The organism is Bradyrhizobium sp. MI1.10, from assembly GCF_055811035.1.
Genome location: NZ_JBVVPN010000004.1, coordinates 169,499 through 226,202, shown reverse-complemented (window position 1 = coordinate 226,202; position 56,704 = coordinate 169,499). Strand labels below are relative to the sequence as shown.

Here is a 56,704-nt window from a genome sequence, read left to right as displayed (position 1 = left end):
AGGCGAGTAATGCCATTCGTGTTCTGGTCGTGGAGGATGAAGCTCGGATCTGCAGCTTGACCGAGGACGCCTTTTCGACGGCGGTTTCGAAGTGCCTACTTGGTCAATTCGGGGGGACGGTTGCGCGGACGACGAACGGGCCGCGCGAGTAGCCAGCGGAAACCGAGGCTCGCAATCCTCGACCTGCGCCTCGAGGAGCCCGTTCGCGACAATGAGCGCCTTGACCGCCTCCCGGGTGTCTCGACCGCAGGCAGCGATGGCCTGGTCAGCGGCAGCCTCCAATTCGAACGGTGCCGATCGGGATGGCTCCCGATCCCGATTCACTAACCAAGTCTACCTAAGTATGGTCACTTCATACCTGCGCGCGATGGCGCCGACCAAGAGCTAATGTTACCGATACATCCAGACTGAAAAGCAACGGAACCGGCCCTGCGAGCCGGCAGTTGCGGGACGAGACCGGCGGCGTAGCGCCCGCCGGCCCTTCTCCCGATCTAGCGGCGCTTCGCCGCTCAACTGACGCTTACGGCCGTAGTTAGTGCAGAGAGTCCGCCATGAGAAACATCGCCGACCTCCTGATGCGGTTCAGACGGGGAAGCCAACGCGTGTCCAATACTCAGGTTGCAGCTATGGCTGAAAACCAAGATCGATCCAGCATGGCTGATTTTGTCCGGATCCTGCAGGCCTACGATCAAGCCCAGTAGGGCAGGGGTTTGGTGCGAGCGCGTCAGTCCGTGATCCAAGCAGATGAAGCCTTGGGATGGGTATACGACTGCCGAACCCGTCGAACTTGGCCAGGGACTTGCGGGAGCACAACCACATTCTTGGTGAGCTCTTATCCAGTGTTTCTGACCGCCTCTGCCAGCATGGAGTAGAGCTGCTGCTTGCTGAATTCCTTGGGCGGCTGCCTCTGCACTGTGTTCCGCGACACCTTCCGTGCGACTGGACGGGCGCAGGCCGCCGACGAGGTCGGCCTCAGCTTCGGGCGCGGCCTTATCTTGGGCCTTGCTGTGGGCGGCTTGTGGCCGCGCTTCAAGCCCAGACGGGTCAGCATGCCGCAGACCGCGTTACGACTGCACCCGAGACGACGCGCAATCTGCGCCGCGCTCTGTCCTGCGGACCAGAGTCTGTTGAGGAGCGCTATGTCTTTCGCATCCCAGCCCATGAGAGATATTATAGCGCCGACTGCCGAACACGCCAGCCTAGTCTTCGTCCGGCTCGCGCACGACCGGCGGGTCGTCAGCGTCATCTTCCTCTTCGTCGTCCTCGTCGTCTTCATCGGGATCTCTTGGCGGCATCGCGGTGCCCATAAGCACAAGCGGTGTCCAGTAGATCGCGGTGGTGGAAAATGCTTCGAAGGTATGTTGCTTCATGTGGCTCTACTCCTCGAAAACACGCGTAGTCGCATATTCATGGCGGACGGCACGCGCGTCCAGGGCGCGACCGGTGCAAACGAGATGGGAACATCAAGTCGACGACAGGAGCAAAGGAGGCCAACCGCCACGCAAATGGCGGCGTTTTCAGCTACTTTATGCCCGAGAATTCATTCGGCTCTATGTTCACCAAAACGTCGCCGGTGGTGATTTCGGGAACTCCAAGATCGAGGTCATGTAGACTTGCTTGAACAAACGCGAGTATCTTGGCGTTCGCTGCATTGGCGCTTTCGCGATCGTCAAATATCATCACGGCGATACCAACGCCGTCGCCCGCATCCAGCACATAGTAAGATCTGAATCCGTGCGATTGCCTTAGGATCTGGCCGACGCCGCTCTTGGCGCGGCGAGCGGCGTCCGCTACCGAACGAACCTTGGTGTACTTGCGAATGACCATGTACATAAGGCCACCACGCGCCACACGCCCCGACGCATCAAAGCATATCGGTCCCGGTCGGACTAGGGCCAACTTCCGAGACGAGGCCACAGTGTCCGGCTAGGCGAACCGGGCAACGCGCCTACTCCAATGAGTCCTCCTCGCCCTGCGCATGGGGCGAGGTGCTGAGGCTCAGGAGCCCTCGAACTTGAACGATACGTTGAGCTTGGCGCGATAGGCTTCGACTTTTCCCTTTTCATCCAGCTGCATATCCAGCTTGACGACCTCTGCAATGCGAAGATCTCGGAGAGATTTTGCAGCTTGCTCGACCGCATTCGCGGCGGCCTTCTCCCACGAGTCGTTGCTCGTACCGACCAGTTCAATGACCTTGTAGACGCTATCAGGCATGTCGTCCTCCTGTCCGGGATGAAGCAGGAAGCAGGTGCTCCCTGCCATTGTGAAATCTAGAAGTCGGAAAAAGGCGCTCGTAGCCCTCAGCGGAAGTATGGATGTGCCCTCGTTTCGTCCGCGGCCTAATAGCACGCCCTGTTCCCGCGAGTTCCGATTTCGCGGACTGGCCAGCAGTAGTATGATGGAGGTCACTAAGCCAATTCTGAGGGAGGGAATCATGCCGAACCTGGCCTCCTCGACGAACTCCGACGTGAGAGCCGAAGTTACCGGAGCTTATGCCGCGTGGGATACGGCGTTCAACAAAGCTGACGCCAAAGGGGTCGCCACAGCGTACGTTTCAAACGCGAAAGTGCTACCACCAACGCATCAGGTTATATCGGGTCCGGAAGAAATCGAAAAATTCTTTGCTGGGCTGTTTTCAGGCGGATTCACTGATCACAAACTAACAATCATAGATGCGGGTGGAGACGAGAAGGTCGTCTACAGTACCGCAAAATGGACGGCCAACGGCAAGGGACCGGATGGGAGCCGCCAAAGTGCCGGCGGCATTGCCACCCATGTGTTCGAGCGTCAAGCGGATGGCTCACTGAAGCTGAGGTTACATACCTTCAACTGAACTCGCCGTCGTATCGCTTGGCGCCGCGCGAGGAGACGTCGCGTGGATATAGCCGAATGGCTTCGCAGTCTTGGGCTGGAGCGCTACACTCGCGCTTTCCAGGAAGCCGAAGTCACGCCTGATGTACTGCACGACCTGACTGAAGCCGATCTGCGAGAACTCGGCTTGCCGCTCGGGCCGCGCAAGACCGTATTGAAAGCGATTCAGGCGCGCATGTCATCGATCGCTTCCGTCGCCACTGATGCTGGTGAGCCAACTGAACGTACAAGGCCGTCACTGCCCTCAGAGGCGGACCGTCGGCAGCTTACGGTCATGTTCGTCGACTTGGTCGGTTCCACCGCGCTCGCCTCAGGGCGCGACCCCGAGGAGCTGAGTGACCTCATGCAGGCCTACCACAACGCCGTGGCGGGCGAGATCGCCCGGTTCGAAGGCCACATAGCCAAGCTCCTGGGCGACGGCGTTCTCGCGTATTTCGGTTGGCCGCGGGCGCATGAAGATGAGGCGGAGCGTGCCGTCCGCGCCGGGCTTCGAGTGACCAAGGCGGTCGCCTCCCTTACCGAGCCGGGCGGTGTAGGGCTTGCCGCGCGCGTCGGCATTGCAACCGGTCTCGTCGTGGTCGGCGAACTGATAGGCGAGGGAGAGGCTCGCGAGCGCGCCGTGATCGGCGAAACCCCGAACCTGGCTGCCCGACTGCAGAGTCTGGCCGAGCCCGGTGATGTGGTGATCGCCGAGTCAACGCGCCGCCTGCTGGCCGAAGCCTTCATTTACCAGGACCTCGGCACAGTGCCGCTCAAAGGTTTCCCGGAGCCGGTGCAGGCCTGGCTTGTCAGTGGTGAGGGCGCAGCCGAGAGTCGATTCGACGCCCAGCACGGCATGGCAACGACCGCGCTCGTCGGACGAGACCAAGAACTTGCATTGCTCCTGGAGCGCTGGGAGCACGCGAAAGAGCGAGAGGGACAGATTGTCCTGCTCGGCGGCGAAGCAGGCATTGGCAAGTCCCGGCTCGTGCGGGCGCTACGCGACCACCTCGCAGGTGCGCCGCACACGCCATTGAGCCATTTCTGTTCTCCGTTCCATACCAGCACCGCCTTGTATCCTGTCATTGGGCTCCTTGAGCGGGCAGCAGGAATACGACGGGAGGATGCTCCCGAAGAACAGCTCGATAAACTCGAGGCCATGCTCGCTCTTGCCACAAACGACGTGCATGAGAGCGCGCCGGTTCTTGCGGACCTCCTGGCAATCCCGACGGGGGAGAGATACTCGCCACTCGCACTTAGCCCACACCAGAAGAAGGAGCGAACGTTCCAGGCTCTCCTGGAGCAGATACAAGGCCTGGCGGCAAGGCAGCCGCTGCTCGCCGTCTACGAGGATGTTCACTGGGCAGACCCTACCATGCTCGAACTCCTCGACCGGGCCGTTGACGAAGTGCAGCAACTCCCGATTCTGATCATCATCACCTTCCGGCCTGAGTTCGTTCCGCGCTGGGCAGGTCATGGGCACGTGACGGCGCTCTCTTTAAGCCGACTAGGCCGCAGGCAAGGGGCGACTGTCGTTGACCGGATCACTGGCGGCAAAATACTTCCACAAGAGGTGCTTGAGCAGATTCTGGCTAAAACTGATGGCGTGCCGCTGTTTGTCGAGGAACTCACCAAGGCCGTCCTCGAATCCGGGCTGCTCAAAGACCGGGGCGGCTACTATGAGTTGATTGGTCCTTTGCCGCCCCTAGCGATCCCGACGACGCTCCAGGACTCGTTGATGGCGCGCCTCGATCGATTGGCGCCGGTAAAGGAAGTCGCCCAGATCGCGGCATGCATTGGGCGCGAATTCGGACACGAGCTTCTAAGATCGGTAACGGCGCTCGACGAACACGCGCTGCAGCGTGCTCTCAATGATCTAATGACAGCGGAACTCATATTCCGCCGTGGAGCACCTCCGGATACGGGCTACAGCTTCAAACATGCGCTGGTCCAAGACATCGCGCATGAGAGCCTCTTAAAGAGCAAGCGGCAGCAGATCCATGCTCGCATCGCTGCCGCTCTCGAGGAACATTATCCTGCCCGTGCAGAAGCTGAGCCGGAGACGATCGCTTTGCACCTCACGCAGGGGGGACTGGCGGGAAAGGCGGTCGGCTATTGGCTGCGGGCGGGCCGGATTGCCGCGGGGCGTTCCGCCAATCTCGAGGCGATCGCTCATCTCACAAGAGGGCTGGATGCACTCAAGTCGAATCCAGAAGGGCCGGAGCGCGATCGCCAGGAACTCGCCCTGCAAACGGCGATCGGAGGTCCGCTGATTGCCATTCACGGATACACGGCGCCGCAGCTTGGCACGGCCTTCAGCAGGGCCCATTCGCTCTGCTATGAACTCGATGACACGGATGCCTTGTTCGCCACCCTTAGCGGCAAGTTTGTTTTCCACTTCGTGCGAGGCGACTTTGGTGCCATGCAGAGCCTTGTCGCCGAGGCCCAGCGCGCTGCCGAGCGCACCGGGGACACGGCGCTCAAACTAGCTACGCATCGTTTGGCGGCGCTCACCGCCATGCACGCCGGCGACTTTCTTACGGCGCGCTTAGAGCTCGAAGCGATCGTGAGGCGCTATCAGCCGGATACGCATCGGCCGCCACCTGTCCACTATGTACATGATCCGAAGGCCTCGGCGTTACCCTACCTGGCGATCGTACTTTGGATACTTGGCTATTCCGAACAGGCGCAGAGGGCCAGCCGCGCGGCGTTTGAATACGCTGCGGAGTTAAATCAAACGAACCTTACGGCGCACGTGCAGGTCTATGGCGGAGCGGGGCCTGCGGAGCTGATGGGTGACGTGGCGGGTGTGCATGCGCACGCTGAAGCCATCATCGATCTCGCCGATCAGCACAGTTTGAATTATTGGCGCTTGAGCGGTCTCATCCTGCGGGGTTGGGCAATGGCCCAAGAAGGTGACGTGGAGGGCGGCTTGGCGCTCATGCGCCTCAGTCTGAACGAGAGGGCCAGGCTCGGAGCCAGTTGGTACCAGGTCCGGTACTTGTGGATGCTCGCGGCGATGCACCACCAGTTAGGTGACGACGAAAACGGGCTGGCCACCCTGGCCGAGGCGAAGGCCATTGCTGCGCGCAACGAAGAACATATGTGGGAGGCGGAGCTTGCATGCATGGAGGGCGAACTGCATCGCACTCGTGGTGCTCCAGCTGAGGAGGTCGAGAACTACTTGCAAGCTGCGCTCAAGATTGCTCAAAGCCAAAGCGCGAAATCCTTTGAATTACGTGCGGCCATGAGTCTGGCTCGGCTTTGGCGCGACCAGGGCAGGAAGGCCGACGCGAGAGGCCTCCTTGGTCCCGTCTACGGCTGGTTTACGGAAGGGTTGGAAACATCAGACCTTCGTTCTGCCAAAGCACTCTTGGAGGAAATCGCTGAAGTTTAACGTCGCGTGTTCAGCGGTGCACTATTCGCATGGTCCGGGGCTTCCGGTGGACCGAAGCTTCTGCTGAGGCTCGCGCAATCTGGAAAACTAAATTGGTTGTTGGTGGGCACCCGGGCCCGCACTCGCGATCGTACTGGCAAGACCCAAGAGGGTGCGGCAGCGCGAGAAGCGGCAAAAAGAGCAGCTGCTGGGCAAGGGCTTTAACGAGGCAGAGCGCGTCTTCAGATCGATGCAACAAGATCACTTGGATGCGCTAATGGTATCTGATGAAAGCCGAGCATTTCACCAATCGTGCGATGATTGCCGAACTGACGGCTGAAGCCCAAATTCCCACAATGTATGCTTATGGGGACTTCGTCCAAGTTGGCGGACTGATGGCTTATTCGATTGACCTACCGGACACCCTTTCGCCGCCTCGCTCTATCATCGATAAGGTTCGTGAAGGTACGAATCCGGGTGATATTCCGTTTTACCGGCGCCGAGGCATGTGTGCTTGCACGCTCGTCAACGCGATCCCCGGCCTGAGTTGCATGGCGCCGGATGGTGCGTTCTACCTCTATGTCAATTGCGGTGGCTTGATCGGCAAGACCACGCCCGACGGCAAACGGCTCGACGCCGACGGCGACGTGGTTTTGTATTTTCTCGACAGCGCCGGCGTCGCGTTGGTTGCGGAACGGCCTATGGACTTTCGCCCTACTTCAGGTCTTCGATCGCCAACGACATTGAAACATTGACCGACGGCGTCGCGCGCATCGCGCGGGCCGTGTTCGATTTGCGCTAATACTCCACACAGGATTCGAAGCCATGCAGACCTCCGGTCTCACGAAGAATGCTTCCGCACCGCAGATATCGGCCGACATCATTACTGCGCTTCGCGACATCCCCGTGGCGCTCTTGAGTGACAATATGCAGCGGAACAGCGGCTCCGTCGGGCTCGCGCCCTACCACAAGCCCGCCCCGCTCGCCGGAACGGCGGTCACAGTGCTCACTCGAGGGGGGAGACAACCTCGCAATCCTGCGCGCCTTCGAATTTTGCCGGCCGGGCGATGTCATGGTGATCGACGCGGGTGGCGACATCACGAATGCGGTGATCGGCGGTATTCTATCCTTTTACCGGGCAACGATAGGTCTTGCTGGGGTGATCGATGGAGCTATCCGCGACGTGGCGGAAATCCGGGAGCGGACGTTTCCGATCTATGCACGCGGCGTCAATCACCGCGGCCGCTACAAGGATGGTCCTGGCGCGATCAATGTGCCGGTCACGGTCGGTGGGATGGTCGTGCGGCCAGGTGATCTGCTCGTTGGCGATCAGGATGGCCTGCTCGCATTCGCGCCCGATGCGGCTCGCTCGTTGATCGCGAATGCCGAGACTCAGCGTGCCCGTGAAGAAGCCACGATGCAGGCCATGCGTGACGGCCGGTGGGATCGTTCGTTCATCGACGCATTGGAAGCGCGGTGCGCGAACGGAAGCGCCAAAGCGGAGGAAGCAGGGACCTACCGGGACGGCTTGCTGAGCAAGGAAGCCCCGGATCGAGCATGCCATGGTGAATGATCGCGTTCTCCGAATATCCCCACGTGTAAAGTACCGGGCCGGCGATTGTCGATCTCGACGGCAAGCAGCCGTCCGTTGATGCCGACCGGCATGATCGCGTCGACGAACAGGACATCAAATCCCGCCGCCCGATCCATCAATCCAAGCGCTTCGGGGCCATGATTGGGTCTGGTTGGCCCTCGGTTGCTGTAGTTCGCTCAAACTCGCCCATGATGGACTGGAGCGAGAGAGGATGATCGTACCGGTAGTCATCCGCGCAGAGGATTGAATTGCTGGTCGGCATCGTGAGGTCCTCCCCAGGCGACGCGGGAGAGGTTTGTGCCCGTTAGGATCGCGGCGGCGCCGGCCGGCGTGTCGCGCCCTTGGGTTCCTGAGATGACCAGAGCGGCGTGTCCCGTTGCGCAATGCAGCTTACATGGGGACGTCAATTGCCGCGCATCTGTGTCGACGAGTCTGGATTTGTACGGGGTTCGCCAGCATAGGCGGGCCGGTGCTCACGAAGCTGGGGCATGAAAGCAACAGTCCACAACACGTTGCACTAGCGCCCCAGTGTTAATTTGCGCGATCGGGACGATTCAGGCCTGCTCTCTGCAACGAACCTAGTAGCTGTGGGGGATGACAATGACTGTCACGCGTGCGATTGGCGCTGCTGCCTTGTTTCTGATGACGCTGAGCTCTGAAGCCTATGCTGCGCGCCAGCACAGACCGGGAGAGCGGATTTCTTGCTCAGAGGTCAAATACTACGTTGGTAAGTATTCGGCGGCCCTGGCTGAGATGTATGCCCGTAACCACGGGGCCACCGGCGCCCAGATCGAGCGGGCGCGGCGTTGCTTGGCTTCGAATGAGGCTGCTGAAACAGGGCAACGCCGGTCCTATAGCGAATGAGTATGACGCAGCCTTCGTGATAAAGCGCGCTGGCCGGGGATATCCTGCAAGGTCAGGGCTGTACGCCTACCCGCGGTCGCAGCTGACGATCGAAGTTAGCTGATTGCCTTGCACGGGCAGATAGGCGTTCCGACTAGTGGCCAGGCGAGCGCGCGATTGCACACTCGGACGCGAGGCCGCTCCGCAGTCATGGCCTCCTCCGCTCATCGCATGCTGGTTCCCAATCATCGGTGCCGGGGCATATCCTCTTATCGCTCCGATTCGGTGCCAAAGGCTGTCGCAGCGATTGCACGCTCGACCTCAGAAGCCAACACGCTCAGATCATCGGCAAGCCTCGCGAACAACTCTCGCTTTTGCAGGTCGGTGGCCAGACCGCTGATCGATTTGCAGTCGGCTGCGTCTTTGAGGAGGTTCTCCAGCTGCTCCTGCATGTCTCTCATCGTCCGTGTGCCCAAAAGGCACCCTCTGCTTCATTCAGTTGAATTGATTGAGGCGTACTTGAGCTCCCGCCGATCCATTTCCGAACGGAGCGATTCAGCATAGGTGCGCAGATTGTCACCAACAACGCGGGAGCATCCGCCATTTGCGCGATCAGCCAACACCTGTCGCCGCACGCTTTCCCAAAGAGACAATAAGGTCTGATCTTTCGTTTGAAAAGTTCATCCACAGGCCCCCAGTACATGGCGCGGCGATAGTACCGCGTACCTCATGAGCGGGATTGTTCGGTTGCGGACATTGCCGTGGAGAAGCTAGGCGCCCGTTGCACATTGGCCACATCGTCCATGTCCGGGATAACGGGCTATCACGCCGAAAGGCGCGATGGTTTGCGGCATCTCCCGTTTCAGTTACTGCGTCGGCAGAACCAAAGCGCGAGATCGGGCTGCATTCATAGAGAAGATCCCCTCGATTTCGAGACGCATGGTATCGTGGCATTCGCACGCCACAGCTGCGAGCCGCGATGGGTCAATCTCGATTTCTCCTCGCCGTTCAGATCTGATCGCTCCGGAAGCGCGCAGGTTGCGCATCAGGAGCGTCACTGTCGTCCGTCGCACACCCAGTATTTGCGAAAGCGCCTCTTGGGTGAGTGCAAGGACGTCGTGGTCGGCGCGGTCGCGAAGATGGAGCAGCCAGCGTGCCATGCGGGCTTGGGCCGGATGCAGCGCATTGCAGGCGCCGCCGATTTGTAGCTGTATCAGCATCGCTTTGAAATGAATCTGGACTGCGTGGCGGATCGCGGGGCTTCGGCTAAAGGCGGCGTGGAATCGCGATGCAGGGATCCGCGAGGCGATGCCCGCGGCACGAACGACGGCGGTAACGGCCGAAGGGGACGGCCCTAGCACGGAAAGAGTGCCTACTGCTCCCTCGCGCCCTATTGCGGCGCTGGCGACCGTCTGTCCGTTGGCCATGTCGATCATCACAGAAATGGCGCCACTATGAGGAAAGAGGACGTGCTCGGTCTGGTCACCCGCCTGCGAGACGACCGCATCCCGATCGAGCGCTACCATCTCTAGCTCGGGCGCCAGCAGATCGAGGTCCGGCGCCGGTAGTGCTGCCAGAAGTCGGTTACCAATTTCGCCGGGAAGCGTCACTGCGGCCTACCTCGAACGATCCGCCGCATCGCATTTCGAGCGTCATAGGGCGGCCAACTCGAACTTTGTTTGAATCCGCCTACGCCCCGCGCCCCGAAGTCCATTTCAGCTGCGGAAGCTCTCAATCTCAAAAGAAAAAACTCCAACCACACGCGCCTCGGAGGCGAATTGTTGTCTCTGATTGAGGAGTTAGGTGCCAGCGCCCCGCTGCACAATTGCGAAATGCGCATGGGTAATACCATAGGGAGTTCCACTTTCCGGGGCGCGGCAAACGCCGCGGCGATCTCGCAAGTGTGTGGCTCGACTTGACCTAGAAGCTCAACAGCTACGTGATGAGCCCGGTCATTTCCGCCAGGACAAACGAGACAGTCTGCTTAGGAAGGCCCGGCAGAACGAAATCACGTCTCAGATAACCGAGTGGCTGACCTTGCCAAGATGGCAGCCACCGAAATAGGGCGCCTCCGTTGGCGGCATGAGTGGCGGCTCAAACGAGCATCCACATCGTAAACGCGGCGCAGAGGCAGATCGTGCCCACGACAGTCATTCCGGCAAAGAAGCGCTCGGTTCGATCCATGTCGATCATCTTCCAGATCGATCCACGCCCATAAACGTTTAAAGCTGCACGCTGGCTCCTGCTTGCGCGCGTCGTAATCTGTCAGAGCTTACGTCCCATTAGACGGTGTGAGCGCACTGCGAACTGGCATTCCAGCAAATTCGATCTGAGGGACTTCGAAACCAACTGAACCAGCTGTTGTTAACCGCGATCTGCAAGCCCGCACCGAGCAAGCTCTTGACCCTGAGTACGGCACCGCTCGTTGCGTGTGTCGGGCTCATAGTGTCCACGTTGCAGTAACTGACAGCCCTCGGAGGCTCGCGCAATAGCGGTCGTGTTGATCAATTTGCATCGGTCGTCGAGCAGGTTCGTAGTCCAATGCGGCGAGACAAAGGAAGGACCAAACGTCGGAGTGATGAAAAGCTAACCATAATCGAAGAAGGATCGCTCAAAAGTTCACTGCTGCTGGTGCGAACCTTATTGCATGCCTGCGCAGAGCGCAGGCGGACGACGCTCTGGCGCTGACATTCGACATTGCACTCAGCTAGCGGCAAAAGTCAGACTAATGCGCTGTCATAAAACCAGTCAAACACCGGGCTTGTCATTTCAATCTGCGAGACTTTAACTCTGACACTCGGAAATAACAGGTTTGTGAAAAACAAGCCGAAGGGGGTCCGCAGTGGAGAAGGTGCGACGCTTACGCGCGATGGGTTCGCTGTGTCGTCAACAAGCCGCGTACAATGGCATGAATAAATGGAAGCTCCTCGCGGAAGCAGAATACTGGGAGCACTTGGCTGAGCTTGAGCTGTCGTCCCATTTCCAAGAATGCAACGCCGCTTGTGCAAATGAAAGAACAGAGCCTCAAGCACGCACAGAGGCGAATGGCTACTCGCGCCGGGAGACGATTGCCCCCGAAGCAACGGCGACCACGAATGACGCGCAGTGTGCGCTTATGCCCCTATGAGCAAGATCCTCGTCGCGACAATCGAAATGTGGGTTGGTCCAGCGCGCCGGTGTCGGCGACCTTACTCTTCTGGCCTATATGTCGCGATTTTGCGCGCGCCTTCCCAAAGCTCGACGTCTTGGCCGTTAACGAGCTGCTTGGCTCGTTCGCTCGCCGTTGGTTCGTCGGCGCAATCAAGTTCAAGGCGAAGCTGTATGTGGCCGTCCGATCCAAGAATGTAGGCTCGATACTCCGGCATGAGTGTGCTCCAAAACATTAGTTCCGAAGCTGAAACCGGAGAAAGTTACAATAACATCAAGAAGCTGTCCATTTAATTAGGACGATACTCCCATCAGTTCCCAACGGATCACTGCTCTGGACATACTCAAGAGCGCCACCGCCGCTGAGGAAGTACACGCTCGGATTCACGCAACCCTGAATATTAGCTGCATTCGTTGCACGTCGTGGGCGACTGATTTAATCTGTTTAACTTATTTAAATGCTGATAAGGGCCGGCATAATATGGCGTCGCGCCGGTCCGAACGTCCATGACGTGGATGTCATGCCTACGACAGAAGATGACGATCGACGTGAATTTTTGAAGACTTGCGGTAGATTTGCGGGCGTGACGCCGCCCGCCATGACCTTGCTTCTATCGACCTCACTCACGTCAAACGCCATCGCTGCGTCTGGGGCAAAAGGTGTGAACGGAGGTGGGGCAGAGCACCATCACGATGAGCACCACCACGAACACCATCATCATGACCGGGAAGACGATTGGTTGATGAGGGAAGAGGCCCGTCAGTCTCGATTACTCATCATGCGTGGCGCTACTGCAGTTTCTGGTTGTTGGCTACTTCTCGCGCCAAACTAAGCTCAAGCTCAGTGAGCTTTTCGATCAAGTGCCCCACGATCTCCGCGCAGTCCGAATGCGTCAGCGAATGCACTCCGCGCGATGTCAGTTGGTTCTGGAGGATAGTCGCCATCATGGCTTTGACGCTCATGGACCGGCCTCGTCTGAAAAATCGGATCGTCACAAAATCAATCTGAAGTAGGCGTTGAATATGGACGACACGCAACAGCAAGAAGTTTGTTCAACCTCCGTACAAGTACGGGCGGCGCTCGCGCTATGTTGCGTTGCGAAGCACGAGCCGTTGCACCAAAGCGGCGCTTCGCTCCGAATTCGGACTTACGAAACAATTCGTTAGCTTTTATTTGGCTAGCTAGGTGCGTGCCGATTACCGCCGATTGCGGCACATGGAATGGGAATACCGGCCCCGGCTGTTCCTCCCAACCTGCGGCTGGGGCCGTTTGAACTTGCGCTGCACCGTTCAACCCGGTCCACGACAATGTTTAGAGGCATTGCCATCACGCTATTTGGGCTGACCATTCTTTCGCAGCTCGATCAGACGCTCTTCCATGGTCGAAATACTGACGCCGCGCTCAGGCTTGTGCGGGACATTAGTCGTGGTTTCGGCCTGTAGGTCAGCCGTGCTGCGCTCCTTCGGGCGGGGCATGCGCGAGCTCCTCGACGGCTACTTCTTCAACAATACCCCTATCGTTCGCGCCATTCGCCTCACTGATCCTGCGTGACGGCCCAGCTCGGCTGCGATCTTCGATACGCCAGCGCCTGTCCGTGCCAGCTTCGACAATTGCTGGACCTCGCGTTCGGTCCATTGTTTTGGTTTCGGTGTTTTCATGCTGCGGTGCTCACCCACGCCAGTTAACCAGCGCGCCTCGTTTCGACCACTTGGGAAATTTACGGGTGGGTCCGCACACAGCCAGACGAGGACTTGCGACGTGGGCGTTATCCACACCCACCATTGCGGGTAGCTCGCCCCCTGACCCATCCCAACAGATTGATAATTTGCGTATCGGCCGCTCCCGCGCTTTCATGTACGCAGGGGTAGCAAGTCGCGAGAGAGGGTTTACGGCGCCTCAGTCCAAGCATCGGCTGAGCGAGCGGCGGAGGCGCGCAAGATAGCTGACCGGCTGGCCTGCGAAGCCTGGAATAAGCGCATGCTTGCCTTTCAAGGACCGGCCCAGCCATCGCCAGCTCTCGCGGACGCATTGAACGCGGGGTACCAATACCTCGAAGTGAAGTGCCTCGGCTGCGACACCCATCAGACCGTCGCCCTCGGTGTCGTGCGGCGAACGAAGACGACGCCGATCCACGAGTTGGAGCGTTACATGCGGTACAAGGATTGTTCGGACGTGCGGGGCTATTGCAGCGGGCAAAACGGATGATCTGTTCTGTCCGTCGCAGAAAGATACCGTTGATGCAGAACCAAAACCAGAATGTTCGGGTCGGGATTCGAGTCGTATCGCCACCAACATGGCAACGACGTTGTGCGCTAAAGTACGATCTTCTACGATGTTGTACTGCCTGACGGCAGCGGTTCGAGCGCTCGTACGGATTGTCTCAGCCGCGAAAGCGCGGCGAACCTTCTGAAAGTCAGGTCGATACCACAAACGGGCGTTGCGGGACAGCTGGCCCGAAGAACGGGCGGCCGAGTTCGACCGGCTCGGACGCAGGGGAACGCTTCCTCCTTCTACCGAGGCAGGTCCGGTCCCTTCAGCTTTCGCGTGGGCTGCGATCGAGGTTCGCCGAAAAATAGTCGATCAGTTCCGTAGCCTGGGCGCCTTGCCTGAAACCCGCTGTTCTTCGAAATCGACGGAAGGACCATATGGATGAACTGCTGGCGGCGTATAATGACATCACCGCTTCCGGATTGGGCCCTCCCAACCGCAATGAGATGCGGCGAAGGCGGAGCAGCGTTCGCTGGCGGAGCCATGCGCAAAGTTCCGTTGTGCACGCCGATCTAGCCGGCTTGACTTCTTCCGCATCAGCCACGCGTTCGCTGAGAGGACGGCTTAAACTCCACGACCTCGTGCTGGTCGCACGGATTAGCTCGCTCATTTTTTTTGACGACTAGCTCAAGCTCGAGAGCCTCGAAGGCGAGTTCATCCGCCAAGCGCTTAAACAGCTCGCGCTTTTCTATGTCCGTCGCCTGCTGACTCATCAGCATAAACTCTCTGGCGTCAGCGCGGACCTTTTCCAAACGTCGTCGGAGGTCCTTCATGTGTGCCGGCTTAGCTTTTAAACTTATCCTTGGCCCGAACAAATCAGTTTGCTTGTTCGGATCCACCCGGAGTCAACTGCCGAAACTCGATACTGGTTCTATGCGGACCGCCAAATTCGCCGCTCATCGTGCTGCGATATTTGGCCACGCTCCATGACCCAGCCCCTGTTCAGGGATTGCGGGCTGAGGACGGCCGTCTTGGCTGATGAGCCATCCCTGTCCGGCTCTCGCCGGATGATGCATAGAACTAGCATACCTGAAGGGGCATGAATGTTCGAAAGCGCACAGACGCGACTGCTGCGCCGGACTAGGCTGCGATTGATCCTGGACGCTCGCAAAGCGCTCGGGGCCCAACGGCCTCGGGGAGATGCGAAAATGTGCCGGCTGCGCTGAAGCGGCTCCGTCCGCGAACGCAGTGTTGCCGGTTGCGTGCCGGGTATGAGGCAGGAGTAACCTCCGCAGATTCTAGATCCAACGATGGTCGTTCCTCGTGCGTACTGCCCTTCTCATTGTGGGAATATGGCTACTGGTGAACGTTCTGTTCGTTGTAGTTGTCCTGCCCTCGCGCAGACCGGCACCTACTCGGCGAGCAGGAACTCCATCTCCGGTGACGATCAACACAACGGCCGGTCGCTCGGACGATCACGACCCACCTCTCCTGCAGCGCGGGATGACGCCGGTTGCAATCAGAGTTCTTTTCGTCGTCCTCCTCCGTCCAGTCTTTCGAGCGTGGAATGCGGTTAGGCGGCACTTCAGAAGGCACCACGACTAGATGCGGGCCATCGCGCGCTTGAGATTCTCGTCGATGTCTTCACTGCGCCGCGAGCCCCCCGAGTGATTCAGCGAGACCATCAGCCAGATTGCAAGTGCGCTCGCTATGGCCATGCCTCCAAGCATGGTCAGGACCCGCGTTTGAACGATGATGTGAAAAGCTCAGAGCCCAAGGGTAGCAGCCGGCGCCAGCATTCCCATCCCAAAATGCCTCAATCGGCGCTCAATTGTTCTGCCGCTTTTGGGCTGAAGCCGATCAGGAAATCGTCCAAATCTCGGCCGCCTCGAAGCTGCGGCCGCAGCCATCGAGGCAGCCTGCCGCGACCCGACCATGTCTCCGCTGGGTTCTTCGGATTGCGATATTTGGGACGAACGGGCGGGTATGGACGGCGCTTGCGATTAAGCCGCGTGGCCTCGTTGGCTAGTCCAATCCTGTGGAGCCGTTCCTCCAAATGTGCTTTTTGCACCAACATTTTTTGAGTGAGTTTGGCGGCGACCTCTTGGTGAAGTCTCCAGAGCTCGTCAACGGAGAGCGAATTGAAATGCGCGGTGTTCATGGCTCCATCCCTAATCTTGGGCAGAAGGCCCAGGCAGACAAGTCGGGAATCCGGGAGCAGACAAGCCCTCAGTTAAATATTGATCGTGCAATCCATATTTAATGCCAGAGGAAGCAGGGAGAAAGGCGCGACAGTGGTAATATCGTGGCGGAGTATTTAATTCGCTGCGAAGGGGTAGCCACGTCTCGTGACATCCACAAACTCCCCCTCGGCCAGGCGCTTTCGTGTTCGGGGACGAGCGCACGATGGCGATCGGCCGTGCGGCGGCGGCGCGGATCGCGGGGAGCGAGTTCCGGCACAACTCGGGTGGCTCGATGAATCGATCGCGCTGCCTCGTGTTGCACCCCAGGAGTGCCGGACCAGCACATTAATCAGGTGGCCTAGAGTACAATTAATTCATCGCGCCGCCCGATTTAAGCCGCATGGGAGCCGTTGTCGCCGCTAAGGCTCGCGCGTGGGTGGGGCGCACCCGGGAGTTTTTGATGTCCGGTCATTTGCGATTGTACTTCGCCAGTTTGGTGCTTGTCGAAGGTTTATCGGCGGCGCCTGCGTCTTCCAACCCTCTTGCCGACTTCTTCAATACTGCTACGCCCCAACCCACGGTAACCTCTCCGCCGCAAGCCGAATGCGTGCCGCGTCCCGGTACCTCGACCACTGGTGGACAGCATTGGGTCTACCGAATGGACGGTCGCCGCAAATGCTGGTTCCTGACCGAGAGCATCGCGACGGTGAAGAAGCCCATTCGGGCTCGCGTGGCCAAAGACCGCAGCGCCAGTTTGGACGAGAACGGGACGAGGTGGAGCGCGGTCGTTGATGCGCGCGCGGAGTTGCTACGCGCCGCACCGCCGGAGCAATCTCAGCCGCCTGTACCCGAAATGAAGGTAGCTGATGCCGCTTCCAATCTCGGCACGGGGTCGGCGGCCCCCATTGTCGATCTTCCCAACCAGCTCACCTCCGAACACTCCGTGCCGGGCCAAGTCGACGTTGGGCAGCTTCTCGCCGACGCACCTCAAGATATGCCGCTGGGCGCGCGCACTGCAGAGGGGCACGGCGAAGCGCGCAGCTGGACGGCCTGGTTCGGTGTGCTGCTGATGACGCTTGGTGGCCTCTCGCTCTTGAGCTCGAGCCGCACGCTTCGGCATGCGTGGAGATTACGTTAGCTTAGATGCGAGGTACAGTCGCCGCGCAATCAATGGATTCCACGAGCTGGTATAGCCGAACTGCCACACGTACAAAGATTCCGTGCGCCACACCTAGTTTGGCACTGCCTTAGACGGACATTCGAGTACGATGACGGTCGCCTTTGGGATCGGACTGCATTATGCGGTACAAGGTGTTCGTGCTGGACGGCAGCCGGCAAGTGATCTGCGCTGCAAAGCTCGACTGCATTGATGAGCAGGCGGCGAGACGCCGAGCCGAGCAAATGCATGACGAGCACGACGTTGAGCTTTGGCAAGGCCATCGACTCGTTGCTGTGTTCCGAAGTGCAACGTCGAATGAAGGTCGGAGTTAACGCGCGATCCTGAATAGACGGCCGGTCTCGCCGCCGAGTTAGTTCGAGCATTGTGAGGCACCCCGGCCTGGCTGGTTGCCGACATGTCGCAGCGACGTCGTCACCGAGGCTCGCTCCTGCGGCGATGAAGGCGCAAGTCCTCTTTCAAAATAGTGGCAGATGCGAGGAACGCAGGCAATCCGTCCATCGACTCGCGCGAGTGAGCCAACGTGGGTCAACCTTCGGTCCCGGCGGTCTCTAAACGGCTCTTGCTCTGCCGCTCGCTTTGGTACGCCGCCTTCTTGTTCTTGCTTCTACATGTCGGAGCTTACTTCGAAGCTTCTCCACCTCTCTAAGCTCCTCCAGAAGCGCCTGGTGCCGTTCGTTCAGAACAGCACTAGAAAAAATCTGACGCGTACTCGACATCACATGCCTCAGAAAATGACTTGAAGTAAGAAGTCGACGAAAGCGAAAGAAAGAACACTCGACCGAAGCTCAATGAGCTGAAGCTGCAGCCGCCAGATGCTCCCAGTACTCTGCCTCTGCAAGCAGTTTCCAGCTTCTCTCAGGTTGGAGTGCGGCAGTCTGTCGGCAAAGCAGCGCCATTGCACGAAGGCGGCGGGCAGCTTCCATTTCAACCTCCCATGTTTTCCCCAAACATATTTTTCAATTTTACGATGGAGTCATCATGATTATATGAGATAATCAAATTTCTCATTTAATGGCGGTCAATTTGGTTCCATTTGTAAGCCGACCGGGAACTGCTTTCGGTTTAAGCTTCACATGGATTTCGAATGCTTGCTCGCCGGGCCCCGCTGCGCCGTAAAGCGAACGAGAAACTGCGCGGGACGCCAGCACGAGATGCGAAGCTTCATGCGCGAGCATCGCAATGCCAGAAATCCCAACCGAGGACTCTTCTCTCCGCCCTCCAGGGCACATGCCCCGGGTACTGAGCCATAACCCAGCAGTTGGGTTGCGTCAGCGGTCTGGCTACGCGCCTCGCTCTTGGAGCGCACCACCCTAGAGTCCCGCGATGGTCTCACACTCTGGAACGTGGACCCCGGCGACAACGACGGCTACCTCCCCCATGAGGATGACCAGCATCACATTGAAAGCCAAGTTCGCCGCGTCACAGCGGGCGGGTCTGGATCGCGTCGGGTGCGCAAGTTAATAATCACGCGCAACGCATTGCGAGGCTGTTGCTTTCATGCCTCGTCTTCGCAGATAGGGCTGAGTTTGGCTCCAGTTGGCTCCCTGCGACTGTCGATCTACGCGTAGCAATGACCATCTTGCGGACCGAGTGCATCTGGGTAAAACCCGTAAAAGTCCGGATCCGCCTCGCAAGGAGTGGCGCAAGAGCCTCCTTCTTATCGGTTTTGATGCATTAATCATTAAATGCGGCTCATAAATAAATAAATGGACTGCTGCTTTAATTTAAAATAGGTTTGATTTAATCGGGAGTGGATGATCGTGACGCTTCCTCGTCGCGGTTGTCGCTTCTGAGGTCGCGAATATTGCAAAATCAATAATTGCCAAACGTGGGCGGCCAAGCACCGGCCACGATGGGCAAGGGGGATACCGCTAGATCTTTCGCGTAACTTGGCAGCAGTTGGTGGATTGCCGCGGTGGGCGGCCTGTCGCCGTTCGAGCGAGCGCTACCAATTTGCGTGAATTGATTTCGCGGCGACGCTCTCTGCTCTGCATTGGCAGGCGAGGTTGCGAATGACGTGCACGCATTTTGTAGCAATGTTCACTCGGGCTCGGGAAATTTCGAATTATTCTCCGTCAATCTTCGATTTTTCGATCCAGCCAAGTTTGCGGTTTGCAAACATGGCGGCTGTCAGGTGCGCGACCGTGCACACGACATTCGCTCGCAAGCTCGGAGCGGCTCTAGCCCTAATCAGGCTTGAGCGGCACGAAGCGCTGAGCAGGACGATAGGCATGCTGAGTAGCTCGGCATCTTTCTTCAGCAGCATAGGCAAGGCAACGGCCGATCATCCCCGCGCCATTGTGCAATTTGTGCCGGTCCGTGAATGCGGACGGCGCATCACCCAGAGGATTTAGGCTATGGCGACGCAGGCAACGGGCGGCGGCAGCACGGTTTCGTTCGGCAATACTCCGCAAGCCAACACGGACAGTTTCTCGTTTGGGGAAGACGCCAGCAACATTCTCATCTTGAACGTGCTGGCAAATGACCTTGGGGGCGCGGCCAAGACGCTGTTCTCCCTGGACAATGGAACGAGCGCCTCCGCGTCCACCAAGAACTACGCACCGGCGGACTTGCTGGTCAAAGATGTAGCGTACAGCAGCGATGCCGCCGGAATTGCCGCAACCGGTGACCGCAGCGCCCTCGGTGCACGCATCTGGATCGAGGCGGACGGCACCGTTCATTACGACAAGGGCGACATCAACGTTCAGCTTCAGGCGCTGGCGATCGGGCAAACGCTGACTGACACATTCACCTACGCTATCCAGTTGGGCAATGGCACGCTCAGTTGGGCGACCGTGACACTCCAGTTCAATGGTGCAAACGACTCGGTCTTCATCACATCGAGTCCGCAGAGCGGCTCGGTGGACATGACGTTCGAGCTGACCGATGCGATGCGCGGACGGCTGGCCGGGATCCATGCGAGAGGTGCCGATGGCTCGCTCACCCCGATGGATTTCGAGCTGCCGGCCAAGCCCGAAGTGCATATGGGCGGCCATGGCCTTTATGGCACGGTCGGCGACTACATGCGCTTTATCCGGATGTGGTTAAACGACGGCGCGGGCGAGCACGGCCGCGTGCTGAAGGCGGAGACCGTGCGCATGGCTGAAAAGAACCACCTGGGCGACAAGAAGGTGACGCCGATTACCGGCGTCATCCCGTCGCTGTGCAACGACGCGGAGTTCTTCCCGGGCCAGTCAAAATCCTGGGCGCTGAGCTTCATGATCAATGATGAGCAAGCCCCTACCGGGCGTCCCGCCGGCGCTCTAGGCTGGGCCGGCCTTGCCAATCTGTTCTATTGGATTGATCGGCAGAACGGGGTCGGTGGGTTCTGGGCCACCCAAATTCTTCCCTTCGGGGACCCGGCATCGTTCATCGGCTTCATGAATTTCGAGACGGCATTCTACCAGAACCTGAGGCAGCGAATGGCGAGCTAGGTTTGATGGAACGACACGAAACTGTAGGAATTACGTGACGGTGCACTTAGCTGTGAGCGTTCGAACTCGCAAAAGGGACCGGAGCCATTGAGTGCACTGTCACTATAATCCCATGCCTTTTGCGGCACCGGCTTTGCCGAGCCGCAGCTCGCGAAGCGAGCGAAAGCTGGCGGGCCGGCAGGCCTCGAACCTGCAACCAGACCGTTATGAGCGGCAGACTATCGATCGGGTTCGCTGATTTCGCTGCAGTTTCGTTCGGGCTCGATCGCGTTCGTTGCGGTTCGTTCACGCCGTTTCTGAGGCGAAACTGGTGCGGCTGCCCGGCTCGTGGCTCTAAGGATGGACCATCGTTTGGCCGGTGCTGACCACCTAAGTCGCTTACGAATCTTTGCGCGTTGCATGAGGCCAAGGGCGTCGACGCAACGTAGAGCTCAAGTTGGCAACGTAATCGGAAGAATGTTGACACGCGCTTCAGCGCTGTCGGGTCCGAAGGTCGCCTTCATCCAGGGCAGCATGAACGCACCGACGACGGCGCCGATCGCCCTCGAAAGGGGAGCACCGTCGGTTAGATCGCAAGCCGAACTGAATGCCAGTATCGGTGGCTGCGTCTCCACGATTTTGAGCTGCGGCAGGATCATGGATCGAGAAGCAAGGAGGAAAGAGCGGTCCTTGTTTTGTCGTCTGTGAGAATACACCGTCCCCGATTGCACTCAATTGGACATCGGTTGCCGGAGCTAGCTCATACTTGCCCATGATGCTTGGAGGGAGAGACCAAGGTCTTGAACGGGCGTCGCGCTATCGCGGCGGAAATCTTCTCTGCTCGTCCCAAAAATGTCAATGCCGCTGACCGACAAGATCATGTCGAGCGCGGGCTCGTGGGGCCGCCGATACATGCCCGCACAGCCTGCTTGCAATGTTTAGTATATCGTGGTTCACTAAACAAATCGAGCTTGGCTGAATCCCTAAGAATCTAGGCAGGCACGAGGAAACGTCCGTTAGTCGTTCAGCCCGTGAAGGACTGTATCGCTCTGCTCGAAGCATTCGAGCGGGTTGGAGAGTCGCGCCATGTCGATGGCCGGCCCCACTGGGAGGGAAAGCGTTATGAAACAGACAGTAAAGGCGCTTCTTACTAGTTTCGGAGTTCTCGCATCCGCGCTCAGTGCCGGAGTGGGGACTACCCCTGCGCACGCGCAGGCGAAGACCATCACGCTGTGCTGGGCCGCCTGGGACCCTGCCAACGCGCTAGTCGAACTGTCGAAGGACTTCACCGCTAAGACTGGCATCGGTATGAAGTTCGAGTTCGTGCCGTGGACCAACTATGCCGATCGCTTCCTGAACGAGCTTAACTCGCACGGCTCGTTGTGCGATCTCATCATCGGAGATTCTCAGTGGATCGGCGGCGCCGCGGAGAACGGCCAGTACGTCAAGCTCAACGATTTCTTCAAGAAGGAAGGAATCAGCATGGACGACTACATGCCGGCCACCGTGGTCGGCTATTCGGAGTGGCCGAAGAATACGCCAAACTATTGGGCGCTGCCCGCCATGGGTGACGCGGTTGGCTGGACCTATCGCAAGGACTGGTTTGCGCGGCCAGAGATCCAGAACGACTTCAGGGCCAAGTACGGCCGCGATCTCGCTGCGCCGAAGACGCTCGACGAACTGCGAGACATCTCGAAATTCTTCCAGGGCCGTGAGATCGACGGCAAGAAGGTCTATGGCGCTTCGATCTATACCGAGCGCGGCTCGGAAGGCATCACCATGGGCGTGTCGAACTATCTCTACGATTACGGCTTCCAATATCAGGATCCCAAGAAGCCCTATGCGATGGACGGCTTCGTCAACGCGCCCGGCGCCGTCAAGGGGCTTGAGGCCTACAAGGAGCTCTACAAGTGCTGTACGCCACCCGGCGCCTCCAACTCCTACATGTCCGAAGGACTTGATGCGTTCAAGTCAGGCCAGGTCGCGCTGCAGATGAACTTCTTCGCCTTCTTCCCAGGCCTCTACAAGGATCCGAACGTTGGCGGCGACAAGATCGGCTTCTTCAGCAATCCCGCGGGCCCCGCGACGCAGGCGACGCAGCTCGGCGGACAGGGTATCTCGGTTGTTTCCTATTCGAAGAACCAGGGCGAAGCGCTGCAATACATCAGATGGTTCTCCGGCGGGGATGTGCAGAAGAAGTGGTGGGCGCTGGGCGGTTATTCCTGCGCCAAATCCGTGTTGAACGATCCGAGCTTCCCGAACAGCGCGCCGTTCGCCGGGGAGTTTCTGAAGTCGATGGGAATGGTCGTCGACTTCTGGGCCGAGCCCTCCTATGCGCAACTCCTGCAGGCCGAACAGAAGCGCGTGCATGACTACGTGGTGGCGGACAAGGGCACCGCGCAGGAAGCGCTCGACGGTCTGGTGAAGGACTGGAAGGCCATCTTCAAGGAAGAAGGCAAGAAGTTCTAAGGCAACCGCCTGGGGCGCACGCGAGCGCGCTCCAGGCACTCTTCGGCAATCTCGGCAGCTGTCGCATAGCTGATGGTCCCGGCGCGAGGATCGACCAAAGCCATGAACGATTTGAGTGCTTCGTCCCAGATCACCTATCGGGCCGTCCCGGCCCGGCCAGCCGTGGCGCGTCGTATCCGGGGTTTGTCGGACCAGGCGCTCGCCTGGCTCTTTATCACGCCGACGATCGTGCTGCTGCTGGCGATCAACATCTTCCCGCTGGTGTGGACGATCTATCTCTCGTTCACCAACTACCGCGCCAATCGGGCGAACGCGCCGACGATATGGCTGGGCACCGACTGGTACCAGTCGATACTGACCGATCCGGATATCTGGGCGGCGATGCAGGTGACGGCGCATTTCGTGATCTGGACGGTGGTGATCGAGACCGTGCTCGGATTTGGCCTTGCCTACCTCATCGATAAGAAGTTCCGCGGCCACGGGATGTGGACCACGATCATCCTGCTGCCGATGATGCTGTCACCTGCCGTCGTCGGCAATTTCTGGACGTTCCTCTATCAGCCGCAGATCGGATTGTTCAACTACGTCGTCGCCTTCTTCACCGGACGCGCGGCCTCGTCGTTCCAGATGCTGGGCGACGTCACGCTGAGCCCCTGGGCCATCGTCATCGTCGATGCCTGGATGTGGACGCCCTATGTGATGCTGATTTGTCTCGCGGGCCTGCGCTCGATCCCTGGTTACATCTATGAAGCGGCGGAGGTCGACCGCGCGTCGAAATGGCGGCAGTTCTGGTCGATCACGCTGCCAATGGCGCTGCCGTTCATCATGCTGGCGGTGCTCTTCCGCGGTATCGAGAACTTCAAGATGTTCGACATGGTCAACCTGCTGACCGGCGGTGGGCCGGGGTCGACCACGGAAGTTGCGTCGATCACGCTCAAGCGTGCGGCGTTCGAGAGCTGGCGCACCGGCTATTCCTCGGCCTTCGCGATCATCCTGTTCGTGACGGTCTTCGGCCTCGCCAACATCTATGTGAAGGCGCTGAACAGGGTGAAAAGCCGATGATCTCAGCCACCACAGCCCATTCCGTCGTCGAGCCGTCGACCACGACGCGGCGTTTTGCCGGCTCGCTCGTCGTGCTCTATGCCATCATCACCATGATCCCGCTGGTGTGGATCATCCTCACCGCGTTCAAGTCGCCGGACGATGCAATCTCCTATCCGCCCAAGATGATGTTCAAGCCATCGCTCGAAGGCTTCTGTAACGTCTTCACGACCCGCTCGCGCCAGACCCCGGAGTTCATCCGTTCGCTGGGGGCGCCGCAGGGGCTTTGCGACAGCATCGCGCGCAGCCGTAACATGGTGGTCGCCGGTCCCTCGAACTATGTGCCGCGCTTCGTCAATTCGCTGATCATCGCGTTCGGCTCGACCGTGCTCGCCGTCGCGCTCGGCACCTTGTCGGCCTACGGCTTTTCGCGGTTCCGCGTGCCCCTGAAGGACGACCTGATGTTCTTCATCCTATCGACCAGGATGATGCCGCCGATCGCGGTCGCGATCCCGATCTATCTGATGTACCGCAGCATCGGATTGTCCGACACCAGGCTCGGCATGATCCTGCTGTACACCTCGGTCAACGTCTCGCTTGCGGTCTGGCTGCTCAAGGGCTTCATCGACGAAATCCCGCGCGAGTATGAGGAGGCGGCCATGATCGACGGATACACCCGCTTTCGGGCCTTCGTGAAGGTGGTGCTGCCGCAGGCTACGACGGGAATTGCGGCGACGGCGATCTTCTGCCTGATCTTCGCCTGGAACGAATACGCCTTCGCGGTGCTTCTCACCTCGGGCAATGCGCAGACCGCGCCGCCCTTCATTCCGATCATTATCGGCGAGGGCGGACAGGACTGGCCCGCGGTGGCGGCGGGCACGACGCTGTTCCTGGTGCCGATCGTGGTGTTCACGGTGCTGCTGCGCAAGCATCTGCTGCGGGGCATCACCTTTGGAGCCGTCCGCAAATGAGTATCGATGCCACCCGATCCGTCGCGCGTCGCGGTGTTGCCGATCGCGTTCTGCGCCGTGGTCCGCTCGAAGCCGCCGCGACCGCGATCATCGCCGCCGGCGTCGTGATGCTGATGCAGCCATTCTCCCTGACGCTGTATTCCTGGTCGTTTGCGACGACCCTGTTCGGCACGGTGATGCTCACCATCGTGTCGAAGGTTCGGGAGTAGGGCGCGATGGCACAGATCAGGGTCGAGGCACTCGACAAGTCCTTCGGGACGTTCCATGCGGTCAAGTCCGCCAGCTTCACGGTCGAGGACGGCCAGTTCCTCTGCCTGCTTGGACCGTCCGGCTGCGGCAAGACCACGACGCTCCGCATGATTGCGGGCCTGGAGCTGCCGACATCCGGCACCATCCGGCTCGATGGCGAGGACGTGACGATGAACCGCGCATCGGCGCGCGACATCGCCTTCGTGTTCCAACTCTTCGCGCTCTATCCGCACATGGATGTCCGGCGCAACATCGGCTTTCCCCTGAAATGCGAAGGGATCAGTGCGGCCGAGCGCGATCGGCGGGTCGTAGAGGCCGCGCGCATCCTGCGGATCTCCCATCTGCTCGACCGATCGGTGTCGGGCCTTTCCGGCGGCGACCGTCAGCGCGTCGCGCTGGGGCGAGCGATCGTGCGCAAGCCGAAGTGTTTTCTGATGGACGAACCGCTCGGCGCGCTCGATACCGAGATGCGCGAGGCCATGATTCATGAACTACGCGCCCTGCATGACCGCCTGGGAGCAACCACCGTCTATGTCACGCATGACCAGCTCGAGGCCATGGCGATGGCCGACAGGATCGCGGTAATGAACAATGGCGTCGTCGAGCAGGTTGCGAGCCCGCGCGACATCTACGACCGGCCTGCTTCGCTCTTCGTCGCGGATTTCATCGGCTCGCCGCCGATGAACCTTCTGCCGTTCCGTGGTCACCTGCAGACGGGCGCGGAGGCGATCCGGCTCGGTGAGCGCGACGTTGCAATTCCTCCCTTGCGCGAGGCGATGGCGGAAAGCGAGTTCGTGCTGGGGGTGCGGCCCGAGCATGTGCGCTTCACCGATCGCGGCATGGTCCGCGGGGTGGTCTATGGCACGGAATATCTCGGCACGACGCAGATCGTGACCGTGACGACGCACTACGGCGCACTGAAGGCCCGCTCACCCAGCAGCAGATCCTTCCGGACGGGCGAGACTGTCGGGCTCGATTTCCGGCCCGATACGCTGTCAGTCTTCGACAAGGTGTCGGGCCGGGCCATTCGTACCGCGTTGCATGAGGGAGGCGCGCATGGCTGAGGTCGAGATCAACGCCATTTCCAAGGCCTTCGGCAAGACGCAAGCTGTGAACGATCTGTCGCTGACAATTGGCGATGGCGAGTTCGTCGCGTTGCTTGGGCCGACTGGTGCCGGCAAGAGCACGGCTTTGCGCTTGATCGCGGGATTGGAGCAGCCGGACAGCGGTTCGATCCGCATCGACGGGCGCGACGTGACCTGCGATGCACCGGCGGACCGTGACGTCGCCTTTGTCTTCCAGCAATATTCGCTGTATCCGCACCTGACGGTGTTCGAGAACATGGCCTTCGCGTTGCGCGCGCCGACCCGGCGCGTGCCGGAAGCCGATATCCGCGCGAAGGTGCAGGAGGTCGCGCGTCTTCTTCATATCGAGACCAAGCTGGACAACAAGGCGACGCAGCTGTCGGGCGGGCAGATGCAGCGCGTCGCGATCGGGCGGGCTCTGGTCCGTTCGCCCTCGATCTACCTGATGGACGAGCCGCTCTCCTCGCTGGACGCCAAGCTGCGCGGCGAACTGCGGCTCGAGCTCAAGCGGATCCAGGTCGATCTCGGCGCCACGATCCTCTATGTCACCCACGATCAGACCGAGGCGATGACCATGGCGTCGCGCATCGGTGTAATCGAAGGCGGGCGGCTGATGCAGGTCGGCTCGCCGCGCGAAATCTACGAGAACCCGATCAACGCGCATGTCGCGGCAAGGCTGGGCCAGCCGACGATCAATCTGCTGCCGGCGGCCCTGTTCGGCGGCGCGCCTGATGGCGCCGAGACGATCGGTGCGCGGACCGAGCACCTGACGATTGCGCGCGGCGGTGGCGATGTGTCGGCGACCGTCAAGCGGGTTGAACATCTCGGCGATCAGAGCCATCTCCATCTCGACCTCGCCGGCCGGCCGGTGGTGACGCTGGCGGATCCCGAGGCGGGCTTCGGCGCCGGTGATGTGGTGTCGCTCTGTCTGAACAAACCTCTGTTCTTCGATGCGATGGGCTGGAGGGTAGCGGCATGAGCCTTGATCGGGTAGCCAGGGAAAGACTGGTGCGAGCGCTGGCGAGGTCGATGATCGAGCACGCCGACGAATTGACGAGCCTCGACCAGGCGATTGGCGATGGGGATCACGGACTGAACATGAAGCGTGGTTTCGAGGCAGTGCTGGCGGCATTGCCGGGCCTTGCCGACAAGGCGCTCCCGGACATGCTGAAGGCGATCGGAATGACTTTAGTCATGAAGGTCGGCGGTGCTTCGGGGCCGCTGGTCGGAACTTTCTTCATGGAGCTGGGCAAGGCACTTCCGGAGCAGCCGAGCCGCGCTGATCTCGTCGCAGCGACCGAGAAGGCGATCGACGCCGTCAAGGCGCGCGGGCGTTCTGAGGCGGGGCAGAAAACGTTGCTGGATGTCCTGGTGCCGGTGCAGGTCGTGTTGGCGGGCGGTGGCGATGCCGAGGCGATTGCAGCGGAAGCGGCGCAAGCGGCCGATCGCACCACGCCCATGCTTGCGATCCGCGGCCGTGCGTCCTTTCTCGGCGAACGTTCCATCGGTCATATGGATCCCGGTTCGCGTTCGGCGTCCCTTTTGATTGGCGCGGCAATCAAGGTACTGGAATTCGAGGCAAGTTCATGAACAGTTCAAATTCCGGCAATGTCGGGATCGTTATCGTTTCACATTCCCCCAAGATCGCGGAAGGCGCGGCGGATATGGTGCGCCAGATGGTAGGCAGCGCCGTGCCGCTCGCCTGGACAGGCGGCGACATCGATGGAGGGCTCGGCACCAATGTTGCCGGGATCCTCGACGCGATTGAAGCGGCGTGGTCGCCCGCAGGCGTGGCGGTGCTGGTTGATCTCGGCGGGGCGGAGACAAATTCCGAGATGGCGGTGGAAATGCTACCTGAAGATCGACGCGCGCGCGTCGTCGTCTGCAATGCTCCGGTGGTCGAGGGAGCTGTGATTGCGGCAACCGAGTCTTCGGGTGGCTCGCCGCTTGCCGCTGTCAAGCGTAGCGCGGAGGAATTCTATGCATGATGCTCACGCCAGCCGGCCGGGCGAAACGACGGTGCCGCTGACAGCCTCGGCGGTTCTCGTCAACAAAGTCGGTCTCCATGCGCGACCGTCGGTCAAGCTCACGCAGTGCGCAAAGGGTTTTACCGCGAAGATAGAGCTCGCCCTCTCGGCGGACGGGCCCTGGACGGACGCCAAGAGCCCCGTAAAGGTCATGCGTGTGAAGGCGCCGCAGGGCGCAACACTGCATTTCCGCGTTACCGGTTCCGATGGCAAGGCAGCACTTGCTGCTGTACTGGCGCTTGTGCATGATGGTTTCGGTGAGGCCTGATCGCAGTGTCAGAGATCCATCTCACCGGCCGTGCTGCCTCGCCGGGTCTCGCGATCGGACCGGTCACCATGCTGACTGCGGCTGTGGCCAGGCGGACAGCGAGCGACGATCCAGCGCAAGAGGCGGCGGCACTGCGGGCAGCGATTGAGGGCGCGAGGGCGGAGATCGCCAACCAGATCAAGACGATGCGGGGCGATGTAGCCGACATTCTCGAATTCCAGGTCGCCATGCTTGAGGATGATGCGCTGGCGGAGCCGGCATATGGGGTCATCTCGGACGGGATCACTGCCGACCACGCCTGGCGCTTGGCACTCGACGTGGAGATAGCTGGCTATCGCGCTGCTGAAGATGAATATTTCCGTGCCCGTGCGGCCGATATCGTCGACATCCGCGACCGCGTGCTTGCGCATCTGAGCGGCGTGGACACGGTCGCCAGGATTACCAGCGGCTCGATCGTGGCGGCTGACGACATCACCCCTTCCGCTTTTCTTGCTGCCGACTGGTCGCACGGCGGCGCCATCGCGCTGGCTGCGGGCTCACCTTCCTCGCATGTTGCGATGTTGGCGCGGGCGCGCGGGGCGCCCATGGTCGTTGGGCTCGGCCCACTGTCGTGGAACGGACAGCCACCTGCGCTGGCGCTCGTCGACGGCGATGCCGGCACCGTGATCTTTGATCCCGAGCCGGAAACGCGCCGCCTGTTCGAACAGCGCATGGCGGTTGCGAATGCCGCCCAAGCCGCCGCCGATGCCGCCTGCCTTGAGTCCGCACGCACGACCGACGGCCGGCGGATCGCGGTCCTTCTCAATATCGCCGCGCCCGAGGACCTCGCCGGCCTCGATCCTGCAATCTGCGACGGCATCGGCCTCGTGCGTACGGAATTTCTGTTCGAGGCGGCCCAAGGCCTGCCGGATGAGGATGCGCAATATGCAGTCTATCGGCGCATTCTCGAGTGGGCCGAGGGAAGGCCGGTGACAATCCGCACCCTCGATGCGGGCGGCGACAAGCCAATCGCCGGCTTGACGATCGATAACGAGCGCAATCCGTTCCTCGGTCTGCGCGGCATCCGTCTCTCGCTCGCGCGGCCGGAAGTGTTTCGGGTGCAACTGCGGGCACTGTGCCGTGCGGCTGTGCACGGGGTGCTGAAGGTGATGCTGCCGATGATCGCGGTCCCTTCGGAGCTCGATCGTGCGAATGCCCTGCTGGATGCAGAGTTCACGGCGCTCAGGGCCGAAGGGATCGCCTGCGCCCACCCGCCGCTCGGCATCATGGTCGAGGTCCCGGCGGCGGCGCTTCGCGCCGAGGATTTCGGCGCGGCGTTCTATTCCATCGGCTCGAACGACCTGACCCAGTACACGATGGCGGCGGCGCGCGACGTCGGTGCCGTCGCGGACCTCAACGATACCGGCAATCCGGCGGTGCTGGCGCTGATCTCTCGGACTGTCGAGGCCGGACGAAAGCGTGGCGTGGAGGTCTCACTCTGTGGTGACGCCGCGGCCGATACGCGCCTGACCGCGGCGCTGATCGCCACCGGGTTGACAATTCTCTCGGTGTCGCCGATTGCCGTCGCGCGGCTCAAGGCCGCAATCGCAAAGGTGCGTTCATGACGGATGAAGCAGGCGAGGATACCCGCGCGCCTGGTGACAGCAATGTGGCGGACTACAAGGCCATCCTGCGACGGGTGCTCGACAACAGGCCCTCGGGGACGCGGCTGAAGCTGGCGGCGGCGTTGGGCAAGAATCGCTCCTTCGTGACCCAGATCACCAATCCGGCCTATCTGGTTCCTATTCCGGCGAAGCATGTCGCGATCATCTTCGAAGTCTGCCATCTGTCAGGCACTGAGCGCGCGGCGTTCCTCAAAGCCTATGGACGCGCGCATCCCGGCCGGCTGCGCGCACCCCACCGCGAGGCGCGCACCCGCATTGTCTCGGTGACCGTACCCGACCTCGGCGACGACAAGAAGAACCGTGCGCTCGAACAGCTGATTGTGGATTTCGCCGCGCAACTCGCGCGCTATGCCGAAAGTGTGGGTTGAGCCATTGATTTGAACTTTAGACGAGATGGGAGGACGTTCATGAAAAAGCTGATCAACAGCACCGATACGATACTCGAAGAAAGTCTGGACGGTTTCGCGGCGGCTCATGCGGGTATCCTGCTTCTTGGTGCCGAGCGCAAATTCGTCCGGCGCCGCACGTTGAAGCCAGGCAAGGTCGCGCTGATTTCGGGTGGCGGCGCGGGACATGAGCCGCTGCATGCGGGCTTTGTCGGCCTCGGCATGCTCGATGCCGCTTGCCCCGGTCAAGTCTTCACCTCGCCGACGCCAGACCAGATGATCGAGGCCGCGGAGGCCGTCGACACGGGCGCAGGCGTGCTCTTCATCGTCAAGAACTACGAAGGTGACGTGATGAACTTCACCATGGCAGCCGAGATGGCCGCGCGGGAAGTTGCGAGCGTGGTGACTAACGACGACGTGGCTGTGGAGAAATCGACCTATACGACCGGTCGTCGCGGCGTCGCGGGGACATTGATCGTGGAAAAAATGGTCGGCGCTGCGGCCGAGACCGGAATGCCGCTTGCCGCTCTCACGGCGCTCGGCGAAGAGGTCAACCGGCGCACGCGCTCGATGGGGGTGGCGCTGTTGCCATGCACCGTGCCGGCCGTAGGGCGGCCAAACTTCGCATTGGCCGACAATGAAATGGAAATGGGCGTCGGCATTCATGGTGAGCCCGGCCGGCGCAGGGTGACGCTGGCGTCCGCCGATGCGATTGCCGCCGAGCTGCTCGATGCGATCCTGAACGATCTTGCGCCCGGCAAGGGGAGTGAAGTGCTGCTTCTCGTCAACGGGTTTGGCGCGACGCCTCTGATCGAACTCTATCTGATGGTCAATGCCGCAAAGCGGATTCTGGACAGCGCGGGGGTGGCAGTGGCGCGCTACCTGACCGGTTCCTACGTCACATCCCTCGACATGGCTGGTGTCTCGATCACCGTATCTGTGCTCGATAGCAAGTCGACGAAATTATGGGATGCCCCGGTGCAGACGGCAGCTCTGCGGTGGGGCGTCTGATCTCAGCTCGCGGCTTGGTTTTGATCACAAACAATGACTTATCGACTCCGCTCCCGCGAAACTAAGCCTCGTCGTTCCTACCCAAGAGAAAATCCATCGAAAGTTCAATGCAGCCCTCGCGGCTCAATTGTTGGAATGGCCCGCATCGCGCGGGCCATTCTTGTCTGGCGATGGATCGCCACGCTATCGGGCTGTACTCTGCCAAGCGAGCATTCGCTGCTCGACGAGCGACACCGCAATTGAGGTCAAATATCCGGTCGCACCGAGCAGAATGACGCCGGCGAACAGGTCGGCGGATCGGAACGCACGTGCCGAGAGCAAGACCCACTGGCCAAGGCCGTCGAGTCCGGCCAGGATCTCGCAGACCACCGAAAGGATCAGCGCGACCGTCAGGCTGAGCCGCATGCCCGCAAGGATGTCGGGCAATGCCGAGGGCAGGGCGATCTTGCCGATGACGGCGCCGCGCGACATCTGCAGCGAGCGGGCGACCTCGTAGAGCCGCGGCTCGACCACGGCAAAGCCGTGGATGGTTGCGAGCATGATCGGCCAGATCGCGCCGAAGGCGATGACGAACAGCGCCATGCCTTGCGTCAGCCCGAGCATCGCGATCGCGACCGGGATGATCGCGGAGACCGGCAGGGGCCGCAAAAATTCCAGGGACGGCGCCACATAGGCGCGCATCATCCTTGACGATCCGATCAGCGCGCTGAGCGCAATGCCGGCGATCGAAGCGGCGAGCCAGCCATAGGCCATGTGTTCGAGCGTGCCGATGAGCTTGCTTGCGAGATCGCCGCTCGAAAAGCCGCGCGCCAGGGCAGCCCAGGCTCGGTCCGGACCGGGCAGGAACACCGGTGAGACCAGCCGCAGATCGGCGACGAGCTGCCACGCCGCGATGAAACCGGCCGCGACGAGGATGCTTGCGAAACGCCAGAGGATCGCAGCGCGGCTCATGGATTGTCTCCGGTGAGCGCGGCACGGCCGAACAGCCGGCGCTGGGCCGCAATCAAAAGGAGGTTCAGCGCGTAGCCGATCACGCCGATCCAGAGCAGATAGGCGAGCATCAGGTCGGCGCGTAGCGCCTGCTGCGCCAGCATGATGCCGGCGCCCAGGCCGATCGGATTGATGGCGATCTCGACCGTGACAGCGACGATCAGGGCGATACCGGCCGACAGACGAAAGGCGATGAAGATCCGCGGCAGCGCGGCCGGGATCACGATCTTCGCGATCCGTTGCGCCGCGCTCAGCCGCAAAGCCCGTGACACTTCCATCAATCGCGGCTCGATGCCACGCACGGCGCTGCGCGTCATGATCAGCATCGGCCAGATGCAGGCGAACGCCACGATCACGATCTCCATCCGGTAGCCGAAGCCGAGCGCAATCAGCGTGATCGGCAGCAGCGCGATCGAGGGAATTGGGCGGATCGCCTCGACCGTTACCTCCATCAACCGGTCAAGCGGCCGCGACATTCCGAAGGCAATGCCGAGCGAAAGCCCGATGGCACTGCCGATCGCCAGTCCGGAAAAGGCGGCGAACAGTGTGTCGCGGGTCGCGGTCGGAATCGAGAGATCGGTAAGCGCCGCGGCCAGCGCCGCGAGGATCGCGCTGGGCGGGGCGAGGCTGTCGCTCTGCAGGTGGGTGAGGCGCGCCCAGAGCTCGAACGCAAGCATCAGCGTCAGCGGCAACAGCAAGGGCCTGGCGCGGTCGAGACTCAATGTTCGGTCGCCTTGATGAAGTCGAACAATTGCCGGCGCAGCCGCAGGAATTCCGGATGCTCGCGCGTGGCCAACTGGTCGCGAGGGCGCGGCAGGTCGACGTCGAGCTCGATGCCGATCCGGCCCGGATGCGGCAGGAGGCCGACGACGCGGTCGCCGAGGTAGATCGCCTCCTCGAGATCGTGGGTTACGAAGATCACGGTCGTTTGGCTCATTTGCGTCAGCGACAGGACCTCGTCCTGCAGCCCCTGGCGCGTCATCGCATCCAGCGCGCCGAACGGTTCGTCCATCAGCAGCGTCGTCGGCTCCTGCGCAAGGCAGCGCGCGATCTGCAGGCGCTGCTGCATGCCGCCCGACATTTCGGTCGGATATTTGTCAGCGTGATCGGACAAGCCGATCTTGCGCAGCAGCGCCGCGATGCGCGAGCTGCGCTCGCGTGCCGGAACACCGGAGGCTTCGAGCGCCAACGAGATGTTGCCGGCCGCGGTCCGCCACGGCAGCAGCGCCTTGCCGTAATCCTGGAATACGATCGCGACCTCGCGGCGCGGCCCGGTGATCGGCTCGCCGTCGAAGGTCACGACGCCGCTCCTAGGGCTGTAGAGGCCCGCGGCGAGCCGCAGCGCTGTGGTCTTGCCGCAGCCGGAGGCGCCGACAATGCAGAGGAATTCGCCCGGCCGCACCTCCAGATCAAGATTCTCGATGATGGTCTTGCCGCCGAGCTGCAGTGTCGCGGTGCTGAACGCGATCAGCGCCTTTTGCCGTCGCGCCGCGCGCGCCTCGTCGAGTCTGGCAACGACACTCATAATTGCTCCCCGCTTGTCGCCGGATACACGAAATTGATGGTCGAGTGCAGATGCGCGGCCAGCATCGCTTGCGCGGCGGCAAGATCGCGGGCGAGCACGCGGTCGGCGAGCATCTGGTGGCTCCGTATGAATTCCTCGCCGCTGTCGATGGCGCGCATCATCATGCGGCGGTAGCGATAGGCCTGATCGTAGAGGTCGGAATGGGCGGTCAGCATGCGCCGCGAGCCGCAGGCCGCGAGCAGCGCGGTGTGAAAGCCCTTGTGCAGCCGATCGAAATCGGCCGCACCCTCGCGGAATTCATTGCCGGTGCGCTCGATATGCCGGCGCATCTGATGCAGCGCGCTGACGATGCCGGCCTCCCAGGCGACGTCGCCGCGGAGGATGGCGAGCCTGACCGCCTCAATTTCGACCGCCGTCCGCATGCAGGTGATGTCGGCGAGATCGTCATGGCTGACCTCGGCGACACGAAAACCACGCTGGCCGATGCCGACGATCAGGCCGCGCGACATCAGCCGGGACAGGCCTTCGCGCAGGGGGGTGGCGCCGATCTCGTAGCGCTGCACGAGATCGACGATGCCGAGCCGCGATCCCGGTGCGAGATCCCCGGAAAGAATGTCCTGCTCGATGAGGTTTGCGGCGCGCTCGCTCAAAGTGCCGGCCTCAGCCGGAGGAGGTTCGAGAGTGCGCTCGGGGGCAGGCATTGCCAATGTCCTCAGTTTAGCACCAGTTTGGCGGGGTCGAGTTTCGACTGCAGCATCTTCTGCGACGACATCACATCGATCCACCAGGCGAGGTTTTCCGGCTTGAGATTCGGCTCGGACTGGTTCGGCGGTGTCGCCTTGACGAGCTCGAGTGGCTGCTTGGTGAACTTGGCGATCGAGGCGGAGGCCTTCTCGCGATCGCTATTGACGATTGCGGCGGCCTCCGCGATGGCTTCGCGGAACTTCTTCACCGTCGCCACATTCTTCTCGGCCCAGTCGCGCCCCGCGGCATAGAAAATGATCGGGTCGGTGCGGCCGAGCTCGGCGCCGTACCGCGCGCCGACCGAACCGATCCCCGCATTGGTCATGCGCGTGACGAACGGCTCGGCAGTGAGCACCGCATCGACGCCGCCTGACTTGATGATGTCAGCCATGGTCGGGAAGGTGACTTCGACGAAATTGACGCTTCTGGGCGGGACGCCTTTCTCCACGAGCCATTTCACGAACAGCACGTGGAGAAAGGCGTTGAGGCCGGGCGCGCCGACCTTCTTGCCGATGAAATCCCTCGGCTCCTTGATGGTGATGCCGTTGCGGACGAAGGCGGCGATCGCGGTGTTCGAGGTCGGGTTCATGACCGAGGCGCCGGCGATCGCGACAAGGTCGAGGCCGCCGTCGACGGCCTGGAGGAAGACGGTGGAGGTGGGGCCGCCGACCTGAATCGAGTTCGACAGGATTGCCGCCGGGATGTTGGAGTTGATCGCAATCGGCGTCATCTCGACATCCAGCCCGTGCTTTTTGAAAATGCCTTCATCGACAGCCACCATGGCCGAGGCGCAGTCGGAGGTCGCAGTGCAGCCGATCTGGATCTTGGCCTGCGCCAGCGCGGGTGCCGTCCAGGCAACGGACCCTGCAACTCCAAGCGCGAGACCCAACATCGCCTTGATCTGCGTTCGCCTCACAGCGCTCTCCCCAATTTGTATTTTTCAGGCTTGTTTATCGATATTTTATCTGATCATATATTTCAAACGATAGCAAGGGGTACCCAAGATGAAGCTCGCAACATTCAGATCTGCCGGTCAGGAGAAGATCGGAGCCGTCCATGACAATGACAGCCAGCTGTTCGACTTCGCCGCCGCCGCCGCGCGGGACGGCCAGGCCGATCCGGCCTTCGGCTCGATGCTGGCGCTGATCGACGCCGGGCCCCGCGCGCTCGATCGGGCCAGGGCCCTGCTCGACAAGCACGGCCCGGACGCGACGCTGTCGGCGGCAGTCAGTGCCGTCGACATCCTCGCGCCGGTGCCGGAGCCGCGGCAGATGCGCGACGGCATGTCGTTTCCCCTGCACATCCTGCAAGCGCCACGCGGGCAGCGGAAGCTCGCCGCCCGCGCCAGGGGCGACATGGCCGAACTGGCCCGCATCGACGCCGAGCCGCTCGGCGAGCTGCCCGAGGTCTATCGCAAGCAGCCGATCTTCTACATCACCAACCGCTTCAGCGTCCGCGGCACCAACACCACGGTGAAATGGCCGCGCTACAGCAAGGTCATGGACTACGAGCTCGAATTCGGAATCATCACCAAGAACAAGGGTGCGAACGTCTCCGCCGCGAATGCGAAGGATCACATCTTCGGCTACACGATCTTCAACGATTTCTCCGCGCGTGACGCACAGCGCATCGAGATGGAGGGACGGCTCGGCCCGGCCAAGGGCAAGAGCTTCGACGGCGGCAACGTGATGGGTCCTTGGATCGTGACACCGGACGAGATCGGTGATCCCTATCATTTGAAGATGGAAGCGCGCGTCAACGGCGAGACCCGCTCGAAGGGCGTGAGCGAGGGCATGTTGTTTTCCTTCGAGGAGATCATCGCCCATGTCACGCAGGACGAGACGCTGATGCCCGGCGAATTCATCGGCTCCGGCACGGTCGGCAATGGCTGCGGCCTCGAGCTCGGCTGGTTTCTCGGGCATGGCGATACGATCGAGCTCGCGGTCGAGAAGATCGGTATTTTGAAGAACCGCGTCGAGCGGCAAGAAGTCTGAAGGGACGCCTGACGGCCCCAACGAGAACAATCAACGAGGAAGCGCCATGACGACCAAGCTGATCGACATTTCCGTCCCCCTCCAGAACGACGTGCCGGCCGACCCGCCCGGCAATCATCCGACGATCCAGTATATCGACCACCAGCAGGGCCTGCCGCGCATGCTGCAGTTCTTCGACGGGTTGAAGGCCGAGGATCTGCCCGACGGGCAGGGTTGGGCGGTGGAACAGGTCAGTCTCTCGACCCACAACGGCACGCATCTCGACGCACCCTGGCATTTTCACCCGACCATGAATCGCGGCGAGCGTTCCTGGACCATCGACGAAGTGCCGCTGGAATGGTGCTTCCAGCCCGGCGTGAAGCTCGACTTCCGGCACCTGCCCGACGGCTATGTCGCAACGGCCAAAGACGTCGAGGCCGAGCTCAAGCGCATCGGCCATGAGCTGAAGCCGTTGGAGATCGTCGTGGTCAACACCAGCGCCGGTGCCAAATATGGCCGGCAGGACTACGTCACGTCGGGCTGCGGGATGGGCTATGAAGCAACCATGTACCTGCTCGAGCGCGGTGTGCGCCTGACCGGTATCGACGGCTGGAGCTGGGACGCGCCGTTCGTTCATACCGCGAAGAAATACGCCGAAACCAGGGACGCCAGGCTGATCTGGGAAGGTCACAAGGCCGGCCGCCATATCGGCTATTGCCATCTCGAGAAGCTGCACAATCTCGAATTGCTGCCGTCGACCGGCTTCAAGGTGTCATGCTTCCCCGTGAAAATTGAGCGAGCCTCTGCAGGATGGACGCGAGCGGTCGCAATTTTGGAGAGCTAGCCTCTCAGGCCCCGTGCGCGCCAATCGCGGTTCAAATGGCCATCATCAGCAATAGTCGGTCTCCGGTTGCGCTTGCACCATTGAACTTACCGTTCGACATGCTTCTGAGTTTGGGCGGACGATCGCAGGAAATATCGCAGATTTGAGTCATGTTGGGGAAAAGCGATAGCGGTTTCCCGACTTGAGCCCCCGACGAGTCAAGATCCGTGTTCCGCCGCGCTCTGGTTAAACTGAGACCCGTCATTCCGACGAAGAGAAAACCCACGGTAGGTCCAATGTAGGTCTGGCGGTGAAGTTGTCGGAATGGGCATTGATCTTCCAAGCAAATCATACGCCTCTTAATCGGCGGGTCCCAGGTTCGAGCCCTGGTGCGCCAAGACGGATGGGGTCGACGAGAAAAAGGCGGATCTCGTGCGACGTTTTTTGCGATCGTGCCCCGGATAGCAGTGCGACTTATGCTTTTTTGTTTATTTCTGCATCTTCGCGCAATGCGATACGGTGTGCAGATTCAACGGTACAGGCCGACTACGCGCTCGTCGTAGAATAGGATACTAGGGCGGGCAAAACGGACAACCTGTTTTGCCCAGTCGCCTCGTGATCCCTCGACCGTTCTGCGACAGCTTGGTGATTTAATCCCCGCCGCGGCAGCCGGGATCGGCAGGGCTGTGATCGACTTGATCTTCTCGACCGCAAAGCGCGAGGTGCGTGCTCGAAGTTGGAACCGGCAATCCGGCCACAATCAAGAAGCGTCGGCAGGGTGGGCCGGTACGGTGAAGTGAAAAATTGCGCCGTGGGGCTGGTTGCGCGTCACCCACAAGCGTCCGGCATGCGCTTCGATAATCGAACGACAGATCGACAGTCCCACCCCCAAACCGCTGGGCTTCGTCGTGTAGAAGGGCGCGAAGGCGTGCTCGAAGGTTTCAGAGCTCATCCCCGGTCCCGAGTCCTTTACCTCGACGAGAACACCGTTCGGTGCAGCCTGCGCGGTGGTGATCAGCACTTTGTTGGCTCCATTCGCGACCGTGCCGATTGCCTGGACAGCGTTGACAATCAGGTTGAGAACCACTTGTTGCAATTGGACGCGGTCGCCCTCGACAAGCGGCAAGCTGTCTGCAAATTCCGTCTGCACCGAGATGCCGTTCTTCATCGCTTCGCCGCGGGTAAGCTCAATAACGTCCCTGATCGCCTCATTGATGTCCAAGCGATCCTTCCGGGGCGGTGCTTTTTTGACGAGATCGCGAATTCGTTGGATGATGTCGCTGGCCCGAGCGGTATCGTTCATAAGCCAGTCCAGTGATTCCCTGACCCTCTCAAGATCCGGCGGATTTCTCTCCAGGAATCGCGCGGCCGCACCAGCATTCATGGATGCCGCGGCAATCGGCTGGCTCACTTCATGCGCGATCGAGGCCGTGAGTTCGCCCATGGTGGCGAGGCGGTTAGCGTGCGCAAGCTCCTTCTGTATCTCGCGCAGCGCCTCTGCGGCCCGCTTCTGTTCGGTGATGTGCCGTCCAACGCCGCGATAACCGATGAAGTGCCCGGACTTGTCGAGCACCGGCAGCCCGGAGACGGACACGTAGCGCTTGCCGCCATCGGGCGTAGGGCGCGCGAGCTCGAAATCGCGGAACGGAAGGTGGGCATCGAGCGTCTCCCGATGCTTGCGCCAAGCCTCCTCGTCGGGCTCCAAGTAGGGCACTTCCCAGCGCGTCTTACCAAGTTCAGAGCCCGACGCGGGTGCGTCGACCATGCCTTCGGCGAATTCCTGGCGAATGAAACGATGCCGCGCATCGGATTCCCAGTACACGTCGAAAGAGAACTGTACGAGAGTCCGGAAACGCTCCTCGCTCTCCTGCAGAGCCACTTCCGATCGTTTGCGCTCCGTCAGGTCAACGACAAAGGAGACGCCCTGGTCTCGTTGTTCGTCGAACGCAGCCATGCCGATCAACACCGACACGCGGCTTCCGTCCTTGCGGAAATACTCTTTCTCGAACGGCTGCACGCTACCCATCTTTTTTAGTTCCGGGATCCACCATCGCTCGTGGCGGTCGAGCCATTCAGGCGGCGTCAGGTCAGTCCAGCGCAGGCGGCCCGAGACGAGATCCTCACGGTCGTATCCCACGATGCTGAGAAACGCATCGTTGGCCTCCAGAATCGAACCTTCAAGCTCCCAGATGATGATTCCGATGATGTTGGCATCGACAAGGCGTCGGATTTTCGCTTCCCGTTCTCCGAGATCGCGGTACAAAGCCGCATTTTCCAGCGCGATTGCTGCCTGTGAGGCGAGCAGCTTCAGCACCGCAATTCGCGCCGGTGCAACAACGTAGGGCGTCAGTGTATTCTCGAGGTAAAGCACGCCGATAACTTTCGCACGGTTGATCAGGGGCATGCAGAGAATGGAACGAGCGTTGCGCTGATTAACGTAGGGGTCCGTGGCAAAGGGAGGCTGGACCGTGGCATCCCCGAGAACCGCGCACTCTCTGGTTCGCAGTACGTAATGGAGAACGGATTCGGGAAGGAGATCCGCGGTCACCGCTGTATTGCGCAGTTCAACAGTAACTTTATCGCCGGTTGTCGTGGCTTCCGCTTCAATGCGCGGCTCGGTGTCGTGCGACAGGATCAGCAGACCGCGTTCAGCCCCTGCTTGTTCGATGGCAGTGCGCATGAGCGTCTCGATAAGCGTCTCCAGCACCATCTCACCTGACACCGCTTCCGACACCTTGATGACAGTGGCGAGGTCGAGATGCTCGATCGGCGCTCCAATCGTGCTCATCGGGCCTGGCTCTGATCTCGCCTCCCTGAGGTGCGGGTGCATATCCTCAAGTTGCCGCACTTTACCGTCTGCCCCCCAACGAACATAGCAGTCGCGCGCTCTCCGCAAATAGATGCCAGCAAATTCTTCGAAACCACGCGCGCCGTAAAACCGCGCGGCCAATTCATAAGCGATCGCCTCGTGGTGGACGAAGCCGTTGTCGCGAGCGGAGCGGATGGCTTGTTCATAGAGACGCTCCGCGTCCAGTTCTCTGCCTTGGAGACGGGCGATCTCGGCGCCCGTTAGAATAGCGCGGTCCGCGAAATTCTCCGGGCAATTCTGTGCCCACAAATCGAGCTGCGTGTGGTGCCCAGTCAAGGCCTCAAGGTGCCCTTGACGTTGTTCGGGGTGTGCCGAATTCCAGCATGCAGCGTGTGATAGCGCTGCATAGAACTCGTATTCCACCGTCTCGAGTAGCTGCGGTGGTGACCACGGCAGTCTCCGCGCCTTCGATGCGGCGTCGACGGCCGGCGAATAGTCGCCGGAAAAGAAGCACGCTTGCAGCTTGCGGATCCAATACCAGCTCTCGGGCAGCGCGAATGCCGGATCGGCGGCCAAACTCCGTTCGAACCGAAGCTCGTCGGACGGGTCGTCGTGCAGAGCGCCGAAACGCCGCGTCAGGCCGCGCAGCATACGGATTAGCCCAAGCTGCGGCATTATGATGTCGGCCACCAACGCAAACTTCGCCTTCTTGCTCAACTGCAACCCGTGCTCGGCTTCGCGCTGCGCTTCTGCAAGCGCATCGCCCGCCGCAAGGAAATTCGTATTCAAGCTGGCGCAACTGAAGGCCGCGAACGTGACGTCGCCACTGCTGCTCGCGGCCTCAAATGCGCGCTGAAAGGCGTCTCGGGCATGCTGGAGGTGCTTGGTCCATGAAAGGACAAGGTTGCCATAGTTCAGGTAGGTCCTGGCGTGCACGCGCGAAAATCCGCGCCGCTCGACCAGCTCAGTGCCGATACGGCTGAATCGAAGGCCCGCCTGATAGTCGCCGAAGCGCGCGCCGGCAATGGCGCCGAACATGACGTAAGGAACGCATGAAGCATCGTTGTTCCCCCACTCGAGGCTGATCTCCACCGCTTTTAGGGCCACCAGCGAGCGAAGGTTCGCATCAGTGAAAAACGCCGGCGGCATGAGCGCCGTCAAAAGATCTATGGTCGCTAGTGCGAGTGCATCACTCATCAACGGCAGATCCAATAGCTCCTCGACCGACCGATTCCCGAGCCGAGATCGGACGTGCTCGTATTCGCGTCGGACGTCATCATCGCTTGGGTGGACTACCCATCGAATCCCGAGTTGTTCCAGATAGCTGAGACCGGCGCTAACCGCGCGGTCCGGCTCACTGAGCGCCGTATACAGATCCACCCGGCGGCGCGCGACGACAGCAAGGTCGGCGGCGGTCGCGGTTCGCGTCGTCAGCTCCTGCAAGCGCTGTTCTGCCTCCAGGACCGAGCCAGTCACGAACTCGCATTCGGCGCGATGCAACTCGAACGCAAAGGCAAGCTGCTGGCGTTGCTCCCAGCAGTCGTCTGGTAACAACGCGGCACCGGCAGCGGCATAGTTGAGCGATGCCGCGTAGGCCGCCGCCCCCCACGCGCGCAGGCTGGCTGTCAGATTAAGCTCTGCGAGTTGCTCGCGTTCGTCTCGCGAGGTGATCAAGGGCTCGCCACGGTTGAGCTGGTTGACGATCTCGAAAATAGCCCTCTCCCACTTCTCCCGGGGGGTCTGCGCCAGCAGCTCCCGACCGATTCGCAAATGCAGCGCCGCGCGTTGATCATCCGCAATCAGCGAGTAGGCGGCTTCGTGCACTCGATCGTGGACAAACCGATACACTCCTGGCTGGTGCTCGACCAATTCCTGGCGAATGGCCTCCCACAGATCCGCGTGTACCCGCTGCTCGGAGCGACCGAGGACGATCGAAATTGTCCTCGTGTCGGCGATGTTGCCGAGACAGGCCAGCCGCTGCAGCGTGATCTGCGTCTCGGCAGGCAGGCGGGTCAGCTTTGCGATCATCAGATCCACGACATTGTCGGTGTGGCCCTTGACGTGAATGCGAGCGAGATCCCAGCACCAGCACCGTGCGTCGTGATCGAAGCGGACCAATCCCTCTTCGGCAAGCGCCTGAAGGAATTGAATCACAAAGAATGGGTTGCCAGCCGTCTTATCGTGAATCAACTTCGCGAGTGGCGCGGCACGCGTCGAATCGCAGCGAAGAGCATCGGAAATCAAACGCGAAATGTGTGAGCTGGCAAGCGGCGCTAGAATGATCTGCTGCACGTTAGCGCCAGCACTCTTTATGGCCTCAAGCCTGTACCACAATGGATGAGCGACGGTGACCTCGTTGTCGCGAAAGGCGCCGATCAGCATCAGGTATTGCAGTTCGGAGCGGGTTAAAAGGTCCTCGATCAGATCGAGCGTGGCGGCATCGACCCACTGGAGATCGTCGAGGAACAACGCCAATGGATGCTCGGACTGTGCGAATACCCCTATGAAGCGCCGGAGCACGAGACGGAAGCGGTTCTGTGCTTGCTGCGGAGGGAGCTCAGGGACGGGTGGCTGCTCTCCGATGATCAACCGCAATTCAGGGATCAGATCGGTAACAAGTCGTCCATTGGCGCCCAGCGCACCACGAAGCGCTTGGCGCCAGTGCGTCAGCTCGGCTTCGTTGTTGCTCAGAAGGAACCGCACGAGACTCTGAAAAGCCTCCACTACCGTTGAATAGGGAATATCGCGTTTGTACTGGTCGAACTTGCCTGATGCGAACAGCCCGTGGGACGGAACAAGGCGACGATGGAGCTCATTGACTACCGAGGATTTACCAACGCCGGAATAGCCGGTAACCAGCATCAATTCCGGCGCGCCGCTCTTGATCATCCGGTCAAAGGCGGCCAGCATGGCTTCAATCTCGCGGTCCCGTCCGTAGAGCTTCTCAGGGATCCGCAGTCGGTCGGGCGTGTCGTATTGTGCGAGCGCGAACTCTTCGACGCGGCCTCCGGTTTCCCATTCAATCAGGCAGCGGCGTAGATCATGTTCGAGGCCTGAAGCGCTCTGGTAGCGTTGCTCGGCGGATTTGGCGAGCAGCTTGAGGACTATGGTCGAGATTGCAGCCGGTACAGTGCTTACCCGCTCGCCGGGCGCCACTGGCTTTCGCGCAATGTGGCAATGCACCCACTCCATGGAATGTGCCGCTGAGAACGGCAACGAGCCGGTCAGCATCTGATAGAGCGTAACGCCAAGTGAATAGAGGTCACTCCGGAAATCGATCGACCGGTTCATCCATCCGGTCTGTTCGGGAGCCATATAGGGCAGCGTGCCCACGATGAATTCCGGCGGCCCAGGGGCGCGTCGCTCGCGGGCGAGGCGCGAGGCGATACCGAACCCGGTGAACCGGACCCGTCCGTCCTCGCAGTTCACCATAATATGCGCCGGCTTCACGTCCTTGTGGACGAGGCCGCGTTGGTGCACCTTGTTCAGGGCTGCGGCGATGCCGATCGCGAGCTGCAGAAAGCGTCCGATGTCCATGGGCGCACCAAGCAACTGTTCGAGCGGCTGGCCACCAGGATCCTCGAGCAGCAGCACTGGACGGTCACCATCGCACTCCAGCCCGAGCGGCCGCATTGCCCAAGTCTCATCTAATTGGTCTTTCAGCGCAAACTCGTGATCAAGACGATCGAGGAGGCCGGACGAAGCGTGTTTCGCCTTGGGAAGTACGGCCAATACAGTTCTGCAGGCGCCATCGGAAGCCGGACGCAATGGCCGGCAAAAGATGCGGTCATCGTCCTCCCATAGCACTTGGAACCGGCTATCCATGCGCATCAACCCAAAACGCTGGGTTCAACCCCGAAGCCTCCGCGTGACCAATATCGGGCGAGGAGGTACTGTGTTGCGCTCTGTGGCTACATCGACACTGCCATAAAAGCGGGCTTCTGCCCAGCGTAAGCTGCGGCGCCAGGCAGATGACGGCGAGAAAGCCGAAGCGCCGCTAGCCGGACACCAACCGTGTTCGCGCGCGAGCCGGCGGGCGAATTCAGCTGCGTATCGAACTCGAAATATGCTGCCCGATGCGTCGCCACAACTTCTGCTGGCCGTCCGGACCGGCTCGAATGCGAACGGCTTCTGCGGCTCAGGTGTGGTCTGGGCACCGGATTGCTATGCGGTGCGGCCCACGAGCTGATTGGCTCATAAAGCGGACGCGCACCGCCTTTGATTCCGGTCGCCTTCATCCCACTCTATGGTAGCAATCCGTGGTTAATGTCCACCATCATTCAGAATTCAGAGCATTTGTTAGTTGGCGTCGTGTGCACTGGGACATCAAACAAAATCTCTCTAAAGGCGGCGGAGGCAGGCGAAAGAGAAGCGGATGTGTGCGCCACTGCAGAATGGCTGGCGGGCGATGCAGATCGAAGGTGTGATGGAGCAGCAAACCCAACCCGCCTGCACCACAGCTTGAACGATCAGCGAAGAATTCCTCGCACTCGCCGATATCGTTGACAAAGCTGAGGTCAACTTGATCTTGTCGAAGTGAAAAGCGGTGCAGATGGCCGAGTGATTAATTCTCAGTGCCGAGGCATTGAGCGCAACGCGAGCGGCCATTATCTTTCCCTGTCGAATTAGGGATTGTCGCCGCAGACGCCGGCAGAGACGTTCGCAGCCCTTCCGAGATGACTCTTAAGTCTTCCAAGTGCCTCGGCCGGCCAATTTCGGAGATTGGCCACCGCAACCCATGCATCGGGATAGTGTTCTGGCGCGTAGACATGGCCATAACCGAAGGGCGTGCCGGTTGCGACCGCCATGTCAACGGCGATCTGCAGCATGGTCACGACCGGATACCATCGAAGTTCAGGCGAAACGTCCGGACCGCGCGGTGCATTCATCTAGGCCGGGCGCCGGTAGGCGTACCGATAATCGAAGAATACGATCGGGTCACTTGCAACCTGCTGGTGGCCGGGCGAGTTTCCGGACTGCTTCGCCAAAATCGTCCATCCGACCGCACCTACGGCGTGCTGCCGATGTCCCACATCGTCGGCTGTTCCATTCTGCTGATTTCGACGCTGATGCACGGCAGCACCTTGCACGTCATCGCCAAGGCCGATCCGGCTGCGCTCGCTCATGCCATCGCCGAGGAAGGGATCACCAGCCTGTTCGGCGTGCCGGCCACGTATCAGCGCTTGCTCGAATACAAGGCGGTCAAGGGCATCCAGATCGAGGACGAGCTTGGTATTCCGCTCCTGAACAATTATAGCATTACCGAATGTTCACCGGGTCTCTCCGGTGTCCGCTCAGACCTGTTCCAGACGAGTCGGTTGGCCCCTTTCTTCCCGGTATCGAGCACCGGATCGTGGACGGGCAAGGCAGGACGGTTGCGATCGGCGAAGTGGGCGAGCTGCACGTTCGCGGCCCCAACGTGATGCTGGGCTACTATCGTGCTCCGGAGCTGACGGCGGCGGCGATCGACAGCCAGGGCCGGTTCAACACAGGGGATCTCGCCCGGGTGAACGGTGAGGGCCATCTCTACATCGCCGGCCGCACCAAAGAACTCATCATTCGCTCCGGGTTCAACGTCTACCCCGCCGAGGTCGAGGCGGTTCTGAATGCGCACGATCAGGTCGTGCAATCGGCCGTGGTGGGACGATCTGTCGATGGCAACGAGGAAGTCGTTGCGTTCGTCCAACTGCTGCGAAGCGGGATCTGCAAAGGCGTTGGGAAGGTCCGCGCCTGTCCAAAGAATGTAGTCGTCGGGTTGGCCCGCCACGCCAATTTCGAGGAAGCGCGCATAGTTTAGGCCATCTATCGTAAATTGCCTGTTTGAGAAATTCTGCTTCAGCTATGTAATGCCGTGGAAGATTGATTTAAGCGCTTCCGCAACTTTTTCCTGTGCCACTGTCGGAAAGTCTTTCTTATCTGTCCGGTTCTGGATACAGCGCCTTGAAGCGTTCCGCCACCGGCGCGGGCAGTCTTTGCGGTCACCTCAGAATCTTGGCATAAGGACGTAATTCGCTCAAGAAAATGAAATTGAGGAACTGATGTCTGCCGGGTCATCCAATCGGGGCTACTTCGTTTTAACGCTCGCACCCTTATCGGGAGACGCGGAATACACGGACGCTGGCACCTTCGATGATTTCGATGAAGCAATGCGTGAGGCGGAAAAGCTTAGCGGAGCTAATCAAGACAAGAACGTCTACCTGAGCGAAGCTGCGGTGTTCAAAGTCGGACGTTCCTCAAAGGAGGAGCCGATGATGTTCTGGTGGAACAAACCCTACGCTGACATGCTCGAAGAGGTGCCTCGCGCCAGAGGATACGGCTACCACACGCCTAAGAGGGGCGGCGCGAGATTTATCGAGTACGAACCAGACCCAGCTTTTCAAACATTCGAAGATTTGGAAGAACAGCTAGGCGATGCCGATGAAGCAGAGTCGGACGAGGCCGAGTACGCCACAGGACATTGCGAATCCTGCGGCAAGATCGTTCCCCTTTACGAGCTGAGCGATTTCACCACCAGCGAAGAAGCCGGTCGTTTATGGGGATCAACTCGCACAGGACGGTCTTCCTCGAGACGCACTTCGCCTAGGAGCTCTTCATACACTAGCGGCTCTTCGTCCTCGAGTTCGTTCGGGCGCGGAGAAGGCGACGCGGGAATGGACGAAATCCCAGCCAGCGCCGCGTCTCTTGTTCGGACCACTGGCGAGAAGAGCCGGGTCGCTGAGCCGGGACAGGTCGACCACGTAAAGCCCTGCATCGCCGCGGAATGGCGCTCACCACCGGACGGTTCGGCTGCGCCTTCGCGCGGCACCTGATGCACTCCGCCGAATTAACTTCCAACAGCAACATACGATTCACATATGTGGATGCTGGAACAACGTCGGCGGATTTCAGTCTCCGTTGCATCATTTTCCCGATTGGTCCACCGGCGGGCCATGATCCAAGCTTGTTAGAAGGCTTGGTTGGGGGTTACACGACATGCGTGAATATCCCGGTCCAGCGGCTGACGCCATTGTGCGGCTGCATGAGCGTCTAGAACAGCTTACGTCTCAATTGTCCGAACTGGAGTGTCTTCGGGCCCGCGTGCTCGAAGCGGAGCGGAGCGTACTGATCACTGTCGAAACCGCTCCGTCCCGTTCGCGAGCGCCATCGCGGCATACGCGTTTTCCAGTTTCCCCAGTCCGTTCATCTCTTTGAAGTTGTGGCACGCGAACTTTAGCCTCCCGTTGACTTCGTCCGAGGCTCTGGCAGAGGCCGCTAGCGACGGTGCGGCGTTGGAACGCTTCGCCGATTACCGAATGTTCCCGGCACACGGCCCCAAAGTGGGCAATGCAGTCGCGCCCCAGCTCCCCCAATCCCTCGGAGCCGGGGCAACCCGGTCCACCACCATGTTTAGAGGTTTTGCTATCGCGCTATTTGGGCTGACCATTCTTTCGCAGCTCGATCAGGCGCTCTTCCTATGGTCGAAATACTGACGCTGCGCGCAGGCTTGTGCGGCAGATTAGTCGCAGTTTTGGGTTGTAGGTGAGCCGTGCTGCCATCATTCGCGCGAGGCATGTGAGCTTCCTCAACGGCTACTTCTTCAACAGTATCCCTACCTGAACAGACGAAGCGTCCGGGAATAATGCATTGTATTCGGTGCCAGGCCGCAATACCGGAACCGCTATTTCCCCTTCAACGTGACCAAACATAACTGGGGTTTGCACGTATCCAAATCGCGCAGCATCCGCGCGCACTCGTACGGTAGTGTCATGAACCAGCTTTACAACACTGTTTGCGATATCGCCCTCCTGAAGGAGCGGGATGATTGCTTGGGTAAAAAGCCCATGTTGAGAAATCGGATCCTCAAGCGCCTCTTCGGTCACACCGCACGCAGCGAATAGAACGCGCCCATTACCGGTAATCTCCACAAAGGCTGACCCAGCGTCGCGAGGAATTGGGCTACCTTCGAGAACGCGCGCCGGGGCGCCACCACTAAAGCAACAATCGAGGAAACAAATGACGGCCTTTGCGCGTGAGACCTTGAATCGACGGGCTAGCTCATCCATTGGGAGAGTCGTGGCGGCTAGGTCAGAAAATTGCGTGTCATGAGTGACTAGGCGATGGTCATGGGTACCATGGCCTACGAAACTCAGAATGACCGTGTCTTCAGGTCCTGCTGCATCAAGTGTTGAAGTGAGCAGGTCGCGGATGGCTGCAAGGGTATCCTCGACGTGAAGGTCGACGATGTCGCCGAACGTTCGAGCCTGCACAGCAGCCTTCGGTTTTGGTGATCCACTGCGGTCGATGTTGCGCTCCATATCGAGCGCCCAAGTCCTCGCCGTCCTTGCGCCGGCGGAAAGTCTCTGACACGTAGCGGTTCTTGCGGCGGACCTGGACGCGCCAGTTCCCGGAAGACAATTGCGTGAAGCTGGCCACGGCCGTGTGCACTCCCCAATTCGTGTGCGCTACGTGTGCATTGAGAGGTCAAAACAGGTACAAACGTGTGCAAATTCGGCTAGTTTGGAGTGCACACGTTCATGCTTCATCCTATTGAAAGCACAAGGTAAATCATTGAAATCGCAACGCTATCGCTTTTCTGTGGCGCCCATGATGGATTGGACCGACCGGCATTGCCGGGTGTTCCACCGTCACCTGACGCGGCGGGCGCCGCTCTATACGGAGATGCTGACCACTGGTGCCATCATTCATGGTGACCGGGAGCGGCTGCTTGGGTTCGACATGGTCGAGCACCCGGTCGCGCTTCAGCTTGGCGGGTCGGATCCGCGCAAGCTGGCGCTGGCGGCGCGGATCGGCGAGGAGTTCGGTTATGACGAGATCAACCTCAACGTCGGCTGCCCCTCCGACCGCGTGAAGGACGGCCGTTTCGGCGCTTGCCTGATGGCAGAGCCTGATCTCGTGGCGAGGTGTGTCGAGGCGATGAAGGGTGCGGTGGCCGTGCCCGTGACCGTGAAGTGCCGCATCGGTATCGACGACCAGGATCCGGAAGTCGCACTCGACAAGCTTGCGCGCGCGGTCGTCGCCTCCGGCTGCGATGCGCTTATCGTGCATGCCCGGAAAGCATGGCTCAACGGTTTGTCACCGAAGGAGAATCGCGACATCCCGCCGCTCGACTATGATCGCGTCTATCGCCTCAAGCGCGCGATGCCCAATGTGCCTGTCATCATCAACGGCGGCATCCCCGGTGTCGACGAGGCCAAAGCACATCTCGATCACGTTGACGGCGCGATGCTCGGACGGGCCGCCTATCAGGAGCCATGGCGGCTGCTCTCCGTCGATACCGACATTTTCGGCGAGGAGGCGCCGCATGCCTCGATGCAGGATGCGCTCGAAGCGATGATGCCCTACATCGAACAACAGCTCGTGCGCGGCACGCGGCTGCACTCCATGACGAGGCATTTCGTCGGCGCATTCCATGCCGTGCCCGGCGCGCGCGCCTTCCGCCGCCATCTTGCCGAGCAGGGGGTGAAGCCGGGCGCCGGCCTCGAGGTGCTGCGCGATGCGATTGCACGTGTCGGTGCCCGCGCGCCGGCAGAGGCGGCGGCCTAGCCGTAGTCGCATGACGAGCCGGATTGCAAAAGTCTAGTCGACTGCCAGGCGCGAGCGGCGGTGACTGGTCTGGAGCTCCGGATAACCGGTGAGCATCAGCTTGTCGGCGCGCACGCCCCAGCTCTCCAGGCGATCGAGGAAGCTCATGCCGAGCAGGTTGGTCTTCATCTGTCCGCGCTGCACGACGAGGGCCGGCACCGATTTCTCGACGAGGTGGCCGACGGAGAGACGGTCGATCGTGAGGCGGGCCGCCTTGGTGTGACCGCCCGCGGTTTCGAGATCGACGTCGTATTCGAGCATCTCGAGCGGCAGCCCGATCGCTTTCGCGGTTTCCCAGGTCAGCACCACCGAGGTCGCGCCGGTGTCGATGACCATCGGTGCGGCCACGCCGTTGATCTTGGCGCGCAGCGCGAATTCGCCGCCCTGGCCGCGCTGAATCTGCACGGCGGGGGCGGGCGCTGCGGTCTGCGTGCGAAAGATATGCGAGACCTTGCTGCTCGCGCGCGCGATCTGGTCGGAATCGCCATAGGCGACGACGGCACCGGCCGTGCAGGCGAGCATGATGAGAACGAGCAGGAACCGGATCATTGCGCATCTCCCGATGCGCTCAGGCCGGTCAGCTGCGTTTCGGCGATCCCGCGATGGGCGCAAGTCCAGCCTGATTCATGCGCGCCGGCAACAGCGCCATGAGCGCGAGCCGTTCCGCGCTCTCCATGGCGTGCCAGCGCGCGATCTCCGGCAATGTGCGTCCGCAGCCGAAGCACAGCCTGGTCTTGGGATCGATCATGCAGACGGCCACGCACGGCGTTTCTTTGCTCATTCGGACATAGTGGCGGATGGTCGGGCATGACTGCAAGCATCTCGTTACGAGCCCGTACCTGCGCTCATGATCGGCTTGCGGCGGGGCCGGCGCTTCTCGTCCGCGACCGCGGAACTCTCGGGTTGGAGCGGCGGAGAATCATCCGACATCGGCGCCAGCGCGCTCATCACGCGCTCGGGCGGGAAGGTGACGATCACTTCGGTGCCGATGCGCAGCTTCGATTTCAGCGTGAACGTACCGCCGTGCAGGTCGACCAGATTCTTGGCGATCGGCAGGCCGAGACCGGCGCCCTGTTCGGCCGACTTGATCGAGTTGGAGCCTTGGCCGAACGATGCCAGCACGACCGGGATCTCGTCCTCGGGGATTCCGGAGCCGGTATCCTTCACCGAGAGATATTGTCCGCCTGAAGCCGTCCAGCCGGCCTTGAGCCAGATCTCGCCGCCCTGCGGAGTGAACTTGATCGAGTTGGAGAGCAGATTGAGCACGACCTGGCGGATCGCTCGCTCGTCGGCCCAGAGCCGCGGCATTGCCTGCTCGAACACTTCGTGGATGGTAATGCCACGGCTCGAGGCGCGCAGCTTCATCAGATGATGGCAGTCGGCGACGATGCCGACCAGCGAGACCGCTTCCTCGTTGAGCTCGTAGCGGCCAGCCTCGATCCGCGACAGATCGAGGATCTCGTTGATGAGGTTGAGCAGGTGGACGCCGGAATTGTGGATGTCGGCCGAGTACTCCTTGTAGACCGGCACGGCATGCGCGCCGAAAATCTCGCTCTTCATCACCTCCGAGAAGCCGAGGATCGCATTGAGCGGCGTCCGGAGTTCATGGCTCATCTGCGCCAGAAAGCGCGACTTGGCGACATTGGCGGATTCGGCGCGGTGGCGCGCCTCGTCCGAGATCGCCTTGGCCTGTTCGAGCTCGCCGATCAGCGCGTCCTTCTCGGCGCGCGCCTCGAGCGTGGCGAAGGTCGAAGAGTGCAGACGGTGGGCCAGCAGCACGAAATAGCCTTCAGCGGCGAGGGCGAGCGCGGCCAGGATGTAATTGTCCAGCGAGCCGGTCATCACGAAGCTCAGCGCCATCGCGACCGCGACCGGTGCGGTGGCGGCGAGGGCGGCGATCGGCAGATTGGCGGCCAGCATGCTCGATACTGCGATCACCAGCAGCATCAGGAACATCATCAGCGATTCCGTGATCATGTCGAGCACGGGATGGATCAGGATCGCCATCCAGCAAAGGCCATAGAGCAGGTCGAGGACGACGAAGCGTGTCTGCCATGCGCGCGTTCCCGCGGGCGAGGCGGGCTCGGCCAGGAAGCGGTGGCAGCTGCGGATCATCGCGGCATGGATGCAAAGCATGCCGGCGGTCCAGGCCGCGGCCGGGATCGGCTGCATCCACAGCCCAAACAGCACGCCCGTCGCGACCACAAGCAGCATCACGACATAGGAGGCCGACAGCCGGGTCTGGGCGTAATGGCGCAGCATCTCGGCGTCGAAAGCCGGCCGGGTTCCACTGGTAGACGTTAACTTGTCGCGCGCCTCGCGCACCCGCTGTGCCGCAGCCCGGCGATGGCTCGCCGACGGCACGCTCACCGGCTCGGCCGGAAGCTGCACAACCTCGGGCTTTTCAGCGGGTTTACTCATCGCACAACAACAATTCCTGCCCGCGCGGGACGGGCCTTCTGCATTGTCTATCTCTGGCAAGAAATCCTTAAGAGGTGACTTAAGGAGCTAAAGAATTACGTTAACCCGGCGTTAATTTTGGATCCGGTGTGAGCCGCTCAATGCAGCGCCGCGTGCTGTGCGATGTACACCACTGCTCCCGCCAGATAGCCGGCGAGCGCCGGGAGGGCGATGCGACGGGCGTACCAGAGGAACTCGATGCGCTCGAGCCCCATGGCGGCGACGCCTGCGGCCGAGCCGATGATCAGAATCGAGCCGCCGGTGCCGGCGCAATAGGCGATGAATTCCCAGATGAAGCTGTCGGGTGGATAATGCGCGAGGTCGTACATACCCATCGTCGCGGCGACCAGCGGCACGTTGTCGATGACGGCGCTGAGCAGCCCGAGCACGATCACGATGATGTCCTGTCGGCCGATCGCGGTGTCCAGCCATTTGGCCAGCATGGAGAGCAGGCCGGCATGTTCGAGGCAGGCAACCGCGAGCAAGATTCCGAGGAAGAACACGATCGAGCCCATGTCGATCCGCGTCAGCGCATTCGCAAGCGTGAGCGGACCGCGGACATGCTCATCCTTATTGCGATGAACGATCTCGCCGACCAACCACACGATGCCAAGCCCGAGCAGGACGCCCATGAACGGCGGCAGGTGCGTGACCGTCTTGAAGGCGGGCACCGCAATCAGCACGCCGAGTCCGAGATAGAACATCACGTTCCGCTCGAACGGATCGACGCCCTGCAATCCGTCCTCTTTCGGCGGCGGTGCGATGGTCTTGCCCTTGAGCGAAAAGCTGATGAATGCGAGCGGCACCAGCAGGTTCAGCAGCGAGGGCAGGAACACCCCGCCCATGATTTTTAGGGGCGAAATCTGTCCGCCGATCCACAGCATGGTCGTGGTGACGTCGCCGATCACGGTCCATGCACCACCGGCATTTGCGGCGATGACGATGAGTGAGGCGAACAGCAAGCGGTCGTCGCGCTTGGCGATCAACCGCTGGATCAGCGAGACCATGACGATGGTGGTGGTCAGATTGTCGAGGATTGCGCTGAGGAAGAAGGTCACGAAGCCAATCAGCCATATCAGACGGACCTGGCTGGTCGTGCTGATGCGGGAGGTGATGACCTCGAAACCGTCATGGGCGTCGATGACCTCGACGATGGTCATCGCGCCAACCAGGAAGAACACGATCTGCGCGGTGGCGGCGACGGACTCGTCAAGCTGACGGCCGACCAGCGTGTGGTCGCCGGTCGCGAGCGCGTAGATTGTCCAGAGCACGCCCGCGCCGAGTAGAGCAGACGCGCTCTTGTTCACCCCGATCGGATGCTCAAGCGCGATCGCCGCATAGGCGAGGACGAAGATTGCGGCGAGTGCGATCAGCAAGACAGGATCACTTCGTCAGGTGTCAGCGATTAAGGCGCGCGAGCAGGCTCGACGTATCCCAGCGCTTGCCGCCCATCTTCTCGACCTCGGCGTAGAACTGGTCGACCAGCGCGGTCACGGGCAGGTTGGCGCCGTTGCGGCGGGCTTCAGCCAGTGAGATCGAGAGATCCTTGCGCATCCATTCGACCGCGAAGCCGAAATCGTACTTGTCCTCGTTCATGGTCTTGTAGCGGTTCTCCATCTGCCAGGACTGCGCGGCGCCCTTTGAGATGGTTTCGATCACGGCGGCGACGTCGAGGCCACTCTTCTTGGCGAAGTGAATACCCTCGGAGAGGCCCTGGACGAGGCCGGCGATGCAGATCTGGTTGACCATTTTGGTCAGCTGGCCGGAGCCGGCGGGCCCCAGCAATTTGCACATCCGCGCATAGGCGCCCGTGATGATCGGCTCGGCACCCGCATAGGCGTCCTGCGTGCCGCCGCACATCACCGTCAGCACGCCGTTCTCGGCGCCGGCCTGGCCGCCGGACACGGGTGCGTCGATGAACTTGAAGCCGGCCTTGGTCGCGGCAGCATCAAGCTCACGCGCGACCTCGGCGGAAGCGGTGGTGTGGTCGACGAAGGTCGCACCCTTCTTCATGCCGGCAAACGCGCCGTCGGCACCGATCGTGACCGCGCGCAGATCGTTGTCGTTGCCGACGCAGCACATCACGAAATCCTGGCCCTCGGCCGCGGCCTTCGGGGTCGCCGCGGTCTTGCCGCCGAACTTGTCCGCCCACTCCTTCGCCTTGGCCGCGGTGCGATTATAGACGGTGACCTCATGGCCCCCTTTTTTCACGAGGTGTCCGGCCATGGGGAAGCCCATCACGCCGAGACCGAGGAAAGCGACTTTAGCCATCTGTGGTACCTTGTCCGTAGTTTGGGTTTTACGGTTCTTGCCGGGCGAGGGCCGCCCGGTTCCGCCATTGCGGCAGATCGGCCGCACCATAAACCCTTGAGGCCGGAGGGCAACGGCTTCGTTTGGCCCCTGCCTGTGCTAGGATGGCGGACTTAAGGACTTCAAAAAAATGGAGCGAAGGCATGGGCGGCGTAAGCGTGGGCGTGCTCGATCATTTCAACATCCGGACCCGGAATCTGGCCGAGACCGCCCGCTTCTACGAGGACGTGCTGGGCCTGGAAAAAGGCCCCCGGCCGAATTTCGCCTTCCCCGGCGCCTGGATGTACAGCGAGGGTAAACCGGTGGTGCACCTGGTCGGTATTTCTCCGACTGCCGAGCCACAAAAGCCGGATTCCGGCGTTGTCCACCACGTCGCCTTCGCCAGCCGCGGCTTTGACGGCATGAAACAGCGGCTGGCCTCAAAGGGGATGAAGTTCGACTCCCGCCAGGTGCCCGGCGGCGAACTCTGGCAGATCTTCGTCCATGACCCGAACGGGGTCATGATCGAGCTGAACTACGAAGCGGCCCTGGAGCAGGGCGCCGCGCCCGCCGAGATGGCTGACGATATCGGCAGGCAGTAGCCTTTTGGGCGTTTCCGCTCTAATGGGGCATCTTGAATTCTAGGAGATGCGCTTTGAGCGTGACGCAGCAACAGGTTCTCGACAGCCTCGCCAGGATCAAGTCGCCCCGCGGGGTTGCGCTCACCAATGCCAATGTGCTGAGCGCGATCAGCGCGGCCGACGGCAAGGTGTTCTTCTCGATCAATGTCGATGCCGCCGAGGCGCGCGCCTGGGAATCCGTCCGGGCCGAGGCCGAGGCCGCGGTGCGGGCCATTCCCGGCGTCACCACCGTCATGGTGGCGCTGACCGCCGAGCGCAAGGCCGGCGCGGCGCCGCCACCGCCGCCAACTCCCAGCCGCGGTACGCCAGGCGTGCAGCCGGTCCATGCCCACAAGCCGCCGCCGCAGGGCGGCGCCCAATCGCCGATGGCGCGGCAGTCCGAGATTCCGGGCGTCGCGGCCGTGATCGCGGTTGCCTCGGGCAAGGGCGGCGTCGGCAAGTCCACCACTGCTCTCAATCTTGCGCTGGGCCTGCGCGATCTCGGCCTCAAGGTCGGGCTGCTCGATGCCGACATCTACGGCCCCTCGGTGCCGCGGCTGACGGGCCTGCATGAGAAGCCGGAGCTGGATGGCGAGCGCAAGATGATTCCGCTCAGGCGCTTCGGCCTGGCGATCATGTCGATCGGCTTCCTGGTGGAAGAAGAGACTGCGATGATCTGGCGCGGGCCGATGGTGATGTCGGCGGTGACGCAGATGCTGCGCGACGTCGCATGGGGGCAGCTCGACGTCCTCGTCGTCGACATGCCGCCAGGGACCGGCGATGCCCAGCTCACGCTGGCGCAGAACGTCCCTTTGAAAGGCGCCGTGATCGTCTCGACCCCGCAGGACCTGTCGCTGATCGACGCAAGGCGGGGGCTTGCGATGTTCAAGAAGGTCAACGTGCCCGTGCTCGGCATCGTCGAG

Annotated in this window: 51 protein-coding genes and 4 pseudogenes (1 of these 55 only partly in view); 31 read left to right on the top strand and 24 right to left on the bottom strand. The window is 61.0% G+C overall.

The window, feature by feature from the left end; translation table 11 throughout:
- Positions 1-551: 551 nt before the first annotated feature.
- Positions 552-701, top strand: a complete 150-nt coding sequence (locus AC0L3K_RS07005; protein WP_198288232.1) for a hypothetical protein — start codon at positions 552-554, stop codon at positions 699-701.
- Between the two features lie 131 nt (positions 702-832).
- On the opposite strand, the gene AC0L3K_RS07000 is transcribed toward AC0L3K_RS07005, so the two are convergent.
- The 4 genes from AC0L3K_RS07000 to AC0L3K_RS06985 form a co-directional block, all read right to left on the bottom strand.
- Positions 833-1,162: a GcrA family cell cycle regulator gene (locus AC0L3K_RS07000; protein WP_007592751.1), complete on the bottom strand. Its 330-nt coding sequence runs from the start codon at positions 1,160-1,162 to the stop codon at positions 833-835.
- A gap of 37 nt (positions 1,163-1,199) precedes the next feature.
- Entirely contained in the window at positions 1,200-1,370 is a 171-nt protein-coding gene (locus AC0L3K_RS06995) for a hypothetical protein (RefSeq protein ID WP_007592749.1), read from the bottom strand.
- 151 nt (positions 1,371-1,521) lie between these two features.
- Positions 1,522-1,833, bottom strand: coding sequence for a hypothetical protein (locus AC0L3K_RS06990; protein WP_219680055.1), 312 nt, complete (start codon positions 1,831-1,833; stop codon positions 1,522-1,524).
- Between the two features lie 165 nt (positions 1,834-1,998).
- Positions 1,999-2,214 carry a dodecin family protein gene (locus tag AC0L3K_RS06985; protein ID WP_473365658.1) on the bottom strand — a complete coding sequence of 72 codons (216 nt, stop codon included), beginning with the start codon at positions 2,212-2,214 and terminating at the stop codon, positions 1,999-2,001.
- A 220-nt stretch (positions 2,215-2,434) separates the two neighbouring features.
- Here AC0L3K_RS06985 and AC0L3K_RS06980 point away from each other — a divergent pair, with 220 nt between their 5' ends.
- From AC0L3K_RS06980 to AC0L3K_RS06960, 5 genes are all read left to right on the top strand, one after another.
- On the top strand, positions 2,435-2,833 hold the full coding sequence (locus AC0L3K_RS06980) for a YybH family protein (RefSeq protein WP_246648595.1): 399 nt from the start codon (positions 2,435-2,437) through the stop codon (positions 2,831-2,833).
- A 42-nt stretch (positions 2,834-2,875) separates the two neighbouring features.
- Positions 2,876-6,247, top strand: coding sequence for an adenylate/guanylate cyclase domain-containing protein (locus AC0L3K_RS06975; protein WP_473365657.1), 3,372 nt, complete (start codon positions 2,876-2,878; stop codon positions 6,245-6,247).
- 266 nt (positions 6,248-6,513) lie between these two features.
- Positions 6,514-6,981, top strand: coding sequence for a hypothetical protein (locus tag AC0L3K_RS06970; RefSeq protein ID WP_473365656.1), 468 nt, complete (start codon positions 6,514-6,516; stop codon positions 6,979-6,981).
- A 317-nt stretch (positions 6,982-7,298) separates the two neighbouring features.
- Positions 7,299-7,799 (top strand): RraA family protein, encoded by a 501-nt coding sequence (locus tag AC0L3K_RS06965; RefSeq protein WP_473365655.1) that lies wholly within the window; start codon positions 7,299-7,301, stop codon positions 7,797-7,799.
- 621 nt (positions 7,800-8,420) lie between these two features.
- On the top strand, positions 8,421-8,684 hold the full coding sequence (locus tag AC0L3K_RS06960; RefSeq protein ID WP_473365654.1) for a hypothetical protein: 264 nt from the start codon (positions 8,421-8,423) through the stop codon (positions 8,682-8,684).
- A 248-nt stretch (positions 8,685-8,932) separates the two neighbouring features.
- On the opposite strand, the gene AC0L3K_RS06955 is transcribed toward AC0L3K_RS06960, so the two are convergent.
- A complete protein-coding gene (locus AC0L3K_RS06955) occupies positions 8,933-9,115 on the bottom strand; it encodes a hypothetical protein (protein ID WP_473365653.1) in 183 nt (60 codons plus the stop codon).
- A gap of 414 nt (positions 9,116-9,529) precedes the next feature.
- Complete coding sequence (locus tag AC0L3K_RS06950; RefSeq protein ID WP_473365652.1) at positions 9,530-10,273, bottom strand: Crp/Fnr family transcriptional regulator; 744 nt, start codon at positions 10,271-10,273, stop codon at positions 9,530-9,532.
- Between the two features lie 2,058 nt (positions 10,274-12,331).
- On the opposite strand from AC0L3K_RS06950, the gene AC0L3K_RS06945 reads away from it, so the two are divergent.
- On the top strand, positions 12,332-12,643 hold the full coding sequence (locus AC0L3K_RS06945; protein ID WP_473365651.1) for a hypothetical protein: 312 nt from the start codon (positions 12,332-12,334) through the stop codon (positions 12,641-12,643).
- Here AC0L3K_RS06945 and AC0L3K_RS06940 read toward each other — a convergent pair.
- Together AC0L3K_RS06940 and AC0L3K_RS06935 are read right to left on the bottom strand one after the other, a co-directional pair.
- A complete protein-coding gene (locus AC0L3K_RS06940; protein ID WP_473365650.1) occupies positions 12,600-12,773 on the bottom strand; it encodes a hypothetical protein in 174 nt (57 codons plus the stop codon). The two genes, AC0L3K_RS06945 and AC0L3K_RS06940, sit on opposite strands and share 44 nt — an antisense overlap.
- A gap of 369 nt (positions 12,774-13,142) precedes the next feature.
- Positions 13,143-13,286: a hypothetical protein gene (locus AC0L3K_RS06935; protein ID WP_473254043.1), complete on the bottom strand. Its 144-nt coding sequence runs from the start codon at positions 13,284-13,286 to the stop codon at positions 13,143-13,145.
- Between the two features lie 391 nt (positions 13,287-13,677).
- Between AC0L3K_RS06935 and AC0L3K_RS06930 the strand changes: the two are divergent.
- A pseudogene (locus tag AC0L3K_RS06930) lies at positions 13,678-13,995 on the top strand (hypothetical protein); the annotation flags it as partial.
- A 620-nt stretch (positions 13,996-14,615) separates the two neighbouring features.
- Here AC0L3K_RS06930 and AC0L3K_RS06925 read toward each other — a convergent pair.
- Complete coding sequence (locus AC0L3K_RS06925; protein ID WP_473365649.1) at positions 14,616-14,852, bottom strand: hypothetical protein; 237 nt, start codon at positions 14,850-14,852, stop codon at positions 14,616-14,618.
- Positions 14,853-15,835: 983 nt separating this feature from the next.
- A complete protein-coding gene (locus AC0L3K_RS06920) occupies positions 15,836-16,180 on the bottom strand; it encodes an H-NS histone family protein (RefSeq protein ID WP_473365648.1) in 345 nt (114 codons plus the stop codon).
- A gap of 482 nt (positions 16,181-16,662) precedes the next feature.
- Between AC0L3K_RS06920 and AC0L3K_RS06915 the strand changes: the two genes are divergently transcribed.
- Positions 16,663-17,340: a hypothetical protein gene (locus tag AC0L3K_RS06915; protein WP_473365647.1), complete on the top strand. Its 678-nt coding sequence runs from the start codon at positions 16,663-16,665 to the stop codon at positions 17,338-17,340.
- A gap of 2,399 nt (positions 17,341-19,739) precedes the next feature.
- Positions 19,740-20,816, top strand: a complete 1,077-nt coding sequence (locus AC0L3K_RS06910) for a VCBS domain-containing protein (protein WP_473365646.1) — start codon at positions 19,740-19,742, stop codon at positions 20,814-20,816.
- A 431-nt stretch (positions 20,817-21,247) separates the two neighbouring features.
- Here AC0L3K_RS06910 and AC0L3K_RS06905 read toward each other — a convergent pair whose 3' ends face one another.
- Entirely contained in the window at positions 21,248-21,454 is a 207-nt protein-coding gene (locus AC0L3K_RS06905; RefSeq protein WP_473365645.1) for a hypothetical protein, read from the bottom strand.
- Positions 21,455-21,917: 463 nt separating this feature from the next.
- Between AC0L3K_RS06905 and AC0L3K_RS06900 the strand changes: the two genes are divergently transcribed.
- The 12 genes from AC0L3K_RS06900 (at position 21,918) to dhaK (ending at position 31,966) form a co-directional block, all read left to right on the top strand.
- Positions 21,918-23,264 (top strand): ABC transporter substrate-binding protein, encoded by a 1,347-nt coding sequence (locus AC0L3K_RS06900; RefSeq protein WP_354127812.1) that lies wholly within the window; start codon positions 21,918-21,920, stop codon positions 23,262-23,264.
- A gap of 102 nt (positions 23,265-23,366) precedes the next feature.
- On the top strand, positions 23,367-24,326 hold the full coding sequence (locus AC0L3K_RS06895) for a carbohydrate ABC transporter permease (protein ID WP_354127813.1): 960 nt from the start codon (positions 23,367-23,369) through the stop codon (positions 24,324-24,326).
- Positions 24,323-25,276 carry a carbohydrate ABC transporter permease gene (locus tag AC0L3K_RS06890; protein ID WP_473365644.1) on the top strand — a complete coding sequence of 318 codons (954 nt, stop codon included), beginning with the start codon at positions 24,323-24,325 and terminating at the stop codon, positions 25,274-25,276. The genes AC0L3K_RS06895 and AC0L3K_RS06890 overlap by 4 nt, the downstream gene beginning before the upstream one ends.
- Positions 25,273-25,485 (top strand): hypothetical protein, encoded by a 213-nt coding sequence (locus AC0L3K_RS06885; RefSeq protein ID WP_354127815.1) that lies wholly within the window; start codon positions 25,273-25,275, stop codon positions 25,483-25,485. The genes AC0L3K_RS06890 and AC0L3K_RS06885 overlap by 4 nt, the downstream gene beginning before the upstream one ends.
- 6 nt (positions 25,486-25,491) lie before the next feature.
- Positions 25,492-26,589 (top strand): ABC transporter ATP-binding protein, encoded by a 1,098-nt coding sequence (locus tag AC0L3K_RS06880; protein WP_354127816.1) that lies wholly within the window; start codon positions 25,492-25,494, stop codon positions 26,587-26,589.
- Positions 26,582-27,589 carry an ABC transporter ATP-binding protein gene (locus AC0L3K_RS06875; protein WP_354127817.1) on the top strand — a complete coding sequence of 336 codons (1,008 nt, stop codon included), beginning with the start codon at positions 26,582-26,584 and terminating at the stop codon, positions 27,587-27,589. The genes AC0L3K_RS06880 and AC0L3K_RS06875 overlap by 8 nt, the downstream gene beginning before the upstream one ends.
- On the top strand, positions 27,586-28,200 hold the full coding sequence (gene dhaL / locus AC0L3K_RS06870; RefSeq protein WP_473365643.1) for a dihydroxyacetone kinase subunit DhaL: 615 nt from the start codon (positions 27,586-27,588) through the stop codon (positions 28,198-28,200). The genes AC0L3K_RS06875 and dhaL overlap by 4 nt, the downstream gene beginning before the upstream one ends.
- The gene (dhaM, locus tag AC0L3K_RS06865; protein ID WP_473365642.1) at positions 28,197-28,598 is read left to right on the top strand and encodes a dihydroxyacetone kinase phosphoryl donor subunit DhaM; all 402 of its coding nucleotides are present in this window, start codon (positions 28,197-28,199) and stop codon (positions 28,596-28,598) included. Before dhaL ends, dhaM begins: the two co-directional genes overlap by 4 nt.
- Positions 28,591-28,905 (top strand): HPr family phosphocarrier protein, encoded by a 315-nt coding sequence (locus AC0L3K_RS06860; RefSeq protein ID WP_473365641.1) that lies wholly within the window; start codon positions 28,591-28,593, stop codon positions 28,903-28,905. Before dhaM ends, AC0L3K_RS06860 begins: the two co-directional genes overlap by 8 nt.
- A 5-nt stretch (positions 28,906-28,910) precedes the next feature.
- Positions 28,911-30,509 carry a phosphoenolpyruvate--protein phosphotransferase gene (gene ptsP, locus AC0L3K_RS06855; protein ID WP_473365640.1) on the top strand — a complete coding sequence of 533 codons (1,599 nt, stop codon included), beginning with the start codon at positions 28,911-28,913 and terminating at the stop codon, positions 30,507-30,509.
- Positions 30,506-30,937, top strand: a complete 432-nt coding sequence (locus AC0L3K_RS06850) for a hypothetical protein (RefSeq protein WP_007592625.1) — start codon at positions 30,506-30,508, stop codon at positions 30,935-30,937. Before ptsP ends, AC0L3K_RS06850 begins: the two co-directional genes overlap by 4 nt.
- A 39-nt stretch (positions 30,938-30,976) precedes the next feature.
- Complete coding sequence (gene dhaK / locus AC0L3K_RS06845) at positions 30,977-31,966, top strand: dihydroxyacetone kinase subunit DhaK (protein ID WP_007592624.1); 990 nt, start codon at positions 30,977-30,979, stop codon at positions 31,964-31,966.
- A 183-nt stretch (positions 31,967-32,149) separates the two neighbouring features.
- Here dhaK and AC0L3K_RS06840 read toward each other — a convergent pair whose 3' ends face one another.
- The 5 genes from AC0L3K_RS06840 to AC0L3K_RS06820 are packed head-to-tail and all read right to left on the bottom strand — an operon-like array spanning position 32,150 to position 36,141.
- On the bottom strand, positions 32,150-32,917 hold the full coding sequence (locus AC0L3K_RS06840; protein ID WP_473365639.1) for an ABC transporter permease: 768 nt from the start codon (positions 32,915-32,917) through the stop codon (positions 32,150-32,152).
- On the bottom strand, positions 32,914-33,678 hold the full coding sequence (locus AC0L3K_RS06835) for an ABC transporter permease (RefSeq protein ID WP_007592622.1): 765 nt from the start codon (positions 33,676-33,678) through the stop codon (positions 32,914-32,916). The genes AC0L3K_RS06840 and AC0L3K_RS06835 overlap by 4 nt, the downstream gene beginning before the upstream one ends.
- A complete protein-coding gene (locus AC0L3K_RS06830) occupies positions 33,675-34,481 on the bottom strand; it encodes an ABC transporter ATP-binding protein (RefSeq protein WP_473365638.1) in 807 nt (268 codons plus the stop codon). The genes AC0L3K_RS06835 and AC0L3K_RS06830 overlap by 4 nt, the downstream gene beginning before the upstream one ends.
- Positions 34,478-35,182, bottom strand: a complete 705-nt coding sequence (locus AC0L3K_RS06825) for a GntR family transcriptional regulator (protein WP_473365637.1) — start codon at positions 35,180-35,182, stop codon at positions 34,478-34,480. Before AC0L3K_RS06825 ends, AC0L3K_RS06830 begins: the two co-directional genes overlap by 4 nt.
- An 11-nt stretch (positions 35,183-35,193) precedes the next feature.
- A complete protein-coding gene (locus AC0L3K_RS06820; RefSeq protein ID WP_473365636.1) occupies positions 35,194-36,141 on the bottom strand; it encodes an ABC transporter substrate-binding protein in 948 nt (315 codons plus the stop codon).
- Positions 36,142-36,229: 88 nt separating this feature from the next.
- Here AC0L3K_RS06820 and AC0L3K_RS06815 point away from each other — a divergent pair, with 88 nt between their 5' ends.
- Together AC0L3K_RS06815 and AC0L3K_RS06810 are read left to right on the top strand one after the other, a co-directional pair.
- Positions 36,230-37,219 carry a fumarylacetoacetate hydrolase family protein gene (locus AC0L3K_RS06815; protein WP_007592614.1) on the top strand — a complete coding sequence of 330 codons (990 nt, stop codon included), beginning with the start codon at positions 36,230-36,232 and terminating at the stop codon, positions 37,217-37,219.
- A 46-nt stretch (positions 37,220-37,265) separates the two neighbouring features.
- Positions 37,266-38,042, top strand: a complete 777-nt coding sequence (locus AC0L3K_RS06810; protein WP_007592612.1) for a cyclase family protein — start codon at positions 37,266-37,268, stop codon at positions 38,040-38,042.
- 739 nt (positions 38,043-38,781) lie between these two features.
- Here the strand turns inward: AC0L3K_RS06810 and AC0L3K_RS06805 are convergent.
- Both AC0L3K_RS06805 and AC0L3K_RS06800 read right to left on the bottom strand, forming a co-directional pair.
- Positions 38,782-44,661, bottom strand: a complete 5,880-nt coding sequence (locus AC0L3K_RS06805; protein WP_473365635.1) for an AAA family ATPase — start codon at positions 44,659-44,661, stop codon at positions 38,782-38,784.
- A 794-nt stretch (positions 44,662-45,455) separates the two neighbouring features.
- Positions 45,456-45,782 (bottom strand): annotated as a pseudogene (locus AC0L3K_RS06800) (alpha/beta-hydrolase family protein); the annotation flags it as partial.
- 72 nt (positions 45,783-45,854) lie between these two features.
- Here AC0L3K_RS06800 and AC0L3K_RS06795 point away from each other — a divergent pair.
- The 4 genes and pseudogenes from AC0L3K_RS06795 to AC0L3K_RS06780 form a co-directional block, all read left to right on the top strand.
- Positions 45,855-45,977: pseudogene (locus AC0L3K_RS06795) on the top strand (hypothetical protein); the annotation flags it as partial.
- A gap of 119 nt (positions 45,978-46,096) precedes the next feature.
- Positions 46,097-46,207, top strand: a pseudogene (locus AC0L3K_RS06790) (hypothetical protein); the annotation flags it as partial.
- Positions 46,208-46,219: 12 nt separating this feature from the next.
- Positions 46,220-46,627, top strand: a complete 408-nt coding sequence (locus AC0L3K_RS06785; RefSeq protein ID WP_051058399.1) for an AMP-binding enzyme — start codon at positions 46,220-46,222, stop codon at positions 46,625-46,627.
- 241 nt (positions 46,628-46,868) lie between these two features.
- Positions 46,869-47,639 carry a hypothetical protein gene (locus tag AC0L3K_RS06780; RefSeq protein ID WP_473365634.1) on the top strand — a complete coding sequence of 257 codons (771 nt, stop codon included), beginning with the start codon at positions 46,869-46,871 and terminating at the stop codon, positions 47,637-47,639.
- Between the two features lie 759 nt (positions 47,640-48,398).
- Here the strand turns inward: AC0L3K_RS06780 and AC0L3K_RS06775 are convergent.
- Entirely contained in the window at positions 48,399-49,124 is a 726-nt protein-coding gene (locus AC0L3K_RS06775; RefSeq protein ID WP_473365633.1) for a caspase family protein, read from the bottom strand.
- Between the two features lie 253 nt (positions 49,125-49,377).
- Between AC0L3K_RS06775 and dusA the strand changes: the two genes are divergently transcribed.
- Entirely contained in the window at positions 49,378-50,373 is a 996-nt protein-coding gene (gene dusA / locus AC0L3K_RS06770; protein WP_473365632.1) for a tRNA dihydrouridine(20/20a) synthase DusA, read from the top strand.
- Between the two features lie 33 nt (positions 50,374-50,406).
- Here dusA and AC0L3K_RS06765 read toward each other — a convergent pair whose 3' ends face one another.
- From AC0L3K_RS06765 to AC0L3K_RS06745, 5 genes are all read right to left on the bottom strand, one after another.
- Positions 50,407-50,961 carry a TIGR02281 family clan AA aspartic protease gene (locus tag AC0L3K_RS06765; RefSeq protein ID WP_007592605.1) on the bottom strand — a complete coding sequence of 185 codons (555 nt, stop codon included), beginning with the start codon at positions 50,959-50,961 and terminating at the stop codon, positions 50,407-50,409.
- Between the two features lie 28 nt (positions 50,962-50,989).
- On the bottom strand, positions 50,990-51,193 hold the full coding sequence (locus AC0L3K_RS06760; protein WP_007592603.1) for a DUF1289 domain-containing protein: 204 nt from the start codon (positions 51,191-51,193) through the stop codon (positions 50,990-50,992).
- A 44-nt stretch (positions 51,194-51,237) separates the two neighbouring features.
- Positions 51,238-52,833, bottom strand: coding sequence for a sensor histidine kinase (locus AC0L3K_RS06755; RefSeq protein ID WP_354127829.1), 1,596 nt, complete (start codon positions 52,831-52,833; stop codon positions 51,238-51,240).
- Positions 52,834-52,970: 137 nt separating this feature from the next.
- Positions 52,971-54,248 (bottom strand): sodium:proton antiporter NhaD, encoded by a 1,278-nt coding sequence (nhaD, locus tag AC0L3K_RS06750; protein ID WP_007592600.1) that lies wholly within the window; start codon positions 54,246-54,248, stop codon positions 52,971-52,973.
- 22 nt (positions 54,249-54,270) lie between these two features.
- On the bottom strand, positions 54,271-55,143 hold the full coding sequence (locus AC0L3K_RS06745; RefSeq protein WP_354127830.1) for an NAD(P)-dependent oxidoreductase: 873 nt from the start codon (positions 55,141-55,143) through the stop codon (positions 54,271-54,273).
- A gap of 182 nt (positions 55,144-55,325) precedes the next feature.
- Here AC0L3K_RS06745 and AC0L3K_RS06740 point away from each other — a divergent pair, with 182 nt between their 5' ends.
- Together AC0L3K_RS06740 and AC0L3K_RS06735 are read left to right on the top strand one after the other, a co-directional pair.
- Complete coding sequence (locus AC0L3K_RS06740) at positions 55,326-55,763, top strand: VOC family protein (protein WP_473365631.1); 438 nt, start codon at positions 55,326-55,328, stop codon at positions 55,761-55,763.
- 53 nt (positions 55,764-55,816) lie between these two features.
- On the top strand, positions 55,817-56,704 hold the 5' portion of the coding sequence (locus tag AC0L3K_RS06735) for an Mrp/NBP35 family ATP-binding protein (RefSeq protein WP_354127831.1). The gene runs 255 nt beyond the window's last position; 888 of the gene's 1,143 nt are visible here — the first part of the coding sequence; its start codon is at positions 55,817-55,819; its stop codon lies beyond the right edge, outside the window.

Excerpts from the sequence above, each read along its gene's own strand:
- AC0L3K_RS06905 (WP_473365645.1), bottom strand. The coding sequence starts at position 21,454 with ATGATCCTGCCGCAGCTCAAAATCGTGGAGACGCAGCCACCGATACTG.
- AC0L3K_RS06910 (WP_473365646.1), top strand. The coding sequence starts at position 19,740 with ATGGCGACGCAGGCAACGGGCGGCGGCAGCACGGTTTCGTTCGGCAAT.
- AC0L3K_RS06850 (WP_007592625.1), top strand. The coding sequence starts at position 30,506 with ATGACGGATGAAGCAGGCGAGGATACCCGCGCGCCTGGTGACAGCAAT.
- AC0L3K_RS06995 (WP_007592749.1), bottom strand. The coding sequence starts at position 1,370 with ATGAAGCAACATACCTTCGAAGCATTTTCCACCACCGCGATCTACTGG.
- dhaL (WP_473365643.1), top strand. The coding sequence starts at position 27,586 with ATGAGCCTTGATCGGGTAGCCAGGGAAAGACTGGTGCGAGCGCTGGCG.
- AC0L3K_RS06765 (WP_007592605.1), bottom strand. The coding sequence starts at position 50,961 with ATGATCCGGTTCCTGCTCGTTCTCATCATGCTCGCCTGCACGGCCGGT.
- AC0L3K_RS06740 (WP_473365631.1), top strand. The coding sequence starts at position 55,326 with ATGGGCGGCGTAAGCGTGGGCGTGCTCGATCATTTCAACATCCGGACC.
- AC0L3K_RS06810 (WP_007592612.1), top strand. The coding sequence starts at position 37,266 with ATGACGACCAAGCTGATCGACATTTCCGTCCCCCTCCAGAACGACGTG.
- AC0L3K_RS06815 (WP_007592614.1), top strand. The coding sequence starts at position 36,230 with ATGAAGCTCGCAACATTCAGATCTGCCGGTCAGGAGAAGATCGGAGCC.
- AC0L3K_RS06840 (WP_473365639.1), bottom strand. The coding sequence starts at position 32,917 with ATGAGCCGCGCTGCGATCCTCTGGCGTTTCGCAAGCATCCTCGTCGCG.
- AC0L3K_RS06915 (WP_473365647.1), top strand. The coding sequence starts at position 16,663 with ATGTCCGGTCATTTGCGATTGTACTTCGCCAGTTTGGTGCTTGTCGAA.
- AC0L3K_RS06960 (WP_473365654.1), top strand. The coding sequence starts at position 8,421 with ATGACTGTCACGCGTGCGATTGGCGCTGCTGCCTTGTTTCTGATGACG.
- AC0L3K_RS06860 (WP_473365641.1), top strand. The coding sequence starts at position 28,591 with ATGCATGATGCTCACGCCAGCCGGCCGGGCGAAACGACGGTGCCGCTG.
- AC0L3K_RS06890 (WP_473365644.1), top strand. The coding sequence starts at position 24,323 with ATGATCTCAGCCACCACAGCCCATTCCGTCGTCGAGCCGTCGACCACG.
- AC0L3K_RS06920 (WP_473365648.1), bottom strand. The coding sequence starts at position 16,180 with ATGAACACCGCGCATTTCAATTCGCTCTCCGTTGACGAGCTCTGGAGA.
- AC0L3K_RS06980 (WP_246648595.1), top strand. The coding sequence starts at position 2,435 with ATGCCGAACCTGGCCTCCTCGACGAACTCCGACGTGAGAGCCGAAGTT.
- AC0L3K_RS06745 (WP_354127830.1), bottom strand. The coding sequence starts at position 55,143 with ATGGCTAAAGTCGCTTTCCTCGGTCTCGGCGTGATGGGCTTCCCCATG.
- AC0L3K_RS06955 (WP_473365653.1), bottom strand. The coding sequence starts at position 9,115 with ATGCAGGAGCAGCTGGAGAACCTCCTCAAAGACGCAGCCGACTGCAAA.
- AC0L3K_RS06985 (WP_473365658.1), bottom strand. The coding sequence starts at position 2,214 with ATGCCTGATAGCGTCTACAAGGTCATTGAACTGGTCGGTACGAGCAAC.
- AC0L3K_RS06965 (WP_473365655.1), top strand. The coding sequence starts at position 7,299 with ATGGTGATCGACGCGGGTGGCGACATCACGAATGCGGTGATCGGCGGT.
- AC0L3K_RS06885 (WP_354127815.1), top strand. The coding sequence starts at position 25,273 with ATGAGTATCGATGCCACCCGATCCGTCGCGCGTCGCGGTGTTGCCGAT.
- dhaK (WP_007592624.1), top strand. The coding sequence starts at position 30,977 with ATGAAAAAGCTGATCAACAGCACCGATACGATACTCGAAGAAAGTCTG.
- AC0L3K_RS06945 (WP_473365651.1), top strand. The coding sequence starts at position 12,332 with ATGCCTACGACAGAAGATGACGATCGACGTGAATTTTTGAAGACTTGC.
- AC0L3K_RS06895 (WP_354127813.1), top strand. The coding sequence starts at position 23,367 with ATGAACGATTTGAGTGCTTCGTCCCAGATCACCTATCGGGCCGTCCCG.
- AC0L3K_RS06990 (WP_219680055.1), bottom strand. The coding sequence starts at position 1,833 with ATGTACATGGTCATTCGCAAGTACACCAAGGTTCGTTCGGTAGCGGAC.
- AC0L3K_RS06755 (WP_354127829.1), bottom strand. The coding sequence starts at position 52,833 with ATGAGTAAACCCGCTGAAAAGCCCGAGGTTGTGCAGCTTCCGGCCGAG.
- AC0L3K_RS06970 (WP_473365656.1), top strand. The coding sequence starts at position 6,514 with ATGAAAGCCGAGCATTTCACCAATCGTGCGATGATTGCCGAACTGACG.
- AC0L3K_RS06805 (WP_473365635.1), bottom strand. The coding sequence starts at position 44,661 with ATGCGCATGGATAGCCGGTTCCAAGTGCTATGGGAGGACGATGACCGC.
- AC0L3K_RS06775 (WP_473365633.1), bottom strand. The coding sequence starts at position 49,124 with ATGGAGCGCAACATCGACCGCAGTGGATCACCAAAACCGAAGGCTGCT.
- AC0L3K_RS06780 (WP_473365634.1), top strand. The coding sequence starts at position 46,869 with ATGTCTGCCGGGTCATCCAATCGGGGCTACTTCGTTTTAACGCTCGCA.
- AC0L3K_RS07005 (WP_198288232.1), top strand. The coding sequence starts at position 552 with ATGAGAAACATCGCCGACCTCCTGATGCGGTTCAGACGGGGAAGCCAA.
- AC0L3K_RS06825 (WP_473365637.1), bottom strand. The coding sequence starts at position 35,182 with ATGCCTGCCCCCGAGCGCACTCTCGAACCTCCTCCGGCTGAGGCCGGC.
- dhaM (WP_473365642.1), top strand. The coding sequence starts at position 28,197 with ATGAACAGTTCAAATTCCGGCAATGTCGGGATCGTTATCGTTTCACAT.
- AC0L3K_RS06900 (WP_354127812.1), top strand. The coding sequence starts at position 21,918 with ATGAAACAGACAGTAAAGGCGCTTCTTACTAGTTTCGGAGTTCTCGCA.
- AC0L3K_RS07000 (WP_007592751.1), bottom strand. The coding sequence starts at position 1,162 with ATGGGCTGGGATGCGAAAGACATAGCGCTCCTCAACAGACTCTGGTCC.
- AC0L3K_RS06940 (WP_473365650.1), bottom strand. The coding sequence starts at position 12,773 with ATGAGCGTCAAAGCCATGATGGCGACTATCCTCCAGAACCAACTGACA.
- AC0L3K_RS06935 (WP_473254043.1), bottom strand. The coding sequence starts at position 13,286 with ATGCCCCGCCCGAAGGAGCGCAGCACGGCTGACCTACAGGCCGAAACC.
- AC0L3K_RS06880 (WP_354127816.1), top strand. The coding sequence starts at position 25,492 with ATGGCACAGATCAGGGTCGAGGCACTCGACAAGTCCTTCGGGACGTTC.
- AC0L3K_RS06760 (WP_007592603.1), bottom strand. The coding sequence starts at position 51,193 with ATGAGCAAAGAAACGCCGTGCGTGGCCGTCTGCATGATCGATCCCAAG.
- AC0L3K_RS06875 (WP_354127817.1), top strand. The coding sequence starts at position 26,582 with ATGGCTGAGGTCGAGATCAACGCCATTTCCAAGGCCTTCGGCAAGACG.
- AC0L3K_RS06925 (WP_473365649.1), bottom strand. The coding sequence starts at position 14,852 with ATGAAGGACCTCCGACGACGTTTGGAAAAGGTCCGCGCTGACGCCAGA.
- AC0L3K_RS06830 (WP_473365638.1), bottom strand. The coding sequence starts at position 34,481 with ATGAGTGTCGTTGCCAGACTCGACGAGGCGCGCGCGGCGCGACGGCAA.